At 58.9% G+C, this 56,336-nt stretch carries 53 protein-coding genes, 2 tRNA genes and 3 pseudogenes (1 of these 58 running past the window's edge); 32 read left to right on the top strand and 26 right to left on the bottom strand.

Features of this window, described 5'->3' with window-relative positions; translation table 11 throughout:
• Window positions 1-867 carry the 3' portion of a C4-dicarboxylic acid transporter DauA gene (gene dauA, locus ACM6IR_RS09815; RefSeq protein WP_414907533.1) on the top strand. It extends 855 nt beyond the left edge of the window, so only the last 867 of its 1,722 coding nucleotides appear in the window; its start codon lies beyond the left edge, outside the window; it ends in the stop codon at window positions 865-867.
• 7 nt (window positions 868-874) lie between these two features.
• Here dauA and ACM6IR_RS09810 read toward each other — a convergent pair whose 3' ends face one another.
• Together ACM6IR_RS09810 and ACM6IR_RS09805 are read right to left on the bottom strand one after the other, a co-directional pair.
• On the bottom strand, window positions 875-1,348 hold the full coding sequence (locus ACM6IR_RS09810; protein ID WP_414907532.1) for a WbuC family cupin fold metalloprotein: 474 nt from the start codon (window positions 1,346-1,348) through the stop codon (window positions 875-877).
• A gap of 4 nt (window positions 1,349-1,352) precedes the next feature.
• Window positions 1,353-1,910 carry a hypoxanthine-guanine phosphoribosyltransferase gene (locus ACM6IR_RS09805; protein WP_414907531.1) on the bottom strand — a complete coding sequence of 186 codons (558 nt, stop codon included), beginning with the start codon at window positions 1,908-1,910 and terminating at the stop codon, window positions 1,353-1,355.
• Window positions 1,911-2,074: 164 nt separating this feature from the next.
• On the opposite strand from ACM6IR_RS09805, the gene upp reads away from it, so the two are divergent.
• Together upp and ACM6IR_RS09795 are read left to right on the top strand one after the other, a co-directional pair.
• On the top strand, window positions 2,075-2,713 hold the full coding sequence (gene upp, locus ACM6IR_RS09800) for a uracil phosphoribosyltransferase (protein ID WP_218438477.1): 639 nt from the start codon (window positions 2,075-2,077) through the stop codon (window positions 2,711-2,713).
• A gap of 2 nt (window positions 2,714-2,715) precedes the next feature.
• Entirely contained in the window at window positions 2,716-3,990 is a 1,275-nt protein-coding gene (locus ACM6IR_RS09795) for a uracil-xanthine permease family protein (RefSeq protein ID WP_414907530.1), read from the top strand.
• A 106-nt stretch (window positions 3,991-4,096) separates the two neighbouring features.
• Here the strand turns inward: ACM6IR_RS09795 and hemH are convergent, their stop codons facing one another.
• Both hemH and ACM6IR_RS09785 read right to left on the bottom strand, forming a co-directional pair.
• On the bottom strand, window positions 4,097-5,119 hold the full coding sequence (gene hemH, locus ACM6IR_RS09790; protein ID WP_414907529.1) for a ferrochelatase: 1,023 nt from the start codon (window positions 5,117-5,119) through the stop codon (window positions 4,097-4,099).
• Window positions 5,120-5,132: 13 nt separating this feature from the next.
• Entirely contained in the window at window positions 5,133-6,035 is a 903-nt protein-coding gene (locus ACM6IR_RS09785) for a TIGR01777 family oxidoreductase (protein ID WP_414907528.1), read from the bottom strand.
• A 196-nt stretch (window positions 6,036-6,231) separates the two neighbouring features.
• Here ACM6IR_RS09785 and ACM6IR_RS09780 point away from each other — a divergent pair, with 196 nt between their 5' ends.
• The 7 genes from ACM6IR_RS09780 (at window position 6,232) to ACM6IR_RS09750 (ending at window position 12,125) form a co-directional block, all read left to right on the top strand.
• On the top strand, window positions 6,232-7,218 hold the full coding sequence (locus ACM6IR_RS09780; RefSeq protein WP_414907527.1) for an NAD(P)/FAD-dependent oxidoreductase: 987 nt from the start codon (window positions 6,232-6,234) through the stop codon (window positions 7,216-7,218).
• A 224-nt stretch (window positions 7,219-7,442) separates the two neighbouring features.
• Window positions 7,443-8,402 carry a YbgA family protein gene (locus ACM6IR_RS09775; protein ID WP_414907526.1) on the top strand — a complete coding sequence of 320 codons (960 nt, stop codon included), beginning with the start codon at window positions 7,443-7,445 and terminating at the stop codon, window positions 8,400-8,402.
• Window positions 8,402-9,343 carry a MerR family transcriptional regulator gene (locus ACM6IR_RS09770; RefSeq protein WP_414907525.1) on the top strand — a complete coding sequence of 314 codons (942 nt, stop codon included), beginning with the start codon at window positions 8,402-8,404 and terminating at the stop codon, window positions 9,341-9,343. The genes ACM6IR_RS09775 and ACM6IR_RS09770 overlap by 1 nt, the downstream gene beginning before the upstream one ends.
• A gap of 21 nt (window positions 9,344-9,364) precedes the next feature.
• The gene (phrB, locus tag ACM6IR_RS09765) at window positions 9,365-10,810 is read left to right on the top strand and encodes a deoxyribodipyrimidine photo-lyase (protein WP_414907572.1); all 1,446 of its coding nucleotides are present in this window, start codon (window positions 9,365-9,367) and stop codon (window positions 10,808-10,810) included.
• Window positions 10,803-10,925 (top strand): hypothetical protein, encoded by a 123-nt coding sequence (locus ACM6IR_RS09760; protein WP_414907524.1) that lies wholly within the window; start codon window positions 10,803-10,805, stop codon window positions 10,923-10,925. The genes phrB and ACM6IR_RS09760 overlap by 8 nt, the downstream gene beginning before the upstream one ends.
• Window positions 10,922-11,704, top strand: a complete 783-nt coding sequence (locus ACM6IR_RS09755) for an SDR family NAD(P)-dependent oxidoreductase (protein WP_414907523.1) — start codon at window positions 10,922-10,924, stop codon at window positions 11,702-11,704. The genes ACM6IR_RS09760 and ACM6IR_RS09755 overlap by 4 nt, the downstream gene beginning before the upstream one ends.
• Window positions 11,705-11,819: 115 nt before the next feature.
• Entirely contained in the window at window positions 11,820-12,125 is a 306-nt protein-coding gene (locus ACM6IR_RS09750; RefSeq protein WP_414907571.1) for a YkgJ family cysteine cluster protein, read from the top strand.
• A 142-nt stretch (window positions 12,126-12,267) separates the two neighbouring features.
• Here ACM6IR_RS09750 and ACM6IR_RS09745 read toward each other — a convergent pair whose 3' ends face one another.
• From ACM6IR_RS09745 to hemA, 6 genes are all read right to left on the bottom strand, one after another.
• The gene (locus ACM6IR_RS09745) at window positions 12,268-12,786 is read right to left on the bottom strand and encodes an acyloxyacyl hydrolase (RefSeq protein WP_414907522.1); all 519 of its coding nucleotides are present in this window, start codon (window positions 12,784-12,786) and stop codon (window positions 12,268-12,270) included.
• Between the two features lie 125 nt (window positions 12,787-12,911).
• Complete coding sequence (murI, locus tag ACM6IR_RS09740) at window positions 12,912-13,703, bottom strand: glutamate racemase (RefSeq protein WP_414907521.1); 792 nt, start codon at window positions 13,701-13,703, stop codon at window positions 12,912-12,914.
• Complete coding sequence (locus ACM6IR_RS09735) at window positions 13,696-14,451, bottom strand: molybdopterin-synthase adenylyltransferase MoeB (RefSeq protein ID WP_414907520.1); 756 nt, start codon at window positions 14,449-14,451, stop codon at window positions 13,696-13,698. Before ACM6IR_RS09735 ends, murI begins: the two co-directional genes overlap by 8 nt.
• On the bottom strand, window positions 14,445-15,275 hold the full coding sequence (prmC, locus tag ACM6IR_RS09730) for a peptide chain release factor N(5)-glutamine methyltransferase (RefSeq protein WP_414907519.1): 831 nt from the start codon (window positions 15,273-15,275) through the stop codon (window positions 14,445-14,447). The genes ACM6IR_RS09735 and prmC overlap by 7 nt, the downstream gene beginning before the upstream one ends.
• A complete protein-coding gene (prfA, locus tag ACM6IR_RS09725) occupies window positions 15,276-16,358 on the bottom strand; it encodes a peptide chain release factor 1 (RefSeq protein ID WP_414907518.1) in 1,083 nt (360 codons plus the stop codon).
• Window positions 16,355-17,644: a glutamyl-tRNA reductase gene (gene hemA, locus ACM6IR_RS09720; RefSeq protein WP_201120535.1), complete on the bottom strand. Its 1,290-nt coding sequence runs from the start codon at window positions 17,642-17,644 to the stop codon at window positions 16,355-16,357. Before hemA ends, prfA begins: the two co-directional genes overlap by 4 nt.
• Window positions 17,645-17,919: 275 nt before the next feature.
• Between hemA and ACM6IR_RS09715 the strand changes: the two genes are divergently transcribed.
• The 8 genes from ACM6IR_RS09715 (at window position 17,920) to ychF (ending at window position 24,839) form a co-directional block, all read left to right on the top strand.
• Complete coding sequence (locus tag ACM6IR_RS09715; protein WP_414907517.1) at window positions 17,920-19,644, top strand: tetratricopeptide repeat protein; 1,725 nt, start codon at window positions 17,920-17,922, stop codon at window positions 19,642-19,644.
• Between the two features lie 4 nt (window positions 19,645-19,648).
• Complete coding sequence (lolB, locus tag ACM6IR_RS09710; RefSeq protein ID WP_414907516.1) at window positions 19,649-20,266, top strand: lipoprotein insertase outer membrane protein LolB; 618 nt, start codon at window positions 19,649-19,651, stop codon at window positions 20,264-20,266.
• A gap of 2 nt (window positions 20,267-20,268) precedes the next feature.
• Complete coding sequence (gene ispE / locus ACM6IR_RS09705; protein ID WP_414907570.1) at window positions 20,269-21,120, top strand: 4-(cytidine 5'-diphospho)-2-C-methyl-D-erythritol kinase; 852 nt, start codon at window positions 20,269-20,271, stop codon at window positions 21,118-21,120.
• Window positions 21,121-21,157: 37 nt separating this feature from the next.
• Window positions 21,158-21,232: transfer RNA gene (locus ACM6IR_RS09700), tRNA-Gln, on the top strand.
• Window positions 21,233-21,278: 46 nt separating this feature from the next.
• A complete protein-coding gene (locus tag ACM6IR_RS09695) occupies window positions 21,279-22,220 on the top strand; it encodes a ribose-phosphate pyrophosphokinase (protein WP_003208392.1) in 942 nt (313 codons plus the stop codon).
• Window positions 22,221-22,361: 141 nt separating this feature from the next.
• Window positions 22,362-22,961: a 50S ribosomal protein L25/general stress protein Ctc gene (locus ACM6IR_RS09690; RefSeq protein WP_414907515.1), complete on the top strand. Its 600-nt coding sequence runs from the start codon at window positions 22,362-22,364 to the stop codon at window positions 22,959-22,961.
• Between the two features lie 169 nt (window positions 22,962-23,130).
• Window positions 23,131-23,715 carry an aminoacyl-tRNA hydrolase gene (gene pth / locus ACM6IR_RS09685; RefSeq protein WP_201120532.1) on the top strand — a complete coding sequence of 195 codons (585 nt, stop codon included), beginning with the start codon at window positions 23,131-23,133 and terminating at the stop codon, window positions 23,713-23,715.
• A gap of 23 nt (window positions 23,716-23,738) precedes the next feature.
• Window positions 23,739-24,839 carry a redox-regulated ATPase YchF gene (gene ychF, locus ACM6IR_RS09680; protein ID WP_218538004.1) on the top strand — a complete coding sequence of 367 codons (1,101 nt, stop codon included), beginning with the start codon at window positions 23,739-23,741 and terminating at the stop codon, window positions 24,837-24,839.
• Between the two features lie 190 nt (window positions 24,840-25,029).
• On the opposite strand, the gene ACM6IR_RS09675 is transcribed toward ychF, so the two are convergent.
• On the bottom strand, window positions 25,030-26,247 hold the full coding sequence (locus tag ACM6IR_RS09675) for an MFS transporter (RefSeq protein ID WP_414907514.1): 1,218 nt from the start codon (window positions 26,245-26,247) through the stop codon (window positions 25,030-25,032).
• A 45-nt stretch (window positions 26,248-26,292) separates the two neighbouring features.
• Here ACM6IR_RS09675 and ACM6IR_RS09670 point away from each other — a divergent pair, with 45 nt between their 5' ends.
• Together ACM6IR_RS09670 and ACM6IR_RS09665 are read left to right on the top strand one after the other, a co-directional pair.
• On the top strand, window positions 26,293-28,638 hold the full coding sequence (locus ACM6IR_RS09670; RefSeq protein ID WP_414907513.1) for a methyl-accepting chemotaxis protein: 2,346 nt from the start codon (window positions 26,293-26,295) through the stop codon (window positions 28,636-28,638).
• 116 nt (window positions 28,639-28,754) lie between these two features.
• Window positions 28,755-28,831: transfer RNA gene (locus tag ACM6IR_RS09665), tRNA-Met, on the top strand.
• Window positions 28,832-29,018: 187 nt separating this feature from the next.
• Here the strand turns inward: ACM6IR_RS09665 and ACM6IR_RS09660 are convergent.
• Window positions 29,019-30,128: a DUF2817 domain-containing protein gene (locus ACM6IR_RS09660; RefSeq protein ID WP_414907512.1), complete on the bottom strand. Its 1,110-nt coding sequence runs from the start codon at window positions 30,126-30,128 to the stop codon at window positions 29,019-29,021.
• A gap of 164 nt (window positions 30,129-30,292) precedes the next feature.
• Between ACM6IR_RS09660 and ggt the strand changes: the two genes are divergently transcribed.
• From ggt to ACM6IR_RS09645, 3 genes are all read left to right on the top strand, one after another.
• The gene (gene ggt / locus ACM6IR_RS09655; protein WP_414907511.1) at window positions 30,293-32,125 is read left to right on the top strand and encodes a gamma-glutamyltransferase; all 1,833 of its coding nucleotides are present in this window, start codon (window positions 30,293-30,295) and stop codon (window positions 32,123-32,125) included.
• A gap of 276 nt (window positions 32,126-32,401) precedes the next feature.
• Window positions 32,402-32,704 carry a type II toxin-antitoxin system HigB family toxin gene (locus ACM6IR_RS09650; RefSeq protein WP_414907510.1) on the top strand — a complete coding sequence of 101 codons (303 nt, stop codon included), beginning with the start codon at window positions 32,402-32,404 and terminating at the stop codon, window positions 32,702-32,704.
• A gap of 3 nt (window positions 32,705-32,707) precedes the next feature.
• On the top strand, window positions 32,708-33,079 hold the full coding sequence (locus ACM6IR_RS09645; protein WP_414907509.1) for a helix-turn-helix domain-containing protein: 372 nt from the start codon (window positions 32,708-32,710) through the stop codon (window positions 33,077-33,079).
• 24 nt (window positions 33,080-33,103) lie between these two features.
• Here ACM6IR_RS09645 and ACM6IR_RS09640 read toward each other — a convergent pair.
• A pseudogene (locus tag ACM6IR_RS09640) lies at window positions 33,104-33,169 on the bottom strand (transporter); the annotation flags it as partial.
• A 43-nt stretch (window positions 33,170-33,212) separates the two neighbouring features.
• Entirely contained in the window at window positions 33,213-34,307 is a 1,095-nt protein-coding gene (gene ddlA / locus ACM6IR_RS09635; RefSeq protein ID WP_414907508.1) for a D-alanine--D-alanine ligase, read from the bottom strand.
• A 148-nt stretch (window positions 34,308-34,455) separates the two neighbouring features.
• On the opposite strand from ddlA, the gene ACM6IR_RS09630 reads away from it, so the two are divergent.
• Together ACM6IR_RS09630 and ACM6IR_RS09625 are read left to right on the top strand one after the other, a co-directional pair.
• The gene (locus tag ACM6IR_RS09630; RefSeq protein ID WP_414907507.1) at window positions 34,456-35,265 is read left to right on the top strand and encodes an AraC family transcriptional regulator; all 810 of its coding nucleotides are present in this window, start codon (window positions 34,456-34,458) and stop codon (window positions 35,263-35,265) included.
• 76 nt (window positions 35,266-35,341) lie between these two features.
• Window positions 35,342-35,710, top strand: coding sequence for a cupin domain-containing protein (locus ACM6IR_RS09625; protein ID WP_414907506.1), 369 nt, complete (start codon window positions 35,342-35,344; stop codon window positions 35,708-35,710).
• 12 nt (window positions 35,711-35,722) lie between these two features.
• On the opposite strand, the gene ACM6IR_RS09620 is transcribed toward ACM6IR_RS09625, so the two are convergent.
• The 4 genes and pseudogenes from ACM6IR_RS09620 to ACM6IR_RS09605 form a co-directional block, all read right to left on the bottom strand.
• Window positions 35,723-36,322 carry a flavin reductase family protein gene (locus tag ACM6IR_RS09620; RefSeq protein ID WP_414907505.1) on the bottom strand — a complete coding sequence of 200 codons (600 nt, stop codon included), beginning with the start codon at window positions 36,320-36,322 and terminating at the stop codon, window positions 35,723-35,725.
• 54 nt (window positions 36,323-36,376) lie between these two features.
• Window positions 36,377-36,814, bottom strand: a pseudogene (locus ACM6IR_RS09615) (methyl-accepting chemotaxis protein); the annotation flags it as partial.
• A 102-nt stretch (window positions 36,815-36,916) separates the two neighbouring features.
• A pseudogene (locus tag ACM6IR_RS09610) lies at window positions 36,917-37,603 on the bottom strand (PAS domain-containing protein); the annotation flags it as partial.
• A 409-nt stretch (window positions 37,604-38,012) separates the two neighbouring features.
• A complete protein-coding gene (locus ACM6IR_RS09605; RefSeq protein WP_414907504.1) occupies window positions 38,013-39,326 on the bottom strand; it encodes an MFS transporter in 1,314 nt (437 codons plus the stop codon).
• Between the two features lie 203 nt (window positions 39,327-39,529).
• Here ACM6IR_RS09605 and ACM6IR_RS09600 point away from each other — a divergent pair, with 203 nt between their 5' ends.
• The gene (locus ACM6IR_RS09600) at window positions 39,530-40,948 is read left to right on the top strand and encodes a short-chain fatty acid transporter (RefSeq protein WP_414907503.1); all 1,419 of its coding nucleotides are present in this window, start codon (window positions 39,530-39,532) and stop codon (window positions 40,946-40,948) included.
• A gap of 36 nt (window positions 40,949-40,984) precedes the next feature.
• Here the strand turns inward: ACM6IR_RS09600 and ACM6IR_RS09595 are convergent, their stop codons facing one another.
• Complete coding sequence (locus ACM6IR_RS09595) at window positions 40,985-41,329, bottom strand: DUF86 domain-containing protein (protein WP_414907502.1); 345 nt, start codon at window positions 41,327-41,329, stop codon at window positions 40,985-40,987.
• Window positions 41,326-41,616 carry a nucleotidyltransferase family protein gene (locus ACM6IR_RS09590; protein ID WP_414907501.1) on the bottom strand — a complete coding sequence of 97 codons (291 nt, stop codon included), beginning with the start codon at window positions 41,614-41,616 and terminating at the stop codon, window positions 41,326-41,328. Before ACM6IR_RS09590 ends, ACM6IR_RS09595 begins: the two co-directional genes overlap by 4 nt.
• Window positions 41,617-41,764: 148 nt before the next feature.
• Between ACM6IR_RS09590 and acpA the strand changes: the two genes are divergently transcribed.
• Complete coding sequence (gene acpA, locus ACM6IR_RS09585) at window positions 41,765-43,465, top strand: acid phosphatase (protein ID WP_414907500.1); 1,701 nt, start codon at window positions 41,765-41,767, stop codon at window positions 43,463-43,465.
• A 293-nt stretch (window positions 43,466-43,758) separates the two neighbouring features.
• Entirely contained in the window at window positions 43,759-44,931 is a 1,173-nt protein-coding gene (locus ACM6IR_RS09580; RefSeq protein WP_414907499.1) for a hypothetical protein, read from the top strand.
• A 59-nt stretch (window positions 44,932-44,990) separates the two neighbouring features.
• Here the strand turns inward: ACM6IR_RS09580 and can are convergent, their stop codons facing one another.
• Entirely contained in the window at window positions 44,991-45,635 is a 645-nt protein-coding gene (gene can / locus ACM6IR_RS09575; RefSeq protein ID WP_414907498.1) for a carbonate dehydratase, read from the bottom strand.
• Between the two features lie 181 nt (window positions 45,636-45,816).
• Between can and ACM6IR_RS09570 the strand changes: the two genes are divergently transcribed.
• Window positions 45,817-46,212, top strand: coding sequence for a serine kinase/phosphatase (locus ACM6IR_RS09570; protein WP_414907497.1), 396 nt, complete (start codon window positions 45,817-45,819; stop codon window positions 46,210-46,212).
• A gap of 28 nt (window positions 46,213-46,240) precedes the next feature.
• Here ACM6IR_RS09570 and rimI read toward each other — a convergent pair whose 3' ends face one another.
• Together rimI and ACM6IR_RS09560 are read right to left on the bottom strand one after the other, a co-directional pair.
• Window positions 46,241-46,693, bottom strand: a complete 453-nt coding sequence (gene rimI / locus ACM6IR_RS09565) for a ribosomal protein S18-alanine N-acetyltransferase (RefSeq protein ID WP_414907496.1) — start codon at window positions 46,691-46,693, stop codon at window positions 46,241-46,243.
• Entirely contained in the window at window positions 46,686-47,426 is a 741-nt protein-coding gene (locus ACM6IR_RS09560; protein ID WP_414907569.1) for an energy transducer TonB, read from the bottom strand. Before ACM6IR_RS09560 ends, rimI begins: the two co-directional genes overlap by 8 nt.
• A gap of 206 nt (window positions 47,427-47,632) precedes the next feature.
• Between ACM6IR_RS09560 and mksB the strand changes: the two genes are divergently transcribed.
• From mksB to mksF, 3 genes are read left to right on the top strand one after another with little or no spacing between them, the layout of a single operon-like run.
• Entirely contained in the window at window positions 47,633-48,928 is a 1,296-nt protein-coding gene (gene mksB / locus ACM6IR_RS09555) for an Mks condensin complex protein MksB (protein WP_414907495.1), read from the top strand.
• Window positions 48,918-49,619 (top strand): Mks condensin complex protein MksE, encoded by a 702-nt coding sequence (gene mksE / locus ACM6IR_RS09550; protein ID WP_414907494.1) that lies wholly within the window; start codon window positions 48,918-48,920, stop codon window positions 49,617-49,619. The genes mksB and mksE overlap by 11 nt, the downstream gene beginning before the upstream one ends.
• Window positions 49,616-52,456 (top strand): Mks condensin complex protein MksF, encoded by a 2,841-nt coding sequence (gene mksF / locus ACM6IR_RS09545; RefSeq protein ID WP_414907493.1) that lies wholly within the window; start codon window positions 49,616-49,618, stop codon window positions 52,454-52,456. Before mksE ends, mksF begins: the two co-directional genes overlap by 4 nt.
• A gap of 220 nt (window positions 52,457-52,676) precedes the next feature.
• On the opposite strand, the gene ACM6IR_RS09540 is transcribed toward mksF, so the two are convergent.
• Genes ACM6IR_RS09540 through ACM6IR_RS09530 form a run of 3 tightly spaced genes read right to left on the bottom strand, consistent with a single transcriptional unit; the run spans window position 52,677 to window position 56,242 of the window.
• Window positions 52,677-54,980, bottom strand: coding sequence for an MlaD family protein (locus ACM6IR_RS09540; protein WP_414907492.1), 2,304 nt, complete (start codon window positions 54,978-54,980; stop codon window positions 52,677-52,679).
• On the bottom strand, window positions 54,973-55,596 hold the full coding sequence (locus tag ACM6IR_RS09535) for a paraquat-inducible protein A (protein WP_414907491.1): 624 nt from the start codon (window positions 55,594-55,596) through the stop codon (window positions 54,973-54,975). The genes ACM6IR_RS09540 and ACM6IR_RS09535 overlap by 8 nt, the downstream gene beginning before the upstream one ends.
• Window positions 55,583-56,242 (bottom strand): paraquat-inducible protein A, encoded by a 660-nt coding sequence (locus ACM6IR_RS09530; RefSeq protein WP_414907490.1) that lies wholly within the window; start codon window positions 56,240-56,242, stop codon window positions 55,583-55,585. Before ACM6IR_RS09530 ends, ACM6IR_RS09535 begins: the two co-directional genes overlap by 14 nt.
• Window positions 56,243-56,336: the final 94 nt, after the last annotated feature.

The following is a 56,336-nucleotide window of genomic DNA, read 5'->3' as shown; positions in this document are numbered from 1 at the left end:
CTCGGCGCCATCGAATCCTTGTTGTGTGCGGTGGTGGCGGATGGCATGACCGGCAGCAAACACGACCCCAACGCAGAACTGCTGGGCCAGGGCCTGGGCAACCTGATCGCACCGCTGTTCGGCGGCATTACTGCCACGGCGGCAATTGCTCGTAGTGCCACCAACGTGCGCAGCGGAGCCTTTTCGCCATTGGCAGCCATTATTCACAGCGCGGTGGTGCTGATGGCGATACTCGTCCTCGCACCGCTATTCAGCTACCTGCCGATGGCTGCATTGGCCGCATTGCTGGTCATGGTGGCCTGGAACATGAGCGAAGCCCGGCACGTGCTGCATACCTTGCGCATCGCGCCCCGCAGCGATGTGCTGGTTTTACTGACCTGCCTGAGCCTGACGGTGTTGTTCGACATGGTGATGGCCGTCGCCGTCGGCCTGCTGCTGGCCGCCGGGTTATTTATCAAGCGCATGAGCGATCTTACGGACACTGCCGAACTGCCCCCCGCCTACCATCAAGCCTTGCAGGACATGCCGGCGCATGTTCGTTGCTATGCGATACGCGGGCCGCTGTTCTTCGGCGCCGCCGAAAAAGCCTTGGGGGTGCTACGCAAATTCAGTCCAGAGGTCAAAGTGGTGATCGTCGAGATGAGCGCCGTGCCGATGCTGGACATGACGGCGCTGGCGGCCTTCGACAATATCCTGAGGGATTACCGCACGGACGGCATTGGCCTGATTCTGGTGGCGACCGCCCCCCGGGTGCGCCTGAAGCTCAGACGCGCGGGCATCCATCGGGAACAGCGTCAGTTGGCCTACGTGAACAACCTGGAACAGGCTCGTCGCAAAAGCGAACATTGGCTGGCCGGGGAAAATTGAGCGCGCTTCAGGTGAACTGCGCGCGCATCCACACCTGATATTCAGCCACACCAGGCTCGCCTTCACGCGGCGCCCAGTGAGCAAGCTCACCCTCACCGACTGGACGATAAGGGCCGGCCTTGCACTCGAACATCAGGCTGTCCGCTTCCAGTACCACCAGGCTATGGAACACACCGGCTGGCAGGTCCACGCCGAGACAGTCGCCACCGGCCTGCAGGATATGTTTGCTCAGCACCCCGCCAGACTCATCGAAGATCAACACACCCAGTCGCCCTTTGAGGACCAGCAAGGTTTCAGCCTTGTTTTCCCCCACGTGCCGGTGAGGCGGGATATAGGTGTCGGGCTGCAAGCCAACCACCATACGATGGCAGGCGTCTTCCATCTGATGGAGGTTGTGATGCTGACGCCCGCGAGGATTGGCTGCCGCTTTCTCGGCCAATTCAGCGAACAGGGTTTGATCAAGAAAGCTCGTCGCGGTCATGTTCTTACAGGCCTTTAACGGCAAAAATCCCGTTGGCGTTACGCCAGTAGCCTTTGTAGTCCATGCCGTAACCGAAGATATAACGGTCGATGCACGGCAGGCCGACGAAATCGGCTTTCAGGTCCGGGCGAGCCTTGCGGTCGTGGTCCTTGTCGATCAGCACGGCGGTGTGCACTTTGCGCGCGCCGGCGTGTTTGCAGAAGTCGATGATCGCGCCCAGGGTGTGACCTTCGTCGAGGATGTCGTCGATGATCAGCACGTCACGGTCGATGAACGAAACTTCCGGCTTGGCTTTCCAGAACAGATCGCCGCCGCTGGTTTCGTTGCGATAACGGGTAGCGTGCAGGTAGGACGCTTCCAGCGGGAAGTGCAGATGGGTCAGCAGCTTGCCGGCAAAAATCAGGCCGCCGTTCATCACACAGAACACCACCGGATTGCTGTCGGCGAGTTGTTCGTTGATGTGTGCACCGACGCGGGCGATGGCCGCCTCGACTTCAGCTTCGCTGTACAGGCGGTCAGCTTCTCGCATGATTTGACGGATATGGTCGAGATCAGCGGACATGGCGCTCTCCAGGGGGGTGGCGGATAAGGAAAAGCGGGCAAAGGTACGCATCCCGCACCGCCAGATCAAGCGTTTGTGGACTAACGTACTTGATGTCTATAGGACTACACCCTCGGATAGATTAACCTAGGCCGGTTTTTTTGCCCGCCGCCGGAGCCTTTCCCATGCCCATCCTCGAGATCCGCCATCCGCTGATCCGTCATAAACTTGGCCTGATGCGCCGTGCAGACATCAGCACCAAGAATTTCCGTGAGCTCGCTCAGGAAGTCGGCGCCCTGCTGACCTATGAAGCCACCAAAGACCTGCCGCTGGAAACCTACGATATCGAAGGCTGGTGCGGCACCGTGTCGGTCGAGAAAATCGCCGGCAAGAAAATCACCGTGGTACCGATCCTGCGCGCCGGTATCGGCATGCTGGAAGGCGTGCTGAGCCTGATCCCGGGCGCCAAGGTCAGCGCCGTCGGCGTGGCCCGCAACGAACAAACGCTGCAGGCTCACACGTATCTGGAAAAACTGGTCCCGGAAATCAACGAACGCCTGGCGATGATCATAGACCCGATGCTCGCCACCGGCAGTTCCATGGTCGCCACCATTGACCTGCTGAAAAAGGCCGGTTGCCGCGACATCCGCGCGATGGTGCTGGTGGCCGCGCCGGAAGGCATCGCCGCTGTAGAAAAGGCTCACCCGGACGTGACCATCTACACCGCTTCCATTGACGAAAAACTGAACGAACACGGTTACATCATCCCAGGCTTGGGCGATGCCGGTGACAAGATCTTCGGCACCAAGCAGAAGGACGCGTGAGCATGCAGCAAGAGTTCAACGATCCGCTCTGGCGCACGGTGCTGTCTGGTGCACAGATGCTGTTCGTGGCCTTCGGCGCCCTGGTGTTGATGCCGCTGATTACCGGCCTCGACCCGAACGTAGCGCTGTTCACCGCAGGCCTGGGGACGATTCTGTTCCAGATCGTCACCGGGCGTCAGGTGCCCGTGTTCCTGGCGTCGAGCTTCGCCTTCATCACCCCGATCATTCTCGCCAAGGGCCAGTTCGGCCTCGCGGCGACCATGGGCGGTGTGATGGCGGCCGGTTTCGTCTACACCTTCCTCGGCCTGGCGGTGAAGATCAAAGGCACCGGTTTCATCGACCGTTTGCTGCCACCGGTGGTGATTGGCCCGGTGATCATCTCCATCGGCCTGGCCATGGCCCCCATCGCCGCCAACATGGCGATGGGCAAGGCGGGCGACGGCACTGAGCTGATCCATTACCAAACGGCGATGCTGATCTCGATGCCCGCCCTGCTGACGACGCTGATCGTCGCCGTGTTCGGCAAAGGCATTTTCCGCCTGGTGCCGATCATTTCCGGGGTGCTGGTCGGTTTTGTCATGGCGTTCTACTTCGGCGTGGTCGATACCGCGAAGATCGCTGCCGCACCGTGGTTCGCGATTCCGCACTTCACCGCACCAGAGTTCAACTGGCAGGCGATTCTATTCATCGTTCCAGTGGCGCTGGCTCCGGCCATCGAGCACATCGGCGGCGTGATTGCCGTGGGCAGCGTGACCGGCCGCGATTACCTGAAAAAGCCGGGTTTGCACCGTACCCTGCTCGGCGATGGCATTGCCACCACGGCAGCCGGTTTGTTTGGCGGTCCGCCTAACACCACCTACGCCGAAGTAACGGGCGCGGTGATGCTGACCAAAAACTACAACCCGAAAATCATGACCTGGGCGGCGATTTTTGCCATCAGCCTGGCGTTTATCGGCAAGTTCGGTGCGCTGCTGCAAAGCATTCCGGTGCCGGTAATGGGCGGGATTCTGTGCCTGTTGTTCGGTTCGATCGCGGCGGTAGGCATGAACACGCTGATTCGCCACAAGATCGACCTGGCCGAGGCGCGCAATCTGGTAATTGTATCGGTGACGCTGGTGTTCGGGATTGGCGGCATGCTGGTCGGCACCGGCACGGGTCCGGACGACTTCGGCCTCAAAGGCATCGCGCTGTGCGCGGTGGTGTCGATTGCGCTGAACCTGCTGCTACCGGGTAATGACAGCTGGAAGCACAAGAAGGCGAATGAGCCGTTGTTGTAAGCCAGCCTCAAGAATGCTTTCGCGGGCAAGCCTCGCTCCTACAGGTTTTGTGTCATCTCAAAGAACGACGCAATCCTGTAGGAGCGAGGCTTGCCCGCGAAGACTTTTAAAGGGCCAACGGTGCCCTTTCGCACAAGGCACTCAACGCCCGCGCCCACTGCGGGTCATCGTTGAGGCAAGGCACCAGCACCAACTCCTCCCCCCCCGCCTCGCGGAACTGCTCCAGCCCGCGATCACCGATTTCTTCCAGCGTCTCGATGCAATCGGCGACGAACGCCGGGCACATCACCAGAATCTTTTTCACGCCGCTATTGGCCAGTTCTTCAAGGCGCGCTTCAGTGTAGGGTTCGATCCATTTCGCCCGGCCCAGACGCGACTGAAACGACACTGACCATTTGCCCTCCGGCAAGCCCATGCGTTTGGCAAATTGCGCCGCGGTGCGCAAACACTGGCCGCGATAACAGGTCGCAACCACTTCCGGCGGCGCATCGGCGCAGCAATCGCCTCCGCCTTCGAAACTGTGACCCGGATTGAGCTTCTTCAGATGCCGCTCCGGCAAGCCATGAAAGCTCAGTAACAGGTGATCGAAACCCTGCTCCAGATAAGGTCTGGCGCTGGCCACCAATGCATCGAGGTATTCCGGCTGATCGTAAAACGGTTGAAGAATCGATAACTGCACATCGAGTTTCTTCTCCCGTACCACTCGCTTGGCCTCCTCGATTACCGTGGTCACCGTACTGTCGGCAAACTGCGGATAGAGCGGCGCGAGGGTGATTCGCTTGTGGCCCTGCGCGATCAGCTGCAACAGTTTCGATTCAATGGACGGCTCACCATAACGCATCGCCAACTCAACAGGGCCACGGGCCCAGTGTGTGGTCATGGCCTGTTGCAGGCGACGGCTGAGCACCACTAGCGGCGAGCCCTCCTCCCACCAGATTGACGCGTAGGCATGGGCCGACTGCTCCGGACGCTTGATCAGGATGAGCGAGACCAGTAAACGTCGCACCGGCCAAGGCAAGTCGATCACATACGGGTCCATCAGAAATTGGTTGAGGTAGCTGCGCACATCCGCCACCGAGGTGGAGGCAGGTGAGCCCAGGTTGACCAGAAGCAATGCGTGATCGGTCATGCAACGTCCTATTTCAGAGGCGGCTGGACAGGTCGTCCAGAGCCGCGCGCAAATCAGTGAACTTGAAAGTGAAACCCGCTGACAGTAAACGAACCGGTGTGGCGCGCTGCCCTCCCAACAACAGCAAAGACAACTCGCCCAGGCCCACCTTCAACGCGAAGGCCGGCATGGGCAGGAACGCCGGGCGGTGCAGCACACTGCCCAACGTCTTGGCGAACTCGCGATTGCGCACCGGTTTGGGCGCGCAGGCATTATAAGGACCGCGGGCATTAATCTGATGCAGGAGAAAATCAATCAGGGCGATTTGATCGTTGATATGGATCCACGGCATCCACTGCCGACCATTGCCGACAGGCCCGCCCAGCCCCAGTTTGAACGGCAGCAACAACCGCGACAAAAAGCCGCCCTCGGCGGACAACACCAGCCCGGTGCGAATCAGGATGACGCGCATGCCCAAGGCTTCGGCACGCTGGGCGGTTTCCTCCCAGGCAATGCACAACTGACTGGCGAAATCTTCGTTGACCGGAGGCGAGTCCTCGGTCAGTTCTCGCTCCCCCCCGTCACCGTACCAACCGACTGCAGAACCGGAAATCAACACCGACGGTTTCTGCTCGCGGCTTTCGAGCCAGGCCAGCAGGGTTTCGGTCAGGGTGATCCGGCTGCTCCACAACAACGCTTTGCGCCTGTGAGTCCAGGGTCGGTCAGCAATGGGGGCGCCCGCCAGATTGATAATTGCATCGACCGGGTCCTGACCGATGTCCTCGAGCCGGGCAATGCCACGCACTGGGGCGCCACAGATTTTCGCGACTTTTGCAGGCTTGCGACTCCAGACCGTCAGTTTATGTCCCTGACTCAACCAGAGCCGGCAGAGCTGACGTCCTATCAAACCAGTACCGCCGGTCAGCAATATGTGCATGACTTCTTCCTCGCGTGGCGTTTTACCTTGATCACTAGTCTATTTTTATAAGCAGGGATCTTTGGTATCGGGCAGGCTCTGTGATTAACAATAGGCCAACCTGTCAGAACGAGAACGCTAAAAGTTATACCAAAAAACATTATTGTACAGGTTTCAACCACGGCGTAGTCTGTACAGAAAGGTAAACGAGGCCCCTATGACTGTACCTATCGCAATCATCGGCACCGGCATCGCCGGACTCTCAGCCGCCCAGGCCCTTACGGAAGCCGGGCATGTCGTTCAACTTTTCGATAAAAGCCGCGGCAGTGGCGGACGCATGTCAAGCAAACGCAGCGATGCGGGGGCTCTGGACATGGGCGCACAATATTTCACCGCACGCGATCGTCGTTTTGTCACTGAAGTCCAGCGCTGGCAAGCCAATGGCTGGGTCGCCGAGTGGACGCCACTGCTCTACACCTTCCACGGTGGCCAGCTCAACCTGTCCCCGGACGAGCAAACGCGCTGGGTCGGCACGCCGCGCATGAGCGCCATCACCCGTGGCCTGCTCGGCGACCTGGAAGTGCATTTCGCCTGCCGTATCACCGAGGTCTATCGTGGTGAAGAACACTGGCATCTGCAGGACGCCGAGGGCTTCACGCATGGTCCGTTCAGTCATGTGGTCATCGCCGCGCCGGCGCCTCAAGCGACCGCACTGCTGGCCTCCGCGCCGAAACTTGCCGGTGCCGCTGCCGGGGTAAAAATGGACCCGACCTGGGCGGTTGCACTGGCGTTCGAGACACCACTGGATACCCCTATGGAAGGCTGCTTCGTGCAGGACAGTCCGCTGGACTGGCTGGCTCGCAACCGCAGCAAACCAGGGCGCGACAATACGATGGATACCTGGGTGCTGCACGCGACGAGCGCCTGGAGCCGGCAACATATCGATCTATCCAAGGAAGCCGTGATCGAACAGTTGCATGGCGCATTTGCCGAACTGCTCCACAGCGCCATGCCCGCTCCGTCCTTCAGCCTCGCCCATCGCTGGCTCTACGCCCGCCCCGCCAGCAGCCATGAATGGGGGGTGTTGGCAGATGCTGATCTGGGTCTGTATGTGTGTGGTGACTGGTGCCTGTCCGGCCGTGTCGAAGGCGCCTGGCTCAGCGGACAGGAAGCTGCCCGTCGCCTGCAAGCGCATCTGCAATAAACCGCATCTGGCTACATGGCTGGAAATAGATCTTGTGGGAGCCTGCTCACGAAGCAGCCAGCGCGGTCCGGCAGTCCCACTGCGTAATCGTTCTTCGCGAGCAGGGTGCTGTTACCGTCTGAAAAACCTATACAAACAATTTGACTTGTACACCTTTGAATCTATGATGAACTCACGTTGTACAGAAATTAAATTCTGTACAGGTTTGGATTCGAGGTACTCCGATGCCCCACGCCAGCGTAAAACCGAAAATTGCCATCAGCGCCTGCCTGATGGGTGCCGAGGTACGCTTCAACGGCGGGCATAAGGAATCGCGCTTGTGCAGCCGCACGCTCGCGGAGTATTTCGATTTCGTTCCGGTGTGCCCGGAAGTCGCGATCGGCCTGGGTATCCCTCGACAACCGATCCGATTGGTCGGCGACGCTGAACATCCCGAAGCTGTGGGCACTGCTCAGCCCAAACTGAATGTCACCCGGCCGCTCGCCGACTATGGTCAGAAAATGGCCGCCGAGCTGGGCGACATCTGCGGCTACATTTTCATGCAAAAATCTCCGTCGTGCGGCCTGGACCGGGTCAAGGTCTATCAGGCCAACGGTGCGCCGGTCGATGGCGGTGGTCGTGGCATCTACGCCCAGGCTTTCTGCACGCTGCACCCGAACTTGCCGGTGGAAGAAGACGGCCGTCTCAACGATCCGGTGCTGCGGGAAAACTTCCTTACCCGCGTACTCGCCTACAACGCCTGGCAGCAATTACTGCAAGAAGGCCTGACCCGCCGCGCACTCGTCGAATTTCATTCGCGCTACAAATACCTGCTGATGGCCCACCACCCGGAGCAATACAAAACCCTGGGCAATCTGTTGGGCAACATGGGCCAGACTGACCCGAAAGAACTCGGCCCACGCTATTTCGGCGAGCTGATGGCCGCCTTGAAAAAATGCGCCACGCGCCGCACCCACACCAACGTACTGCAACACCTCAGCGGTTACCTGAAACAGGTCATCAGCACAGAAGACAAACAGGAAGTGCAGCACGTCATCGGCCAGTACCGCCACGGCATCGTGCCGCTGGTGGTGCCGTTAACGTTGCTCAAACACTACTTCCGTCAACACCCGGATCCGTACATTGCGCAACAGGTTTACCTGCAACCGCACCCGGAAAGCCTCAGCCTGCGAAACGCAATTTAATGAAAACCCCACTCGACACCAGCGCCAGTGAAGACCTTGGCACCGACTTCAAAAAAGCGCTCGACGAAGGTTGGCTGCCGATCCGTGAAGTTGCCCGGCAGACCGGCGTCAACGCCGTTACCTTGCGCGCCTGGGAACGGCGCTACGGGCTGATCGTGCCGCAGCGCACGCCCAAGGGGCATCGACTGTTCAGTGCCGAACACGTGCAACGCATCCTGACGATCCTCACCTGGCTCAACCGTGGCGTGGCCGTCAGCCAGGTCAAACAGCTACTCGACACCCCGCACGCCTTTACCGAATCCATCGAAAGCGATTGGCAGGTTCTGCGCCAGACACTGCTGCAAGCGGTGACCCATCTGAACGAACGCACCCTCGATGACACCATCAACCAGGCGATCGCGTTGTATCCGCCGCGGACCTTGTGCGAACAACTGCTGATGCCGTTGCTGGCGAAACTGGAACAACGCTGGCAGGGCCAGTTCGGTGCGCAGATGGAGCGCGTATTTTTTTATTCCTGGTTACGCAGCAAATTCGGCGCACGCATCTACCATAACAACCGTCAGTTACGCACCGCGCCGCTATTGTTGATCAATCACTCGGACCTGCCACTGGAACCTCATCTGTGGCTCACCGCGTGGCTGATCAGCAGCGCAGATTGCCCGGTGGAAGTGTTCGACTGGCCGTTGCCGACGGGCGAACTCGCGCTGGCGATCGATCACCTGCAAGCCCGTGGCGTACTGCTGTATTCCAGCAAAGCCATGAACCTGTCGCAGTTGCCGAAACTTTTGAATGGTGTCCGCTGCCCGATAATGATTGTCGGACCAACGGTACGCATCCACCACGCCGAGTTGACCGTAAAAACTTCAGAAATCGCTGATTTGTTCCTGGCCGAAGATTCCTTATCGGCGCATCAGAACCTGGTTCAGCGCGGGTTTATTTAAATGAGTCGTGCCGGCACTTCCATGCAATTGATCTGGCTGCGCAGCGACTTGCGCCTACATGACAACACCGCCCTCTCGGCCGCCACAGCCCGCGGACCGAGCGTGGCGGTGTATCTGCTGAGCCCGGAGCAATGGCGGGAGCACGATGATGCGCCCTGCAAAGTGGATTTCTGGCTGCGCAACCTGAGTGAGTTAAGCCGCGCGCTGGATGAACTGAACATTCCCCTGCTGATCCGCACGGCCTCTCGCTGGGATGAAGCGCCGAACGTTTTGCTAGACCTGTGCCAGCAAATGAAGATCGACGCGGTACACGTCAACGAGGAATACGGCATCCACGAAAGCCGTCGAGATGCAGCGGTGGCCGACAGGCTGAAAAGCAACGGCATCGACTTCAACAGCCACCTCGACCAGTTGTTGTTCAAACCCGGAACCGTGTTGACCAAGACAGGCACCTATTTCCAGGTTTTCAGCCAGTTTCGCAAAGTTTGCTACGACCGCCTGCGGCATTCATTGCCGAATCGAGTATGCGCGCCCATGGCACAATCGCGGCTGAACATCGACAGCGATGAAATCCCCTTGCATGTCGAAAGCTTCGAAACGCCCAGCAACACCTTGCGCGCCCTCTGGCCCGCCGGTGAAGCAGAAGCCCGGCGCCGCCTCGACACCTTCGCCGATACCCGGATCGACGCCTACAAAAGTGAGCGCGACTTCCCGGCTAAACCGGGCACCAGTCAGCTGTCGGCCTATCTCGCGGCGGGGGTGATTTCTCCACGCCAGTGCTTGCACGCGGCCCTGCAAAGCAATCAGGGCGAGTTCGAAAGCGGCAAGGTCGGCGCGGTTACCTGGATCAACGAACTGTTGTGGCGCGAGTTCTACAAACACATTCTGGTGGGCTACCCGAGAGTTTCCCGCCACCGCGCCTTCCGCCCGGAAACCGAAGCCCTGGCCTGGCGCGACGCCCCCGAAGAACTCGCCGCCTGGCAGGAGGCGCGCACGGGTTTGCCCATCATCGACGCGGCGATGCGCCAACTGCTCGAAACCGGCTGGATGCACAACCGCCTGCGCATGGTGGTGGCGATGTTCCTGACCAAGAACCTGTTGATCGACTGGCGTGAAGGCGAGCGCTTTTTCATGCGGCATCTGATCGATGGCGACCTCGCGGCGAACAACGGCGGCTGGCAGTGGAGCTCGTCCACCGGCACCGACTCGGCGCCCTACTTCCGGATTTTCAACCCCCTCAGCCAATCAGAAAAATTCGACAGCGAAGGCCTGTTCATCAAGCACTGGCTACCGAAACTGACCGGTCTGAACAAAAAAGAACTACACAATCCGGCGGACCTCGACGGGCTGTTCGGCGTGGCGGATTATCCAGCGCCGATCGTTGATCTGAGCGCCTCCCGCGTCCGTGCATTGGCTGCGTTTAAAAACCTGCCATCGAGAATAAATGCCGGAGGTGGTTATGAATGATTCCCTGTGGCATTTTGCCCTGCAGTTTGAGGACCTGAACGCAGGGGCACTACTTTACGAACATGTACCCAAATTGGGTCGGGCGATTGCCTGGCTGAAATGGAGAATGGGATGAACCTTACACCCCCACGACGATATTGGTTGACCGGTGCCGGCAGCGGCATTGGCGCCGCGCTGGCCGAGGAAATCCTGAAAACCGGTGCCCACCTGGCTGTCAGTTCTCGTTCGTTGGCGCCACTAAAAGTCTTGTCCCAACGCTATCCCGGGCAAGTGCTGGTGGTGGCCGGTGATTTGACCAACAGCCAGACCGTACGCGAAATCGGCGAGCAAATCGCTGAAGACTGGGGTTCGCTGGACACGGTGATTCTCAATGCCGGTACGTGCGAATACGTCGACGCCAGGCAGTTCGATTCGTCGCTCGTCGAGCACGTAGTGCGCACCAATCTGCTGGCCAGCAGTTATTGCATCGAAGCCGCTCAGCCCCTGTTACACAAAGGCATCGCGCCGCACTTGGTGGGTGTCGCCAGTTCAGTCACCTACTTGCCGTTGCCAAGGGCGGAGGCGTATGGCGCATCGAAGGCGGGGCTGCGTTATCTGTTCGAATCATTGCGCATTGACCTGGCGCCCGAAGGCATCGAAGTCACCGTGGTCAGCCCGGGCTCTGTCGAGACGACGCTGACCGCGAAAAACGATTTCCCGACGCCGCTCAGTTGGCCGGTGGGCAAAGCCGCGCAGCACATCTTCGCCAAACTGAAAAATCGTCCGTTGGAGATCGCATTTCCGGCGCTGTTCATGGCGGCCCTCTGGCCGCTGTCAAAAATGCCCAACGGGGCGAAACTCGCCATCGGCAAACGCATGGTGCGCAGCAGTCCGCCGATCAAGGATGTGCCGTGAACATCGCAATTATCCGCTTCTGCATCATGGCACAGCGTTTGGTCGGCGGTAGATGCTGCTAAACGTCCGTCAGACCTTTCACATTCCCGCAGCCCACTGCCTTACACTGCGCGCCATGAAGACCATTCCCCACACGCAAATCGCCGAACCGGCGATCACTTGCTCGACTTGCGCAGCCTGTTGCTGTCAGCTCGAAGTGATGCTGATCACCGACACTGGCGTGCCCGAACGTTTTATCGATACCGATGATTGGGGTGGGGAAGTCATGCTGCGCCTGGATGACGGCTGGTGCGCCGCGCTGGATCGCAACACGATGATGTGCACCATCTACGAAAAACGCCCGTTGATCTGTCGGGAGTTCGAGACGGGCGCGCCGGAATGTATCGACGAGCGCCAGGGGATTACCACTGCGTATCGCTGAGCTCGAAGCTAACCGAGTACAAGTGGGAACGAGCCGGCTCGCGAAAGCGGTGAACCAGTCGACATCAACATCGACTGACAGGCCGCTATCTTCGGAACGCCGCCCGGAGCCGGCTCGCTCCCACCTTTAAAAACACCCAGTCTTACAATGGCATCGTGTAGTGCAATGCGTAGCTTTCCAAGCCGTCGTTATGAATGCTCATACTTGCATCGGAATAGTGCGTCACACGAACCCCGACTTCATGTCCGCCCGCAAAGCGCAGACCAACGCCGAATCGGTCTTCGAACTGAAAAGCACTCCCGAGGTTTCTGCTTTCAAGTCTGGTATCGGAGAATAAGGCTACGCCAATCCCCAACTCGACGTACGGTTTGACGGTCTGACCGGAAAACTCGTAAACAAACACTGGCGAGAACGACAGACTGTTGTTGCTGTTGGTCTTTTTACCCTCCCAGTAGGTGTAGGCGCCACTCCAGTAACCGGTCAAGCGACCGACGTCACTCTGCAGCCAACTCTTGTCCCAATCGAACTGCATACCCAGTCGATAGGTCATGGTCGAATCGCCGGTCTGGCCGACCCCGAACTCCACGCCTGCCGCCTGTGCGGTAAAACTGTGCCCCGTTAGTGCGGCCGCAATCGCGGCCAAGCAGAATAGTCGCTTCACTAGAAACATCCTTTTCCGAACGATTTTGTATGATTTTTTGTTGCTCAGCAGAGCTAAACCGATAGAAGTCGACGCTTAATCAGAAAGTTACCCCGATAATGACTCGTGTTTCCCCAGTGTTTTATTTATCCCTCGAAGCTTCGCACAATCCCAGAGCTATTCCACAGTGTAGGCAGGATATTTCTGAAATGTTCTGGATCGGAACTCGTCCAGAACTGCGCGGCACGAACAGGCCCCTCGGCCAGTAACTCACGTTCGGCCAACAGGCGCTGAAGTTGCCGCGCAACAGCGGCACCCGTGTCAATCAAGCTGATGTCGTCGGGGATCATCTGCTTAAGCAATGGTTTTAGGAACGGATAATGCGTGCAGCCGAGAATTATCGTGTCGCACCCGACAGCCAGCAGCGGTTCAACATATCTGGCCAGCAACTGGCGCAGGGCGGGACTGTGCAGATCGCCGTTCTCAATCAGCTCCACCAACCCCGGACACGGCTGAGTGATGACCCGCACATCGGTGGCAAAGCGGTCGAGTAATGCGGCGAACTTGGCGCTCTGCAAGGTGCCGGTGGTGGCGAGCACCCCGACGACGCCGCTGCGAGTGGCGGCGGCGGCCGGCTTGACGGCCGGTTCCATGCCGACGATAGGCCACTGGGGATAATCGCGTCGCAGGTCCGCAACCCCGGCGACGGTCGCCGTATTGCAGGCCAGTACCAAAGCCTTGGCACCCTGGCGTTGGAAAAAACCAGCCATCACGCTGCAACGATGGCGGATGAACTCCGGGGTTTTCTCGCCGTAAGGAATGTTCCCGCAATCGGCGACGTACAGCAGCGATTCATTGGGCAGCAAACGCTGAATCTCGGCCAGCACCGAAAGGCCACCGACACCGGAGTCGAACACGCCGATCGGCGCTTCACGCATGCGCAGTACCACAGACACTGCAACCCGGATCACGCTTGACGCGCAATTCACGGAAGCGTGTGCCCAAGGCATCAATCAATAACAGGCGCCCCACCAGCGGCTCACCAAAACCCGCCAAAAGCTTCAGTGCTTCCAGCGCCTGGAGACTGCCAACCAATCCCACCAAAGGCCCCACGACGCCGGCTTCGCTACAGGTCAATTCGGCTTCAGTGCCATGCCCGTATAAACAGTGGTAGCACGGGCTCTCTGGACGGCGCGGGTCAAATACCGACAACTGGCCCTCCAGGCGAATCGCCGCGCCGCTGACCAAGGGTTTGCCGGCGGCCACACACGCGGCGTTGACCGCTTCGCGGGTAGAGAAATTGTCGGAGCAGTCCAGCACCAGATCCACTTCGGCCACGGCGGCGGCCATCGAATCTTCGTCCAGCGCCGTGCGATGGGCAATCAATTGAATCTCGGGATTGATCGCGCTCAAGCGGCGGATAGCCGAGTCAACCTTGCTCACACCCACGCTGTCGGTGTCGTGAATGATCTGGCGCTGCAGGTTGGTCAGGTCGACGGTATCGAAATCCGCCAGATGCAGTTCACCAACCCCCGCGGCCGCCAGGTAAAGCGCCACAGGCGAACCGAGACCGCCGAGACCGACGATCAGCACCCGGCTTTCTTTCAGTCGCAACTGGCCGTCGATATCGACGTGCTGCAACAGAATCTGCCGACTGTAACGCAATAATTCCTGATCATTCAGCACGGTAGGCGCCCCAGACTGATACGTTCGTGACCGCCCAGATCGGTGCGGCTGTGGACGGCTTCAAAGCCTTGGGTCAGCAGCAAATCACGCACTGCCGCGGCTTGATCGTAACCGTGCTCAAGCATCAACCAGCCACCGACTTCGAGATGAGCCGGCGCCTGGGCCGCGATCAATCGCAAATCGTCGAGCCCATCGATGCCGGCCACCAACGCACTGGCCGGTTCGAAGCGTACGTCGCCCTCCACCAGATGCGGATCGGCCGACGCAATGTAGGGCGGGTTGCTAATAATCAGTTGGAAACGCTGACCTTGCAGTGCGCTGAACCAGTGGCTGCTCAGCACGGTGGCGTTGTTCAAGTGCAGTCGCTGACGATTGCGCTCGGCCAGGGCCACGGCTTCCGGTACGCGATCCACCGCAGTGACGGTCCAGGCCGGACGTTCGCTGGCCAGGGCCAACGCAATGGCGCCACTGCCGGTGCCGAGGTCAAGGACCTTGGCCGGGGTCGCGGGCAGCAACTCCAGCGCGGCCTCCACCAACAGCTCGGTGTCGGGGCGCGGGATCAGCGTGTGCGGCGCGACTTCCAGATCGAGTTTCCAGAAACCTTGCTGACCCAGAATGTAGGCCACCGGTTCTCCGCCACGACGACGCTGCAAATACTCGGCAAATATCAGTGCCGCTTCGCTCGGCACGATACGTTCCGGCCACGTGTGCAAAAAGCTGCGGGACTTGCCCAAGGCGGCCGCCAGCAGCAATTCGGCATCCAGGCGCGCGCTGGGCGAATCGGGCAAGTCAGCGGCGCGCAGCAAACTGGCAATGATCGTCATTTACTCACCTATGGCCGCCAATTGGTCGGCCTGGTACTCGGCCAGCAACGGCTCGATCACCGCATCGACACCACCCGCGAGGATTTCGTCGAGGGAGTACAGCGTCAGGTTGACCCGATGGTCGGTGACCCGGCCCTGGGCAAAGTTGTACGTGCGGATCCGCTCGGAGCGATCCCCCGAACCCACCAGCAATTTACGCTCACTGGCGATGGCATTGGCAGCGGCGCTGGTCTGTTGGTCGTTCAGTTTGGCCGACAGCCAGGACATCGCCCGCGCACGGTTCTTGTGCTGGGAACGTTCTTCCTGGCACTCGACGACAATACCGGACGGCAAGTGGGTGATGCGGATCGCCGAATCGGTCTTGTTGACGTGCTGACCGCCGGCCCCCGAGGACTTGTAGGTATCGACCCGTATATCTGCCGGGTTGATCTCGATTGCTTCCTGCTCATCTGGCTCAGGCAACACCGCAACGGTGCAGGCCGAGGTGTGGATGCGGCCCTGGGATTCGGTGGCCGGCACACGCTGTACGCGGTGCGCACCGGATTCGAACTTCAGCTTGCCATAGACGCTGTCGCCTTCGACCCGGGCAATGACTTCTTTATAGCCGCCGTGTTCGCCGATGTTCTCCGAGAGAATTTCTACCCGCCAGCCACGCCGCTCGGCATAACGCGAATACATGCGAAACAGGTCGCCGGAAAAAATCGCCGCCTCGTCACCGCCGGTGCCAGCACGGATTTCGAGGAACACGTTGCGCCCGTCGTTCGGGTCCTTGGGCAGCAGCATGCGTTGCAGGCTGGCTTCAATGTCGATCAGTTGCTCTTTGGCTTCGCGGACTTCTTCCACGGCCATTTCGCGCATGTCCGGGTCGCTGTCTTTTAGCAGTGCCTGAGCACCTTCGAGGTCACCTTGCACTTTGAGCAACTGTTTATAGGTGTCGACAATCGGCTCGACTTCCGCGTACTCCTTGGAATAGGTGCGGAATTTGTTCTGATCGGAAATGACTTCGCCGTCGCCAAGCAAGGCAGTCAGTTCCTCGAAACGGTCCTGGAGGATGTCCAGCTTATTGAGCAGTGACGCTTTCATTGCGGTTTTTTATCCGAAAAGCTATCCGATGAGCCCTCACCGAGGGCAAAGAGTTCCTGGGCCATGGCCAGTGCGTCGAGGCGACCTTCGGCAGAAAGCTTTTTCAACTGCACGCTCGGTGCATGCAAGAGTTTGTTGGTCAGGCCCCGCGCCAGTTGCACCAGCACGTCTTCGGCGCTGCTACCGTTGGCCAGCATGCGCTGGGCTTTCTGCAATTCTTCGTCGCGCATGCGCTCGCTTTGTTGGCGATAGGCCTTGAGCACATCCACCGCCGCCAGTTCGCGCAAGCGGACCATGAAATCTTCGGCGCCGACCGAGACCATCTCTTCGGCCGCCTGGGCCGCACCCTGACGACTCTTGAGGTTCTCTGCGACGACTTCGTGGAGATCGTCGACGCTATAGAGGTAAACGTCGTCCAACTCGCCGACTTCAGGCTCGATATCGCGAGGGACGGCGATATCCACCATAAAGATCGGCTTGTGCTTGCGCAGCTTCAAGGCGCTTTCCACCGCGCCTTTGCCCAGAATCGGCAACTGACTGGCCGTGGAACTGATGACGATATCGCTGCGCACCAGCTCTGCCGGAATGTCCGAGAGCAATACGGCATGAGCGCCGAATTGTTCTGCCAGAATGCTTGCGCGCTCAAGGGTGCGGTTGGCCACGACGATGCGTTTCACCCCCAGTTCGTGCAGGTGACGGGCGACCAGGGTAATGGTTTCGCCGGCGCCGATCAGCAAGGCCTGGCTGCGTTGCAAGTCGCTGAAAATCTGTTTCGCCAGGCTAACCGCGGCAAACGCCACGGACACCGGGTTCTCGCCAATGGCGGTGTCGGTGCGCACTTGCTTGGCCGCATTGAACGTCGCCTGAAACAAACGCCCGAGCAATGGACCAATGGTGCCCGCCTCGCGGGCCACGGCATAGGCCGATTTCATCTGACCGAGAATCTGCGGTTCGCCCAACACCAGCGAATCGAGCCCGGAGGCGACCCGCATCATGTGACGAACTGCCGCATCGTCTTCATGCACATAAGCGCTCGCGCGCAGCTCTTCGAGGCTCAAATGGTGATAATCAGCCAGCCAGCGCAACACGACGTCAGCCGAAAGGTGATCCTGTTCTATATAGAGTTCACTGCGATTGCAGGTGGAGAGGATCGCAGCTTCGCGGCTGTCGGTGAGTCGGCAGAGCTGCTGCAAGGCCTCCACCAGCTGCTCAGGGGTAAAGGCCACGCGCTCGCGGACGTCTACTGAAGCAGTCTTGTGGTTAATACCGAGTGCAAGGAAGGCCATTCAAGGTCGCTGATGGTGACGTGAAGCCGGCAATTGTCCTACTTCGACAGAGCCAGAACAACTACCGCTGACTATTGTCCTGCCAGCTTGCGTTTATAAAGACCTTTTTACAGGAGCGAGCTCGCTCGCGAAGGTCGTTAACGATATCGCGGGCTCACTGGATAAAACGCGTTATCCTCAGGTTCTTCGCGAGCGAGCTCGCTCCTACATGGTTATGTTTGGCCGAAGGCTTGTGTCATGATGATCCGACCGCAGGTTAGTCGTCCTCTTCCTATATGAATAGATCTTCCGCGTTGCTCCTTGCTTTTGTCTTCCTCAGCGGCTGCCAGGCCTTGGCACCCGTTTCACCGGACGGTACGTCGCCGGTCGAAGACAGCACTCCGGCTCCTGAAAAGCCCAAGGTTTATAGCTCATTCAGCGAAGAAACCATCTTCAGTCTGTTGAGCGCTGAATTGGCTGGCCAGCGCAATCGTTTCGACATTGCCCTGGACAACTATGTGACCCAGGCCATCAATACTCAGGATCCGGGCATCTCCGAGCGCGCATTCCGCATCGCCGAATACCTGGGCGCCGATCAGGCCGCCCTGGATACCGCGCTGATCTGGGCAAAAAACGCCCCGAGCGATCTCGAAGCGCAACGAGCCGCAGCCGTGCAACTGGCCCGCGCCGGGCGCTATGACGACTCCATGGTCTATATGGAAAAAGTCCTGCAAGGCAAGGGTGATACGCATTTCGACTTCCTCGCCTTGTCCGCGGCCGATACCGACCAGGAGACGCGCAACGGCTTGATGAAAAGCTTTGATCGTTTATTGCAGCGCCATCCAAAAAACGGCCAGCTGATTTTCGGCAAGGCCTTGCTGATGCAACAGGACGGTGACAGCAAAGGCGCACTGGCTTTGCTGGAAGACAATCCGCCGGACGAAGGTGAAATAGCCCCCATTCTGCTGCGCGCGCGCCTGTTGCAAACGCTCAATCGTGGCTCTGAAGCCTTGCCTCTGTTGCGAAAGAGCATCAAGAAATACCCGGACGACAAGCGCCTGCGCCTGACCTATGCGCGCATGCTGGTTGAACAGGACCGTATGAACGACGCCAAAGCCGAGTTCTCGAGCCTCGTCCAGCAGTATCCGGAAGACGATGAATTGCGTTATTCCCTGGCCCTGGTGTGCCTGGAAGCCAAAGCTTGGGACGAGGCCAAAGGTTACCTGGAAGACTTGATCGCACGAGAAAGCCACGTTGATTCGGCGCACCTGAACCTTGGTCGTATCGCTGAGGAGCGCAACGACCCTCAAGGCGCGCTGATCGAGTACGCCCTGGTCGGCCCGGGCAACGACTACCTGCCGGCACAACTGCGTCAAGCCGATATCCTGATGAATAACGGCAGGACCGCCGAAGCGCAGAGCCGCCTGGCGGCGCAACGCGATGAACAACCCGATTACGCGATTCAGCTGTATCTGATCGAAGCCGAAACCCTGTCCGCCAACAAACAGGGCGACAAGGCCTGGAACGTATTGCAGAAAGCCTTGCAGCAATACCCGGACGATCTGAATCTGCTTTACACCCGCGCCATGCAAGCGGAAAAACGCAATGACCTGGCGCAGATGGAAAAAGACCTGCGGCTGATCATCAAGCGCGATCCCGACAACGCAATGGCACTCAACGCCCTCGGTTACACCCTGTCGGACCGTACGACACGTTACGCCGAAGCCAAGGCCCTGATCGAACACGCTCACCAGCTCAATCCGGAAGACCCGGCGGTACTCGACAGCCTCGGCTGGGTGAACTATCGCCTGGGCAATCTCGACGAGGCCGAACGCCTGCTGCGCAAGGCGCTGGACCGCTTCCCCGATCAGGAAGTCGCCGCTCACCTGGGTGAAGTCCTGTGGGCCAACGGCAAGCAACGGGAAGCCAAGCAAATCTGGGGCAAGTTCCTCAAGGAGCAACCCGACAGCCCAACCCTGCGCGGCACCATCAAGCGCCTGACCGGATCAGAGACTCTTTAAGATTATGTTTTTGCGCCACATTATCGTTTTCAGTTTCATCGCCCTGCTCGCCGGCTGTGCAGGCTTCGGCGCTCGCGAATCGGTCGAGGGCCACGGTAACCCCGCCCAATGGCGCGAGCACAAACAACAGCTCGCAGGCCTTGATGGCTGGCAAATCAACGGCAAAATCGGCATTCGGGCTCCGAAAGATTCGGGCAGCGGCACGTTGTTCTGGCTGCAACGCCAGGATTACTACGATATTCGCCTCTCCGGCCCCTTGGGTCGCGGCGCAGCACGCCTGACCGGTCGCCCGGGCAAGGTCTCGCTGGAAGTGGCCAATCAGGGTCGGTATGACGCACCGAACCCGGAAACCTTGCTCGAAGAACAGCTGGGCTGGAAATTGCCAGTCTCTAATCTGGCCTGGTGGGTTCGTGGACTTCCGGCTCCCGACAGCAAAAGCCACCTGACTCTGGATGCCGATAGCCGCCTGGCCAAACTGGAGCAGGATGGCTGGCAGGTCGAGTACTTGAGCTATGCCGAACAAAACGGCTATTGGCTGCCCGAGCGGATCAAACTGCATGGCACCGACCTTGATGTCACGCTGGTGATCAAGGAATGGCAACCTCGCAAATTGGGGCAGTGAACATGACAGCTCCACGCTTGACGCTGCCCTCGCCGGCCAAACTCAATTTGATGCTGCACATCCTCGGTCGCCGAGAAGACGGTTATCACGAACTGCAGACAATTTTTCAGTTTCTCGATTACGGCGATGAAATCACATTCGCCGTGCGCGACGACGGCGTGATTCGTTTGCACACCGAATTCGAAGGCGTTCCCCACGACAGCAACCTGATCGTCAAGGCCGCGAAAAAACTTCAGGCGCAATCCGGTTGTGCGCTCGGCATCGATATCTGGATCGACAAAATCCTGCCCATGGGCGGTGGAATTGGTGGCGGCAGCTCAAATGCCGCGACGACGCTGCTCGGCCTGAACCATCTCTGGCAACTGGGCTGGGACGAGGATCGACTGGCCGTACTGGGCCTGACACTGGGTGCCGACGTCCCGGTTTTCGTGCGAGGGCACGCGGCTTTTGCCGAGGGCGTGGGGGAGAAACTCACCCCTGTAGACCCCGAGGAACCGTGGTATCTCGTGCTCGTGCCGCAAGTATCTGTAAGTACAGCAGAAATTTTTTCAGATCCGTTGTTGACACGTAACTCTTCTCCCATTAAAGTGCGCCCCGTTCCCAAGGGAAACAGTCGAAATGACTGCTTACCGGTGGTAGCAAGGCGTTACCCAGATGTACGTAACGCATTGAATTTGTTAGGTAAATTTACCGAAGCAAAACTCACCGGAACTGGAAGTTGTGTGTTTGGGGGCTTCCCAAGCAAAGCTGAAGCTGATAAAGTCTCGGCCCTTCTTACAGAGACCCTTACAGGGTTTGTAGCAAAGGGAAGCAACGTTTCGATGTTGCATCGCAAGCTGCAGAGCCTGCTCTAAAAGGAATCGAGTACTGGGTACTCGTTGCAACAGATACAGGGGCGTCGCCAAGCGGTAAGGCAGCAGGTTTTGATCCTGCCATGCGTTGGTTCGAATCCAGCCGCCCCTGCCATTTTCCTATACTCATCCAGGTTACCCTCAGCCTTCAGGTACTGCGCGTGTCCAAGATGATGGTCTTTACGGGGAACGCTAACCCCGATCTGGCTCGGCGTGTTGTACGTCAGCTGCATATCCCTCTCGGTGACATCTCTGTCGGTAAATTTTCCGACGGCGAAATTACAGCCGAGATCAATGAAAACGTCCGCGGTAAAGATGTTTTCATTATTCAGCCGACTTGCGCTCCGACCAACGATAACCTGATGGAACTGGTAGTGATGGCTGATGCCTTCCGCCGCTCCTCGGCTACTCGTATCACTGCTGTTATTCCTTACTTTGGTTATGCCCGTCAGGATCGCCGTCCGCGTTCCGCACGTGTGGCTATCAGCGCGAAAGTCGTTGCTGACATGCTTACCGTAGTCGGCATCGACCGTGTTCTCACGGTTGATTTGCATGCTGACCAAATCCAGGGTTTCTTCGATATTCCGGTAGATAACATCTACGGCTCCCCGGTATTGGTGGATGACATTGAAGATCAGCGCTTCGAAAACCTGATGATCGTGTCCCCGGACATTGGCGGCGTCGTGCGTGCACGTGCTGTTGCCAAATCCCTGGGTGTGGATCTCGGGATCATCGACAAACGCCGTGAGAAAGCCAATCACTCTGAAGTGATGCATATCATCGGTGATGTCGAAGGGCGTACCTGTATTCTGGTCGATGACATGGTCGATACCGCCGGCACTCTGTGCCACGCGGCCAAGGCCCTGAAAGAGCATGGCGCTGCCAAGGTTTTCGCCTACTGCACACACCCTGTGCTGTCCGGTCGGGCGATCGAAAACATTGAAAATTCCATGCTGGATGAACTGGTGGTGACTAACACCATCCCGTTGTCCGCTGCTGCTCAAGCCTGCTCGCGTATCCGCCAACTGGATATCGCGCCGGTAGTTGCCGAAGCGGTCCGCCGCATCAGCAATGAAGAATCGATCAGCGCGATGTTCCGTTAAGGGCCCTGCCCTTCTCGAACATTTCGTTGACGAAAAGCGCCCCGCCCCGGCATTCCTGTCGGGGCGGGGCTTTTTTGCCCATATCGCCTTTAGCGCTGGTCGCAAACGCTGGGGCGAATGTGGTTATTTTGGAGATACAACATGAACGAATTTACTCTGAATGCTGAAGTGCGTTCCGACCTGGGGAAAGGTGCGAGCCGCCGCCTGCGTCGTCTCGCGAGCCTGGTTCCAGCTGTAGTTTACGGTGGCGAAAAAGCCCCTGAATCCATCAGCATGCTGGCCAAAGAAGTTGCCAAACTGCTCGAAAACGAAGCGGCTTACAGCCACATCATCGAGCTGAACGTTGGTGGCACCAAGCAAAACGTAATCATCAAAGCTCTGCAGCGTCACCCGGCTAAAGGCCACGTGATGCACGCTGACTTCGTACGCGTTGTAGCTGGCCAGAAACTGACCGCTACCGTGCCTGTACACTTCGTTGGCGAAGCGGCTCCGATCAAGAAAGGCGGCGAAATTTCGCACGTTATTGCTGAAGTCGAAGTGTCCTGCCTGCCGAAAGATCTGCCTGAATTCATCGAAGTTGACCTGGCTGATGCCGAAGTCGGCTCGATCATTCACTTGTCCGACCTCAAAGCCCCTAAAGGCGTTGAGTTTGTTGCTCTGGCTCACGGTAACGACCTGGCTGTTGCCAACGTTCACGCTCCACGTGTTGCTCCAGAAGCTACTGAAGGCGCAGCAGAGTAATTTCACTCTGTTCGCCGGAGTGACCGGAAACATCGCGGACTAGAGCGTAGCGAGAAAGCGGGCGAGAACGCGGAGTTTACATAATGGTAAATGAGCACTTGTCGTCCACTTTCGCCGCTCTCCCTGATTGCGGCGATGTTATCCACCACTCCAAAGAAGGGCCCCTATCGTGACTGCCATCAAACTGATCGTTGGCCTGGGAAATCCAGGCGCTGAATACGAACAGACCCGGCATAACGCAGGGGCCCTTTTTGTTGAGCGCATCGCGAACGCACAAGGCGTAAACCTTGTGGCCGATCGCAAATATTTTGGCCTGACCGGACGCTATTCGTATCAGGGTCAGGACGTTCGTCTGCTGATTCCCACCACGTACATGAACCGTAGCGGCCAGGCCGTGGCGGCACTCGCTGGCTTCTTCCGCATCAAGCCCGAAGAAATCCTCGTGGCGCATGACGAACTCGACTTGCCACCTGGCGTTGCCAAACTCAAACAGGGCGGCGGCCATGGCGGTCACAACGGGTTGCGCGACATCATCGCGCAACTGGGCAATCAGAATACCTTTCACCGCTTGCGGCTTGGCATTGGCCACCCGGGCGTTGCCAGTATGGTTTCAAATTTCGTCCTGGGTCGTGCGCCACGCGCCGAACAGGAAAAACTCGATGCCAGCATCGACTTTGCCCTCGGCGTGCTGCCGGATATCCTCGCCGGTGAATGGAACCGCGCGATGAAAAACCTGCACAGCCAGAAGGCCTGACTCTACTCCTCGGGGAAAACACCATGGGATTCAATTGCGGCATCGTCGGCCTGCCTAACGTCGGAAAGTCCACCCTGTTCAACGCCCTGACCAAATCCGGGATCGCGGCCGAGAACTTCCCCTTCTGCACTATCGAACCGAACACCGGTATCGTGCCGATGCCGGATCCGCGCCTGGAAGCCCTGGCAGTCATCGTCAATCCAAAGCGCATCCTGCCGACCACCATGGAGTTCGTCGACATCGCTGGCCTGGTTGCCGGTGCATCGAAAGGTGAAGGCCTGGGCAACAAATTCCTCGCCAACATCCGTGAAACCGATGCCATCGCTCACGTGGTCCGCTGCTTCGAAGACGAGAACGTGATTCATGTCTCCAACAGCGTCGACCCGAAACGCGACATCGAAATCATCGACCTGGAACTGATCTTCGCCGACCTCGACAGCTGCGAGAAACAACTGCAGAAAGTCGCCCGCAACGCCAAGGGTGGTGACAAGGACGCCGTGGTCCAGAAGGGTCTGCTGGAGCAACTGATTGCTCACTTCACCCTCGGCAAGCCAGCGCGCACCCTGATGAAGAACATGGGCGCCGACGATAAAGCGGTGATTCGTGGTTTCCATCTGCTGACCACCAAGCCGGTCATGTACATCGCCAACGTCGCTGAAGACGGTTTCGAGAACAACCCGCTGCTGGACATCGTCAAAGCCATCGCCGAAGAAGAAGGCGCCATGGTGGTTCCGGTCTGCAACAAGATCGAAGCCGAAATCGCCGAGCTGGAAGACGGCGAAGAAAAAGACATGTTCCTCGAAGCCCTGGGCCTCGAAGAGCCTGGCCTGAACCGCGTGATTCGCGCCGGCTACGAAATGCTGCACCTGCAGACCTACTTCACCGCCGGTGTCGAAGAAGTCCGCGCCTGGACCGTCCGTGTCGGTGCTACCGCACCGCAAGCTGCTGGCGTGATCCACACCGACTTCGAGAAAGGCTTCATCCGCGCCGAAGTGATCGCCTATGACGACTTCATCCAGTACAAGGGCGAAGCCGGCACCAAAGAAGCCGGTAAATGGCGTCTGGAAGGCAAGGACTACATCGTTAAAGACGGCGACGTGATGCACTTCCGTTTCAACGTCTAAGCTTATTCAGGACGAAGCACCCGCCCAAGAAAAAGCCGCGTACTAACGCGGCTTTTTTGTGCCTGAAATCCGGACAACACTCGGTCCCGTAGGAGCGAGGCTTGCCCGCGAAGAACGATGACGCGGTGAATCTGGACTATCGCGTAACGGCCTTCGCGGGCAAGCCTCGCTCCTACAGGATGGAGTGGGTTCAGGCCTTTTGGGTCCTTGGCAGGAAGATAGCCAGCACACCAAACAACGGCAGGAACGAACACAGGAAGTACACGTATTCGATGCCATGAATATCCGCAAGATGCCCCAGCAGTGCCGCGCCAATCCCGCCAAAACCGAACATCAACCCGAAGAATACTCCGGCGATCATCCCGACATTGCCCGGCACCAGCTCTTGCGCATATACCACAATGGCCGAGAACGCCGAGGCGAGGATGAAGCCGATCAGCACGCTCAGAATGCTGGTCCAGAACAGGTCGACGTGAGGCAGGATCAGGGTGAACGGCGCCACGCCGAGGATCGAAAACCAGATCACAGCCTTACGGCCAATCTTGTCGCCGATCGGTCCACCGAAGAAGGTCCCCGCCGCGACCGCGCCAAGAAAAAGGAACAAGTGCAGCTGCGAACTGGCGACCGACAGGTCGAACTTCTCAATCAGATAAAACGTGAAGTAGCTGGTGAAACTGGCCATGTAGAAATACTTGGAGAACACCAGCAATCCGAGCACCACCAACGCACTGATCACCCGGTTTTTCGACAGCCCGTGAGTCGCCGCCTGGCCGGCCTTGAGCTTGAACAGGTTCAAGTGGTTGGCGTACCAGCGGCTGATCCGATAGAGCACAAACAGGGCAAACACGGCGAATAACCCGAACCATGCAACATGGCCCTGCCCGTAGGGAATGATAATCGCCGCCGCCAACAATGGACCAAAAGCCGAACCCGCATTACCGCCGACCTGAAAGGTCGATTGCGCCAGGCCGAAACGCCCGCCCGAGGCGAGTCGTGCCACACGAGACGCTTCCGGGTGAAAAGTCGACGAGCCGATACCGATCAACCCCGCCGCCAGCAGTATCAACGGGAAGGTGCCCACCATCGACATCATCAGGATGCCGATCAAGGTGCAGACCGTCCCGGCTGGTAATAGCCAGGGTTTGGGGTGGCGATCGGTGTAGTAGCCAACCCAGGGTTGCAACAAAGAGGCCGTCAGCTGGAACGTCAGCGTGATCAATCCGACCTGAGTAAAGGTCAGGCCGTAATTGGCCTTGAGCATCGGGTAAATAGACGGCAGAACCGACTGAATCAGGTCGTTGATCAAATGCGCCAGCGCCACCGCGCCGATGATGCGCATGACCAAAGGACTGCTTTGTGATGTCGCGGACGCCGACGGTGCGCCGGTCTGGGCATTGCTGATAGCCATGGGAATTTCCATACAGCGGATGGGTGCGCACTGGCAGGTGCGTCAATGTGCCATTTTTCAGTGCAGCAGCGCCATCCCCTTAGCCTGCTAACGACCTCGACGTTTATCGCTGAGCAGGTGATAGCGCAAAGCCATGGTCTGAATCTTGCCTTGCTTCTCTGCTTCAACGCGGGCCCCTTACAAAGGGGACCGAGAATGGGAAGTTTCGCCACAGAGTCGGCCTACAGAGCTGGCGAAGGTGAACTTTCGAGGCCTTTTAAGAGGGCACAAGTCGTGGTCGCAATGGCCTCGGCGCACGCCAATGGTGCGTGGTGTCCAGGGGAGTCATGGGGCATGCAGGCTTTTTTATCACCGGGGATCGGGCTGCTGGGGCGTTTCGGTTTCGCACGCAAATTCCAGCTGTTGTTTCTGCTGTTTATTCTGCCCCTGGCAGGCAGTCTGTGGATGATTGGTCAGGACTATCGCGAGAAACTGACGCTGATCTCCGGCGAACGTGCCGGGGTTCATCAATTGCTCGCCCTCGATGCGCTCGATAACCTGCTCGCCGCCCAGCGCGACCGCGCGGCTCGCTGGCGCGCCACCGAAACCAATCGCCAGCCGACGCCTGCCACGCTCGCGGCGATGGCTGCGTTTGATGCGGCTCAGCCAGCCGTCGCGCAAGCCACCTCGGACCTCGGCAACGCGTTGAAAACCGAAGGCGCCGAGGGTGAAACCCTGGCCCGTTACCAAGCCCTGCAAGCCGCGCTCAGCGGCCTGGACTCGAAAAGCCTGAGCAGCGTCGGCTGGTGGCCGGACGGCTATGATCGTTTCACCAATGCCTTGAGCGCCCTGCAAGCCTTGCGCGAACAGATCGCCATGGACAATCGCCTGACGCTGGCACCGTGGCTGGAAACCTACCTGCTGACGCAGATCTCCACACAGCACGCGCCGGACCTGATCGAACGGGTCGGTCGCCTCGCCAGCGTTGGCCAGGCGTCGGTGGTGTCCGGACAGTTCACCCTGCAAAGCCGTCTGCAACTGCGAGACTTGCGCAGCCGCATCGGCGACGCCCGAGAGCAACTGGTGAAAACCGCCAGTCTGCTGGAAGCCCGCTTGCCCACCGCCTTGCAAGCCTGGGCCGGGCAATACCATGACAGCCTCAAGCACCTGGACGCCGAGCTGCAAGTGCTCGATGACGGTGTATTCGGCGGCAGCATCAAGCTCAAGCCCGAGGAGTTCGAACGCAGCCTGGACACCTTGCTCACCGACCTCGCCTCGTTACGCCAGCAGTCGTTGGTTTCGCTGGATCAGCGCCTGGATTACTACCACCGTTCGGCCATCCGCCAGTTCATCGTGGTAGCGACGATTCTGGGTTGCCTGTTACTGGCCGCGTTGTACCTGTTCATCTGCTTGCAGGCCTCGATCCGTCGCAGCGCCAGCGGCATCACCCTGCTGGCTGAAGCCTTGCGCGACGGCAATCTGAGCCTGCAAGTACCGGTGCAGGGCCGCGACGAACTGGCCGCCATCAGCACCGCCCTCAACGTCGCGGTGGTGCAACTGCGCAACAGCCTGCTAGGGGTCGATCATGAAACCTTGCAGCTGAGCAATGCAGTGCGCACCCTCAATCATCATTCCAGCGGTGCATTGGGTGAAGTCGAAGCTCAACAGTTGCAGATCAGTCAGATCGCCGCTGCGGCGACGCAATTGGCCGCGACCTCTCAAGGGGTCGCCCAGAGTTGCGAGCAGGCCTCCGGCAGCGCGCAGCACACCCAGCGTATCGCCGCCGACAGCAGCCGCGACAGCCAGCGCACGACCGCCAGTATCCAACAGCTCAATCAGCGCTTGAACGACACGGCTGCGGCACTGGGCCGAGTCAGTGAACAAGGGCAGCAAATTCAATTGGTGGTGGACACCATTCGCGGCGTCGCCGAACAAACCAACCTGCTCGCGCTCAACGCCGCCATCGAAGCGGCCCGAGCCGGCGAGCAAGGTCGGGGGTTTGCCGTGGTGGCCGATGAAGTGCGTAGCCTGTCCAAGCGCACCCAGTCCTCCACTGCGCAGATTGCCGGCACCGTCGACAGCCTGCGCAACACGGTCAATGAAGCGGTCAGCCTGATGGAGGCAGCCTGCGGCCAGGCACAATCTGACGCACAGGCGGTCACGGGCCTCGGCGAACGATTGGGGGAAATTGCCAGCGCCGTGCAGAGCGTCACCGATACCCTGGCGCAAATCGCCACCGCGGTCGACGAGCAAGCGACCACCGCCGATGAAGTCAGCGGCAATATCCAGCAAGTCGATCAGGCGGCGGTACGCTTGCTCGAAGGCGCACGGGCGGTGAACCTGGCGGCGGACACCTTGAGCCAGGGCAGCAAGGCCTTGAGTGCCAATACCGGGAGATTTCAGCTCGGTTAACGCCCTCCCCTGGCCCGTTTTTTCGGGTCAGGTGGATAAGCGGTTGAAAGCGTAGAGAAATATTTTATATTTACGCTTGACGCATCTGCATTACCGGTGAATAATGCGCGCCACTTGGCTACATAGCTCAGTTGGTTAGAGCATAGCATTCATAATGCTGGGGTCCGGGGTTCAAGTCCCTGTGTAGCCACCAAGTACTAAAAACGGCTTACCGAAAGGTAGGCCGTTTTTTTATGCCTGGAGAAAAGTACCCTGAGTCACAGGGCGGTACATTGACGCCTGCTTTGTTTTCACAGCGGCTTCATCCGCTTTGACGAATAAAACATGCTGCGGTTGCAAGAAGACTTGAACCGCATGCATTCGGGCAATAAGAGCCCGCGTCAGGAATGAAGCGTAGGCAAGGCCGACAGTGCCCGCTCCCATATCTGCCACGTACGCAGCCAGACCATCGCCTGCCAGTCGCTGTCGGCGGGATAGAACTGCTCAACCAGATTCAGTTTGATCTCGCGCCCCACTGCATCACTCGGATTGCCGTGCAGGTGCAGCCAGTGATCGTCGCGCAGATGACGATGGACGTCCGGCCCCGGATAAGTCCCACACTCGATCACGAACGGCATCAGGCGCACGTTCGGTAACGCATTGATCAATGCCTGTGAGGTATAGCCGGTGGCGGTAGCCGCGACGCCGGTTTCGCTCAGCGTGTCGGCGCCCGTGTGCAAGGTATAGAGCCAAGGACCATAGATGGCCTGCGCATCCACAAGCGCTGGATACGCCGACTCGGTAATGGTCAGCAACATCGGGTGACCGTACTCCCCGGCGCCGGTGTGCAAGTCGAAACACATGGCCACTTCGGCATGGGCAACATGCTTTTGAATGATCTGATGCAATGTGCGGTTCGACCAGCTCGGCGCCAGCCCGCCGTAAAATAGTCCATCGGGATGGCGGTGCTGGCCACCCTCGACAATCGACATCACCGCCGGCCAGCCGTGCTCGCGGATTTGCTCGTCGAGCAAGGCATCGGCATGCTCTCGCTCAGGCCCTTTCAACTCCGTGCAGGCATAGATTTCGTGCAGCGCGGCATAGGCCTGATTGTCCGGCAGCGGCCCCTCGAAGTTCAGGTGGTTGCGGTTCAGGTCGATGTTGTCTTCATTGACCCGTCGCAGCCACGCCGTCCCCCAGGGATTGATCAGGTGGATCATCACCACGGCGACATCCACCGGCAGCGAACGCTTGCCCAATTCCTGCAGCCACTTGATCTGGCAGCCCGAACCATAGAAGCCTTCGACCCCGTGGGTGCCGCTGAGCGCAATCAGCAGGCGCTTGGCGGCTGGATCGCCAAGTACTGCGACATCGGTGCTCAAGGGGTCACCGAATGGCCCTTTAAGTGGATGCGGGTACTCGGTGAGCGTTGCGCCGGCCGCCGTGGCGGCTGCCAGAAATTGTTCGCGCTGAGTGCGGTAGCTGGGCTGGGTGGGAAACTCGGTCTGCATGTCTGCCTCTTGTTGATCTTCTGGCCAATCTGTTGCCCTCGACCCTACAGAAAATCCGTCGACTGATGAAGGACCGGTGCCTCTTTACTTTAGGCCTTGGTTTGCGTCACTTCCTGTCGGCCGATAAAGTCCATGGATCTTTTCCCACGGACGGAGTACCCCGCGTGTTCTCAGCCTTCCATTTGAGCCGCTATCGCCTGTCAGCGCTTTCGCTGATCGCCACCGCATTGACCCTTGCAGCCTGCAATGTTGCGCCCTCTTCGACGTTGCCGGTCGCGCCGGAAATCGCCTCGGGTTACCGCACCGACCTGGTCACGCAGCACGCTACGAAACACATGGCGGCAGCGGCTAATCCTTTGGCAGCCGAGGCCGGGCGAGAAATGCTGCGTCTGGGCGGCTCAGCGATTGATGCCGCGATTGCGATGCAAGCGGTGTTGACCCTGGTCGAGCCGCAATCCTCCGGCATTGGGGGTGGTGCGTTGATCGTGCTGTGGGATGGCAAGCAGGTGCGTACTTACGATGGCCGTGAAACCGCACCGGCCGGTGCCACCGAGAAGCTGTTCCTGCAGGCCGACGGCAAACCGATGCCATTCACCCAGGCGCAGATTGGTGGCCGCTCGGTGGGGACACCGGGCGTGTTGCGAGCGCTTGAGCTGGCCCATCAGAAACACGGTCGGCTGCCATGGGCGAAGCTGTTCGAACCGGCCATCAAACTGGCGGAAGAAGGCTTCGCCATCTCGCCACGCCTTCACCAGTTGATCGCCTCGGACTCGTCCATGCGACGCTCGCCAGACATGATGGCGTATTTCCTTGAGGCGAATGGCAGCCCGAAAGCCGTCGGCACGCTACTGAAAAACCCGGCACTGGCCGCGGTCCTGAAACGCATCGCCATCGAAGGGCCTGATGCGTTTTACCAAGGCCCCATCGCCCAAGAGATCGTCACCAAGGTGACGAGCCACGCCAACGCCGGCAGCCTGTCGCTGAACGACCTCAAAGGTTACAGCGCCAAGGAGCGCGCGCCGTTGTGCACCGACTACAAACGCTGGCAGGTGTGCGGCATGCCGCCCCCGTCATCAGGCGGGATCGCCGTGGCGCAGATCCTCGGCACGCTGGAAGCGTTGGAGACTCGCGACAAACGCTTTGCCCTGGCACCGCTCAAACCGGTCAAGACTGACACGCCAGCAGGCATCGAACCGCCCCCTGAGGCCGTACACCTGATCTGCGAAGCCGAGCGCCTGGCCTACGCCGATCGCGCACAGTACGTGGCCGACACGGACTTCGTGCCCGTCCCCGTCAAAGGACTGGTGGACCCGACGTATCTGGCGAGCCGCTCAGGGCTGATCGGCGACCGCAGCATGGGCATCGCCAAACCGGGCACCCCGCCGGGCATTCAGGTGGCTTACGCGCCGGATCGCTCCCCCCTGCGGATATCTACCTCACAAGTGGTGGCGGTCGATGACCAGGGCGGTGCCGTGTCCATGACCACCACCATCGAATCCGCGTTCGGCTCGCACTTGATGGTCCAGGGCTTTGTGCTCAACAACCAGATGACCGACTTTTCGTTCATTCCCGAAGAAAACGGGCAAAAGGTCGCCAACCGCGTAGAACCCGGCAAACGCCCACGCTCGTCCATGGCCCCCACCCTGATCTTCGACCGCCAGAGCGGCGAATTCCTCGCCACCCTCGGCTCGCCGGGTGGCTCGCAGATCATCGAATACGTCGCCAAATCCACCATTGGCCTGCTCGACTGGAACCTCGACCCGCAAACCGCTATCCGCCTGCCCAACTTCGGCAGTCGTAACGGCCCGACCGAGCTGGAGCAAGGGCAGTTCAGCCCGGCACTGATTCAGGCGCTGAAGGGCAAAGGGCACAGCGTGGACGAGATCGACATGACCAGCGGCACCCAGGCGATTGTTCGGGTCAAGGATGCCCAAGGGAAAGCGTCGTTGGCGGGCGGGGCTGACCCGCGGCGTGAGGGGGAAGCGTTGGGGGATTGAGTCTTACGCGCAGTGGAAAGGGCTTACCGGGAGGTAGGCCTTTTTTTATGAAAATAAATCCTGATCGGCCCGGTCGCGCAGCTTTTTCCTACCCGCAAATGACTGCTTCCCGGATAGAGTTCAGAGATCAGTTTCCCAATTCCGAGTCAGCCCCAGCTCATCAAATCAGCAATCGCAATTGGCAACACTTGATACGGACGTCGAACTCACGCCCCCGTACATCGGATACGCCTTCACAGACTTGCATCAGTCCCACCACGGGACTAGGATCGTTCAATGAGAATCATCGCTATCAGTCAGCTGAAAAGGTTTTGGGAGAAATACCCCGATTCGGAACAGTCCTTTCTGGTCTGGATGGACGAGGCTAGAAATGCTGAGTGGAAAATGCCAGCGGACATAAAGGCGCGCTTTGCTAGCGCCAGTATTCTCAAAAGCCGCAGAGTCGTGTTCAACATCAAAGGAAATGACTTTCGGTTGGTAGTCGCTGTGGCGTATCGCTTCGGCGCCGTATACATAAAATTTGTCGGCACTCACGAGCAGTACGACGCTATCGACGCTGATACCGTCGAGATGGAGTAACCCATGAACATTCGTCCGATTCACACCGACGACGACTACCGTGCAGCCCTCAAGAGTGTGTCAGCACTGTTCGACAACGAACCAGAGCCTGGCACCCCTGAAGGTGATCACTTCGACATCATGATCACGCTTATCGAAGCCTATGAATCGAAGCAGTTTCCAGTGGATCTGCCCAATCCGATTGACGCGATAAAGTTTCGTATGGAGCAGTCCGGCTTGTCTGCTGCTGACCTGGCCCCCGCTATTGGACGTACAAACCGGGTCTACGAAGTGCTCAATGGCAAGCGCGCACTGACACTCCCGATGATTTGGAAGCTTCATGATTTATTCGGGATACCCGCAGAAAGTCTGATCAAGCCCGTGAAGCAGGCTTGACCAGATGTAAGCCAACGCCTGAAATCAAGCCGGCACACCCAAAATGATATGCGACGCCTTGATCACCGCCGTCGCGCTCACGCCTGGCTGCCTTTCATACGTTATCGCCTCGAATAATTACTTTCGATAGAACCTACCGAGAGATCTTCAGCGCCTGCCGTGCCTTGTGCTTCTCCAGCGCCAGGTCGATCAAACGGCTGACCAGCTCGCTGTAACTCATGCCGGCGGCCTGCCACAGCTTGGGGTACATACTGATGCGGGTGAAGCCTGGCAACGAATTGATTTCGTTGATCAGCACTTCGCCGCTGTCGGTCAGGAACACATCGACCCGCGCCAGCCCGGAACAGCCCAGAATGTGAAACGCTTCGACGGCCATCGCGCGAATGCGTTCGCTCGCGTCGACGCTGATGTTAGCCGGCACCACAACTTCTGCCGCCTGATCGTCGATGTATTTACTGTCGTAGGAATAGAACCCGCTGTGCACCACGATCTCGCCACATCCGCTGGCGATCGCGTCTTCATTGCCCAGCACCGCGCATTCGATTTCGCGACCGCTGACGGCGGACTCCACCAGCACTTTCTCATCGAAACCCAGGGCCAGTTCGACAGCTGCCGCGTATCCGGCCTCGTCAGTCACCTTGCTCACGCCCACGGAAGAACCCTGGTTCGCCGGTTTGACGAACAGCGGCAGACCGAGCTTGCCTTGCACCTCAGTGAATGAGGTGCGCGCGGCCGTGGCGCGGGTCAACGTTACGAATGGCGTGACCGCCAACCCGGCGTCACGCAGCAAGCGTTTACTGATGTCCTTGTCCATGCAAACGGCCGAGCCCAGTACATCAGAGCCGACAAACGGCAGAGCGGCCATGCGCAGCAAACCTTGCAGGCAACCGTCCTCACCCAGGGTGCCGTGGACAATCGGAAAGATCACATCGACGTGCCCCAGCAGTTCCTGACTGGACGTTTCTACCAATTGCTGACTGGCCTTGCCCGGTACGACGGCCAGTTCACGGTTGGATTGATTCAGGGCGATCAGTGCGGGGTTTTCCTGATTGAGCAGGAAGTTCGACGGGTCGTTGAGGTGCCAGTGACCTTGTTTGTCGATACCGATCAACACCGGATCGAAGCGCGAGCGATCCAGTGCATCGACGATATTCTTCGCCGACTGCAAAGACACTTCGTGCTCAGCCGAACGGCCACCAAAAATAATCCCTACCCGCAGTTTGCTCACACCGGCGTCTCCATGGTTAAAAAGAATAGGCAGCACCTTGCAACATTAGCCCGTAATTTTCTACCAATCGGATGGTTGGATCGGCAGCAGACAGGTGGCGGAGCTCTGGGGTAACGTAACCTGCATCGAGCTCAAGACAGCGACGTCCATGACCCAGCAAACACGTCCCATCGACTGGTTCCACCGCGCGCCAGACGTTGGCGGGCTTCAGCGTTTCGAAGCGTTTTTTGCAGGTCACGGCTACAACCTTCACCGTCACGACACCTATGCCATCGGTCTTACCCTGGCCGGCGTGCAGAGTTTTCAGTATCGCGGCGGCTGGCGCCACAGCCTGCCGGGCGGGACGATGGTGCTGCACCCGGACGAAGTCCACGACGGTGAGGCCGGCACGGAGGCCGGTTTCAAATACCGAATGATGTACATCCAGCCGGCGCTGATCCAGCAGATGCTCGGCGGTCAGCCGCTGCCGTTTATCCAAAACGGCCTGTCGACCGACCCTCGACTGTTTGCCGCCACCGCCGTGCTGTTGCGAAGCCTCGATTGCCCCCTTGATCCACTGGAAGAGCAGGACGCGCTGTTCGATCTGGCACAAGCCTTGAGCAATGCTTGCGCAGTATCGGTCACCCGCCCGAGCTTCGACTATGTGGCAGCAGAGCGCGCGCGGGAGTTCATACACAGCGCTCTGGATCGCACCGTGACACTGGAAGAGCTGGCGCAGCACAGCGGTCGGGATCGCTGGAGTCTGTCGCGGGATTTTCGCCTGTTATTCGGCACCAGTCCGTATCGCTACTTGACGATGCGCCGCCTGGACCTGGTCCGCTCACTGCTGATTCAGGGCCAGACACTGGCCAGCGCCGCGCTGATCGCCGGCTTCACCGATCAGAGCCACATGACCCGGCAATTCAGCAAAACCTACGGACTGTCGCCGGCCCGCTGGATGAAAATGCTCCGTCGTTGAGCCACACACAATCGTACAAGAAGCGCACCGATGCTCGGGCTATCGTGGTTTCACGATCAACCACGAGCGCCGCATCATGCAAACTTACGACAGCCTGAACTTCGCTGAAAAAATCTCCAGGATCGCTACGTACTGGTCACCTCGGGTCATTGCTGAAATGAACGACTACCAGTTCAAGGTGGTGAAGCTGCTGGGGGATTTCATCTGGCACGACCATCTCGATACCGACGAAGCGTTCATCGTTCTGGAAGGCCAGTTGCGCATCGACTTTCGCGATGGCCATGTGTTGGTGAACGCGGGCGAAATGTATGTGGTGCCGAAGGGCGTCGAGCACAAACCGTTCGCCGGGCAGGAGGTAAAACTGCTGCTGATCGAACCCAAGGGGGTCTTGAACACTGGCAGCGAAGGTGGCGACCGCACCGCGCAGAATGACGTGTGGGTGTGAACAGCAGCCGGCTTACACCTGCAAGGTTTTGCCGTCCACAGGATCGCCGATCTTCAAGAAATGCCCGCCAGCCACGTGGTGCAAGGTACGCAATGCGTCTTGCCCTTCGAAGTGCCAGCGGCCTTCGCTGAATACGCGTTCGTCTGCCTGAGCGGCAATCACTTCGGCCAGGAACAGATCGTACTGCTGGTGATTGCCCGGCTCCGGCAGCAGCCGGCATTCCAGCCAGGCGACGCAGCCTTCGAGCATCGGTGCATCGATCAACTCGCCACTGAAGGTTTGCAAGCCATAGACCTGGAACTTGTCCCGACCTTGGCCCTGAGTCAATTCAAGGCCGGATGTCGAACCGACTGTTTGCACGATATCGGCCTGGGCCGCACAGGGTATGTTCAGCACGAACGTACCGGAGCCTTCCAGCAGCCGCCGGGTCCAGGTGGACTTATCCAGCACCACGGCAATTTTCGGTGGTTCGAAGTCCAGCGGCATGGCCCAGGCGGCGGCCATGATATTGCGCAGGCCATCGTGAGCTGCGCTGACCAGCACGGTCGGCCCGTGATTGAGCAGGCGATAAGCCTTGGACAACGGAACCGGACGACGATGGGAAACGCTCATGGATGGCTGCTCCTTGGAAAAGAGCCGATTGTAGCGATATCCGCCCGGATGGCATCAGCTCGCCAACTGATTGGCAAACTGCCCCACCGCGTTCACCACTTTCTGCGCACCGTCCTGAATTTCGACGATCACCGTGCCGGCCTCTGCCGCCAACGCCAGGCCCTGTTCAGCCTGAAGTTTGCCGTCGGTAATCAGGGCCACGGCGTTGCGGGCCATTTCCTGATTCTGGCGCACGACGCCGACAATTTCATCGGTGGCCTGGCTGGTGCGTGATGCCAGTTGCCGGACCTCGTCCGCCACTACGGCAAAACCGCGCCCCTGTTCGCCAGCCCGAGCCGCTTCGATGGCCGCATTGAGTGCCAGCAGGTTGGTTTGTTCGGCAATGCCGCTGATGGTTTTCACGATGGTGCCGATCACCAGCGATTGCTCGTTAAGGGCTTCGATGCCTTCGCCGGCGGTTTGCATATGTTTGGCAAGATCACGCAGCACATTCACCGCTTGTGTGACCACGGCGTTACCACGTTGAGCACTATTGTCGGTTTGTTGTGAGGTGCTGTAGGCGATGTTGGCCGCTTCGGCGACGGCCTGCTCCTGCTTGACCTGATCGCTAATCACCGTGGCGAATTTCACCACTTTGTAGAGCTTGTTGTTGGCATCGACCACCGGATTGTAGGACGCCTCCAGCCAGACCGTACGGCCATGGCTGTCGACGCGTTTGAAACGGCCGGCCACGAACTCACCGGCGTTCAAGCGCTGCCAGAAGTGTTGATACTCGGCGCTGTTGTACTCCTGCGGCTCGCAGAGCGTTCGGTGATGTTTACCCTTGATCTGCGCCAGGCTGTACCCCATGCCGCTGAGGAACCGGTCGTTGGCCGTCAACACCTGACCATCAAGATCGAACTCGATCACCGCGGTCGAGCGCACCAACGCGCCGATCAGGTTCTCGTGCTCACGGGACGCCTCAATGGTACGGGTCAGGTCGCTGGAGAAAATCGCGAATTGCCTGATCCGGCCGTCCGCCGACCGCACCGGCTGCACAATCGAGCGCAGCCAGGCTTCCTGGCCATTACCACGCAACAAACGCACCGCACCGGCGAAGTGCTCGCCACGGGTCAGCGAGGCCTTGAAGCGGTGATGGAACTCGTCCGATTTCACATGGGCCGGGACGATGTCTTCGATGTGTCGGCCGATCAGGTCATTGCTTTTGTAGAGCATCTCGCCGATGAAGTTTTGGTTGGCTGACTGAATCCGTCCATCGGGATCGAGGGTCAGGACCAGCATCTCGCTTTCCAGACTTTCCTTCACTTGCTGAAGGCTGGAGAGTTCTTCGCGAAGAGCCGACAACTCTTGCTTCAAGCGTTTGTTGAACATTGAGAGCACCGATGGACAGGGATAGAAAGCGGAATGCAGCCTAGCCATCGGCTTTGGAAATGTTTTCTGAAGAGCGTTTGCGGTTTGTCCTACAAAAATAAATGAGGGGCAGGCGCTTAATGCCAGTCAATTAAGCCCTAACGCGATCTGTAGCAGCTGGCGAAGCCTGCGTTCGGCTGCGCAGCAGTCGTAAAACCTGAGAGTGAGGTCTTCCTGAAACACCGCGCGGCCTGATTTCACGACTGCTGCGCAGCCGAACGCAGGCTTCGCCAGCTGCTACCAAGAGCGTGTTTCGCCTGAGGCACTTCGCTGCCTTAAATCAGATCGCGCCAGCCGCTGAGCACCTTCCGACGCTCGGCATCCGTGCGCCAAAATACGCGGCACTGCCCACGCCTACCGCCCCCATCACTGCACAGAAAATCACGCAGATCCATGGACTCCACGGCATCAGGCCGATCAGCAACAGCGGCGTGACACTCGCCCATGCGGCGTAGGCAATGTTGTAAGTAAAGGAAATGCCAGAGACGCGAATTCGCGCAGGAAACAGGCTGACCATCACCGACGGCACCGCGCCAACCACCCCGCAACTGAGGCCGGCAATCGAGTACGCTAGGCCGATCCAGTGACCGCCCATAATCAGACAGGTATAAAGCACGCCGATACCCAACGGCAGCAGCAAGCTATAAAGCATTACCGTGCGCCACGCCCCGATGCGGTCGACCAACAACCCGGCGAGCACACAGCCAATATTCAGAAAAACGATGCCCAAGGCACTGAGTGCGAAGGTGTGGCCTGCGGTCATGCCGAAGGTTTTCTGCATCATGGTCGGGGTAATCACCACGAATACCACCACTGCCGATGTCAGCACGCAAGTGAGGATCATCGCTGGCAGCATTGCCAGGCGATGTTCACGCAAGACCGTGCGCAATGGCAGTTCGACAGCGGCGTCGCGTTGCGCCTGCATGGCCATGAACACCGGGGTTTCGCTGAGCCAACGACGCAGCCAGACGCCGATCACGCCAAACACGCCGCCCAACAGGAACGGATAACGCCAGGCGTAATCAAGTATTTCGGCAGGCGTAAACACCAGTGTCAGCAACGTCGCCGTCAATGCACCGATCAAATACCCAAAGGTCAGCCCCGCTTGCAAAAAGCCCAACGCATAACCGCGATGGCCGACCGGTGCATGCTCGGCGACAAACACCCAGGCGCTAGGCACTTCACCACCGACCGCCGCACCCTGGAGGATTCGCAGGGCTAACAGCAGCAGCGGCGCGAAATAACCTATTTGCGCGTAGGTCGGCATGATGCCGATCAGCAGGCACGGCAGCGCCATCATCAGGATGCTCAGGCTGAAGACCTTCTTGCGCCCCAGTCTGTCGGCGAAATGCGCCATCAGAATTCCGCCCAGTGGCCGCGCCAGGTAGCCAGTGGCAAAAATCCCGAAGCTTTGCAGTAGCCGCAGCCACTCGGGCATTTGCGGTGGGAAGAACAACTGACTGAGGGTCAGGGCGAAAAATACGAAAATGATGAAGTCGTAGATTTCCAGCGCCCCGCCTAAGGCGGCGAGCCCCAGGGTTTTGTAGTCCGAGCGGTTGAATGGCGCCGGGGGCGAATCGGTGTTGGCAGTCATGAAAAAGAACTCTGGCATCGGCAAAAAAACCAAGGCGCCCATGGTCTACGCAAACGCGCCCACGGACAACCCGTTAGACCATAGTCCTGGACGCCCAAAACAACGCCGCAAAAAGCGTCCTATTGTTTTACTGTGGGTAACTGTCCAAATGGGCGTTTGCTGCCCTGAAGATCACAATAAACATAAGAACTCGAGGTACTCCCGTGGCCGCTGATATCGAAGATAGCCGCTATGCCCGCTTTGCCCTGCGCTGCTCAAGTTTTGCCGAACGCTGGTTCCCCGACTCCTGGGTATTTGCCGCTCTGGCGGTGATTTTCGTTGCGTTGGCAACCATGGCCATGGGCGCCAAACCCACCGACGCTGCCATGGCGTTCGGCGACGGGTTCTGGAGCCTGATCCCGTTCACCATGCAGATGGCGTTCGTAGTGATTGGTGGCTATGTGGTCGCCAGTTCGCCACCGGCGGTGAAGTTGATTGACCGCTTGGCGCGCATTCCGAAAAACGGCCGCTCCGCCGTGGCTTGGGTGGCGCTGATTTCCATGGTCGCGTCGCTGCTGAACTGGGGCTTATCGCTGGTATTCGGCGGTTTGCTGGTGCGCGCCCTCGCCCGCCGCACCGATCTTAAAATGGATTACCGCGCTGCCGGCGCTGCCGCGTATCTCGGCCTTGGCGCCGTGTGGGCCTTGGGCCTGTCGTCGTCCGCCGCGCAACTGCAGGCCAACCCGGCCAGTCTGCCACCGTCGATTCTGTCGATCACCGGCTTCATTCCCTTCACCCAAACGATTTTTCTCTGGCAGTCCGGCGTGATGTTGCTGGCGCTGATCATCATCTCGTTGATCATTGCGTACGCTACCGCCCCCGGCCCGAATACGGCACGTGATGCCAAAGCATGTGGCATCGACCCGAGTTTCAATCTGCCGCCGCTGCAACCGCGCACCCGCCCCGGCGAATGGCTGGAACACAGCCCGCTGTTGACGATTCTGCTGGTGTTGCTGGCCGCGGGCTGGCTGTTTCATGAGTTCGCGACCAAACCGGCAATCAGTGCCATTTCGGGCTTGAACACCTACAACTTTCTGTTCCTGATGCTCGGCGCGTTGCTGCACTGGCGCCCACGCAGCTTCCTCGACGCCGTCGCCCGTGCGGTGCCGACCACCACTGGCGTGTTGATCCAGTTTCCGTTGTACGGCTCGATCGCTGCGCTGATGACCACCGTCAAAGGCGCTGACGCTCAAACTCTGGCGCACCACATCTCGAGCTTCTTCGTCAGCATCGCGTCCCACGACACCTATGCGCTGCTGATGGGTGTGTACTCGGCCATCCTGGGTTTCTTCATCCCGTCCGGCGGCGGTAAATGGATCATTGAAGCGCCGTATGTGATGCAAGTGGCCACCGACCTCAAGTACCACTTGGGTTGGGCCGTACAGATCTACAACGCCGCCGAAGCCCTGCCGAACCTGATCAACCCGTTTTACATGTTGCCGCTGCTCGGTGTGCTGGGGTTGAAGGCGCGGGACTTGATCGGTTTTTCGTTCGTGCAACTGTTGGTGCACACGCCGCTCGTGCTGTTCCTGCTGTGGGCGCTGGGGACGACGCTGACATATACGGCGCCGGTGATGCCATAACTGAAGTTGATTGCACCTGCTGTGGAGCAGGTGCAATCAGGTTTGAACGGAGGGTAACACCTTCAGAAGTTCAGGCAACGCCGCCTGAACCGTATCCCACACCACCTCCAGATTGATATCGAAGTAGCCGTGAGCAATGCGATTACGCATGCCCCGCATACTTCGCCATGGGACCTGAGTGTTCTGCGTGGTGTACTCGGCGTAGCGATCCATGATTTTGGTCGCAGCCTCTCCAATAATGATGAGGCTCATGATGACGGCTTGCTGAGTGCGCTTGTCGTCGAGGAACTCTTCTTTACACATACCCTCGACAAACACCAACGCATCACTAGCAGCCTGACGCATATGGTCAAGATAGTCGCCGAGACGGTGATCGGTCATACGGGACAAGCCTGCTCAAGCACTTGCTGGCGAAACTTCAATGGAAGATCTCCCGGCGTCAGCAGATCAACACTGACCCCCAGCAAATCTTCGAGCGCGACCTGAAGCCCACCCAGGTCGAAAAGCGTGGCACCAGGGAGAGCATCCACCAACAAATCCAGGTCACTCCCCTCTTTATCCGTGCCGAATAATGCGGAACCGAATACACGTGGATTGGAGGTGGGAAATCGGCCGACAACCTCGCGGACAGCTGCTCGTTTTAGATTCAGTGCGATAGAGGGTCTCATGGTTGACCTTTGCCAATACCAGTATTGCCCCAGTCTAGCAGTGCTTGGGACAGGTAAACACTGCACCGCCTGTAACCCTTCTGTCACATTCCACTGCTAGCGTCCCGCCGAAACATACTGCAACATCCTTGAAAAAAAGGGATTCGGCATGAACGACGAAAAAGACGGCAGCGACGCTCCTTCCCCTGAATCCGATAACCCCACCGACACCAGTCGCCGACGCTTCCTCGGCGGTGTTGCAGTCCTTGGCGCAGGTGCGACGCTCGGCGCATGCGGTCAACATGGCGATGAATCAGGCAAGCCGGTAGAACGTCCCTTGTCGCCGGCGGAAATGGACAAAGCGCTGCACGATCAGGTGAAAACCGTAGTGGTGATCTACGCCGAGAACCGCAGTTTCAACAACCTGTTCGGCGACTTCCCCGGCGTCGAGAAACCGTTGTCAGCCCTCAAGCCTGCCGAATATCAACAACGTGATCGCGATGACAGTCTGTTGCAGACTTTGCCGCCGGTGTGGGGTGGCGTGCTGCAGATTGGCCCGCAAACCCTCGATGGCGTCACTTACCCAAGCGCAACCCAGTTTCAGGAACATCTGCCCAACGCGCCGTTCGCCCTCAAAGGCCTGAACGGTGAAGACTTGCCGTTCGGTCTGGTGACGCGTGACCTGTGGCATGTGTTCTATCAAAACCAGATGCAGATCAACGGCGGCAAGAATGACGGTTTTGTCGCCTGGGCCGACTCCGGCGGACTGACCATGGGCCATTACGCGCAGAGTCGATACTCCCTGCGCTTGTGGGACGTTGCCAGGGAGTTTGTGCTCTGCGATAACTTTTTCCAGGGTGCTTTCGGTGGCTCGTTTCTCAATCACCAGTATCTGATCAGCGCCACCGCACCCTTCTATCCCGACGCCGCCAACTCGGTGGCCAAGTCGCAGATCGCTACGCTGCAAAGCGACGATCCGGCGGACCCGCGCCTCAAGCCGCTGGAGCAATCCCCGGCCAGCGCCATGACCGGTCCACCACAATTCGGTCCCAGCGCGCTGACGCCAGATGGCTACGGCGTCAACACGCTCGCCCCGCCGTACTGGCCGACCTGGATTCGCGACCCACAACGCCCAGCCTACGCCAAGCCAGATTTGCCGAACGTGCTGGTCCCGCAAACCCACGAGCACATCGGCGACAAACTGTCGAAAAAGAACATCGACTGGGCCTGGTACGCCGGCGGCTGGCAGGCGACCCTGGATCAATACAAGGATTCCGGCGGCATTCCGAAAATCCCGAACTTCCAGTACCACCATCAGCCGTTCAATTATTTCAAACAGCAAGGCCCCGAGAACCCGACCGAGCGCAGCAAACGTCTGCGTGACGCTGGCCTGGGCGATGAGTCGAGCAGCAACAAATTCTTCGCCGATGCCGAGGCCGGCAAACTGCCGGCAGTGAGTTTCTACAAACCCCAAGGCAACCTGAACATGCACGCTGGTTACGCTGATGTAGCGTCTGGCGACCGGCACATCGTCCGCGCCCTGAAAGTGCTGCGCGAAAGTCCGCAGTGGAAAAACATGGTGGTCGTGGTCACGATCGATGAGAACGGTGGGTGGTGGGATCATGTCGCACCGCCCAAGGGCGATCGCTGGGGGCCGGGTTCGCGGGTGCCGACGCTCGTGGTATCGCCCTTTGCGCGCAAAGGCACGGTGGATCACACAGTCTATGACACGGCGTCGATTCTGCGACTGATCACCCGGGTGTTCGGGCTGGAGAAGCTCGACGGGCTTAAGCAACGCGATGAAGCGATGATTGCTCGTGGGCAGCAACCGATGGGTGATTTGACCAAAGCCTTGCACTTTACGAGCTGACTGAAAATGGCATCGCCCCTTACCAAGGGACGAATGCCTGTACATGGATTGGTCTTACAAACAGGTTCGGAGTTGCCCAAGTGGAGTACTTGCGCGTGGGAAGTGATTTAGCCCTGCATCAGTTGTAACACCGCAACCAAAAGTAGGCCCGCCGCGAGCGAGCGGCGGGCTATCTGTCTGCGTTCCCGGCTCATCACAATAATTCTGTTTCATACCACTTCTCTGTCTACCCTTGCTGATCCAGTATGACGCTCGTCCCTGTCCTGGGGCCCATCGCTGAAAAGGATCTGAGCATGTTCAAAATTGCGAAACTCACCCTTGCCGCTCTCACCCTGAGCACCGCCGCCCACGCCGATGTCGACCTGAAGCTGGGCAGCACCGAACGCGTCACCCGCCTGTTTGCCTTCCCCAACAACTGCAACGTGATCTGTTTTCGCAACTGGACACTGGAACAGACTGTCGAGCATTACCTGACCCAAAGCGTGCAACGCGATGGCTACAGCGCGGCGAAGGTCCTGGTGAAAACCGATAACGATCAGCTCTACGCCGAAATCACGGGCGTGCCCAAGGGTTATGAAAAACCGTTGGCAGCGCTACTCGATGCCGGCGATCTGGCCTACACCGGCGCCAGCAAACTGAATGCCGATGGCAAGTGGGCCTACAGCTGGTATCTGTTTCTGCCACTGGGCATGGCGCTGGACAACCGCAAAAGCGTTGAACTGCTGCACTTTCCCCCGGATTACTCGTTGACCCAGGCACAGGACTACCTGAGGTCTGCCACCACGGATCGCTGGGCCACGTTGCTCACCGACAACGGCATCCCCGCAGACCAGACGCCGGGCTACCAGACGATCATCGACATCGCACCGATTGCCGCGCCTTCCAACGCAGGCAAGGATCTGGAAGGCGTCTATGACTACTTCAAGGACTACCAGACCACCATGGTCAAGGACATCAGCCAGAACGCCAGCGGTGCTACGTTACCGATGGTCGCCTTCGGCGCACCGGTGCGTAACTGGATCAAACAGCAATACGGGCCGACAGTGAGCGTGCTGGGATTGGCAACGATCAGTCCGAGTACAGGGGTGAGCGTGCCGGTGCTGGGTTCCAACCACCCAAGCTACATCTGGTACGCCGCTGACCCCGCAACCTACACCGGTGATGATGCACAGGCCAAGGCCGACGCTGCAGGCTTGAAGGTCATGGGGCAAGATTTGAGCGCCGCTTGCTGGCAGGCCGGCATGGGTAGCAAACCGGGCACTGACCCTCAAGTTCAGCTGAAAAGCTGCACCCAGACCTGGCAAGTGACCCAGAAAGAAAAAACCTGCGAACTGTTCTACACCTCGATCCGCAATCTCACGCCTGAACAGGCGATGACCAAGTGCGCAACACCACCGATCAAATCCCAACTCAAACAGCTCAAGGCCCCGGCGCCCAAGACCGCGATACCCGCTCCTCACTTGTAAACGATGCATGACTTTCCCGCGCGATGGCTGACGCGGGAAAGCGTCTGTGCTGAAAGGCTTTACAACGCTTCGACCGGACGCAAGCGGTATTGCGGCGGCAGTTGCTCGAACCCGCTGATGGTCGTGTTCAGGCTCTTCCAGCGGCCGTCCTTGATGCCGTAGATGCAACCGTGGATCGACAGTTTCTGCCCACGATGCCAGGCGTTTTGCACAATGCTGGTGTGGCCGACGTTGGCCACCTGCTGGATCACATTGAGTTCGCAGAGGCGGTCGACCCGCTCTTCTTCGGTTGGCAACTTGGCCAGTTCTTCGCGATTTTCGTAATAGAGATCACGAATCGAGCGCAGCCAGCCGTCGATCAGGCCCAGTTGGCGATCCTGCATCGAAGCGCGCACGCCGCCGCAGCCGTAATGCCCGGTGACGAGGATATGTTTGACCTTGAGCACATCCACCGCGTACTGGATCACCGACAGGCAGTTGAGGTCAGTGTGTAGCACCACGTTGGCCACGTTGCGGTGTACGAACAAGTCGCCCGGCAGCATGCCGACAATCTCGTTCGCCGGCACACGCGCATCAGAGCAGCCGATCCACAGGTATTCCGGCGTCTGCTGACGGGCCAGCTTGGCGAAGAAATCAGGATCTTCTTTGGTGATCGCGTCGGCCCAGCGCTCATTGTTATCAATCAGATCTTGTAATTCGTTCATACAATAAAGCCTCGAGAATGATGCGTTGCTTTGACTTACAACCGTCCGTCGGGGTCACGCGCGAGATGTAGATCCCCCTGATGCCCTGACGCACCAACGGCTGGCTGGCGCTCCATGTCGGTGGAATTCTCGACAGCCCAGCGGGTCTACCGTAGTAAGGCCCACAGTATGAGGAATTGCCATGACTGATTCACGACGTCCTTTCGATGCGGTGCAACCCGAACCCATTGATGACAATGAAGACCGCATGGGATCGATGCACGAGCTGGATTTCGACGAGGAAGAACCGAGCGCCAAAATTGGCGACGAACTGCCGGCAACAGCGCGCGAGCGACTGATGATCCGCCATCGACTGCGTGAAGCCGGCGCCTCGACCGATGACCATGAATCCACCGACGACGACCTGAGCCCGGAAAACCTGATCCGCGAGGATGGCGCCCGGGATGCCCACGAAGCCGGGGAAGGTGGCCAGGCCGATTGGGATTTAAGCATTGTCGATGAAGACGACATTGGGGGTGGCAATGGGTTGGATGAGGCAGAGATGGCAGAGCGCGATCCGATAGACGGTAATCGCTGAACGTTATCAATGTAGTCGTATCGGGTATTCAGTCGACGAGGGTGCAGGCCATGACCACTGCATCTTCCCGCCCACCAACAGCCGGATAATAGTCACGTCGACGCCCAATCTCGTTAAATCCAAACCGCTCGTACAACCGAAACGCCGACCGATTACTGTCGCGCACTTCGAGAAAACACTCCCGCGCCTGGGCCTTGTAGGCAATCGACATCAGATGCTCAAGTAGCGTCAAACCCAGCCCGCGGCCTTGGTTTTCCGGTTTGACCGTGATGTTAAGCAAATGGGCTTCATCAAGAATGATCTGCACCACGCCATGGCCGACCTGCTGCTCGCCTTCGAACATGAGCCAGATCTGGTACTTGCCCAGCCCATCGAGAAAAATCCCGCGGGTCCAGGGATGGCTGTAGGCCGCGTATTCAATTTTCAGGACAGCGTCCAGATCCGCTTCGGTCATCGGGCGGAACGATACAGCCTCACTCATTCGATTCTTTCCAGCGCGTCATCAGCCGACGCATGGCTTGCCAGACATCAGCTTTACGCTGTGGCTCTTCCATTAATAATTCCAGGCCCGGCAGGGCCCAGACCGAGCCCAGGCCTTCGACCTGGAGTTCACGGTTGAACGATTCGGCGTTCGCCTCGCCGGCAAAACGCACCGCTGGCAGGCCGATCAGCCACACGCAGACGCAGGGAGCATCTTCCAGCCGGGCCGAGAGAAAACCTTGCACAAAGTCTCGAGCGGCTTCCGGGCCCTGATCCATGGTGCCCCGAGCCAGCAGCGGCCAGCGCACCGGCTCGCCGATGATCTGCGGGCTGTCCGGCAGACCGGCTGCCCGTAGCATGTCCTTGAGCAGCAGATACGCGGGATCACGCGTCTGGAACGTTTCGCCTGTGGGTAACTCCACCAGCAGCAAGCAACGGCCGGCGCGCAGCAATTGCAGGGCGAAACGAGGTGGCGGCACGACCGGCGCCTTGACCGCGACCGGCGCCTCCTCTTCCTCGACCTTGGCGTTCGTGCGTGTGCTGGCCAACGATGGCCGCGGGGCCTCGATCTTCACCCGCTCCGCCGGCTTGATCACAGGTTCCACTGACGCTTCAGCCACCGGAGCCGGCGCCACCGGGACGATGACCAACGGCTCGGGCATCTCCAGCAGCTCGGGGCGCGAGGGCGCGGCGAAGGGCAATTCGGTGCGCGGCAGCCAGTTGACCACCTGCATGGCGGTCAAATAAGCGCGGCGACGGGACTCGATAAGCAAAGGTCGGCCACTTGTGGATAACTAAAGTGCGGTGATTCTACCGCCCTTCGCTCAAGATCGCCCGCGCTTGATCGATAGAAAACCTACAGTCCGTCCCGAGAGTGAAGCGCCGCGCCTTCGATGAAGTACAATCGCGGCTTTTAATCGCCAACCAGCCGGCCATTCCGATGATCGAACCCAAGCGCGTCTTGCGCGCCCTCGCTGAACACTGGGCACTTCTGGAGCCACTGTGCGAGCACTTCGACCAAGGCACCTTGAGCCTCAACGAACTGCGTTCACAGTTGGCCGCCCAGCAACTCGACAGTACGCCGCAGGACATCACCAGCCTGCTGGACGTGTGGATCCGCCTCGACATTCTGGTTCCCGTGGCGAAAAGCCCGAACCGTTTCGAGCTCAACGCGCAGATCCATGACTTCCTCGCTTACCTGCGCCGTGAGCACCGTCTGGGCCTTTGCCTGGAAATCGAAGCCTACTTACGCCACCTCGAGCGCCTGGCCGGTTACATTCAGGACGCGTTCGACATCCGCGACGGCGACGACCTGGCGCGCCAGTTGCGCCTGCTCGACATGCGTGTGCGAGACGTGCTGAAGAAGCTCGCCAACGATGAACAGGCCCTGGTGGCTGTCGCCGAACGCGCCAAGACCAGCGACCGGCAGATTCCGTTGCGTCAGCGTTACGCTGAAGTGCTGGCGACCTGGGATGAATACGTCGAGCCGATGATTCAGCTGGTGAACGCCGACGGTGCCTTCGAACAAGGCGTGCGCAAGGTCGAAAACGTCCTGCTGAAAATGCTCACCGAGCAACAGCGTCTTGGCCATCTGGTCGATGACGACATGCTGCTGCGTACCCACGCGCGCATCCTCGAAATGCAGACCAGCGCCCAGTTGACCCTGCGCCACGCCCGTGAACTGTTGCTGCCGCTACGTGAAGAAGCCCGTCGCCACAACGCCGTGACCCGTGGTGCTGCGCTGGCGCTGGCGGCCATCCGCCGCAAAGGCATCGACGCGGTGCCGCAAGCCGCCATGCCAATGTTCACCCGCCCGCAAAGCACGTTCCTCGGCAGCGCCAGTCAGGTCGAGGCCTACGTGTATGCACTGGCCCGATTCGAGCCGAAACCGGCGCGTTTCCCCAAGGCCCACAAGACTCAGAAAGGCGAAGCACCGCGCGCGCCACGCACGGTTCGGGAAATGCTCGAACGCTGCGAGGACGCCCTGCCGATGCCGGACCTGATGATCTGGCTGCTGGAGCAGGAGCCGGACGGCGCCACCGACGAGTTGCTTTATTGGTTCTCGCGCCTGTCGCGGGAAAAACGCTTTAAACGCGAGCGTCTGGAACGTCGCGACTACCACACTCACGAGCACCAGGTCAGCCTGCGCTCCTTCGCCCTGCTCTCGGCCGGCGACGACGCCGCCGCCGAGAATTCTGCGAGCACCCTCTATGCAAGTACTTCCCATGCAACTTGATCTATCCGAACTGTCCCAGCTGGCACCGATCTTTCGCGAGCTGTTCAAGGGCTACCACGTAAGCCGCCGCGACCCGGAACTGTACGCACAACTGTCGAACTTCCAGGACCAGTACCGCACGCTATTCAAGGCATTGGGTTTTGAACTGGTCTGCGACACCCGCGGTTTCTACTACTTCGTCCCGGACCTCGCCGCTGCGGCGGTCAATAAAACGGCGCAACGTCTGGCGCTGTTCACCTTCATCCTCGTCGAGCATCTGGCAGATCAGGGCCGTGACCCGGTCGCCGTACTCGACGGCGGCAGCCTTGGCCGCGATGAATTGCCGTCGTTGCTGGAAAAGTACCGCGACCTGTTCATCCAGGCGGAGGTGCAGACTGTCGAAGAGCTCGAAGAAAAAATCATGCGCCGCATGACCCAACTCGGTTTTGCCGGCGAAGAAAACGGCGTCTACCGTTTCCTGCCGCCGATGCACCGATTCCTCGATGTCTGCCTGTCGGTTCAGCAGGATCGCGATCTGGCGGCCAGCCTGCACAGCGTGCTACCGCTGCCGGTTCCGGTGTTGATCGATGACGACAGCGACGAAAAGCTGCTGCAAACCGATGATCCGCTGGACCTTAGCGACTTCGAAGAAGAAAGCGAAGAAGACGCGATGGCCCGCGCCATTGCCGAAGAACAGGAGACCGACGCATGAGCAAGGAACGCTACGGCATTCGCCGCTTCGCCCTTTTGAACACCGCCGGATACAGCCTCGGCCTGTTCCCGCTGGAAGAACCGCTGTCGGTCTACGGCGCGAACAACCTCGGTAAATCCGCGTCGATCAACGCCTTGCAGTTTCCGATTCTGGCGCGCATGTCGGACATGAGTTTCGGCAAGTACAGCCTGGAACAATCCCGGCGCTTCTACTTCGCCTCAGACACCAGCTACATCCTCGTTGAAGTCTCGCTGCCCCACGGCCCACACGTGATCGGCGTGGTCGGTCGCGGTCCGGGCGGTGGTTTCGGTCACCAGTTCTTTGCCTACGCCGGCAAACTGGACCTGGCCCACTACCAGAAGAACGACACCTGCCTGCGCCAGAAAGAGCTGTTCACCAACCTTGAGCGCGAAGGCCTGAAAGCCTACGAACTCAAGCCGGATGAACTGCGTCGTTTGCTGGTCGGCGGTCACACCTCGATCCCGCTGGACTTGACGCTGATCCCGCTGCGCTCCACCAGTGAACAAAGCCTTAAGACTTTCCGCGCGTTGTTCATCAACCTGCTGCACATGCGCGAAATCACAGCGGCCAAGCTCAAGCAGCTGTTTCTCGATGCGTTCGAACACAGCCTGCGTTCCGGCAGTGTCGACTACATCGCCGCGTGCGAAGAAGCATTCCGCGATGTACGACGCATGGAGCAAGACTACAACTCGCTGGTCACCGCTGGCCCGTTGGTCGAAGCCCTTGCGGCAGGCGTGACTCAGCGCAACATCCTGCGCGGCAAATTGCACCGGATCTCGCCTCTCCTCGACTCCCTGCTCGGCACCTGGTCGGACTACGCCAGTGCGCGCAAGGAAGAGCTGACGATTCAGGCCGAGCACTACCGCAACGAGCAGGACGCGTTGCAAAACGATCAACGCGGCGGTACTCAGGAACTGATGCGTCTGGAGCGGGAAATCACCGGCATCCAGCGCTGGCTTGGCGAGCTGTCGGTGCTCAAGCATCGCTTTGCTTTAGTCGATGACGTCAAAGTCCTGGAGCAGCAACTGCTCGCCGCCAAGGACGCGCACGATGAGTTGGCCGGTGCGCTGGCGCAGTCGCGCCAATTCACCGCCGAGGATTTGGAAGAACGTCTGCGGGATCTGGAAAAACGCCTGAAGTCGGTCAAGCAACAACTCGATCATGCCGATAACAACAGCTACGCCCGCCTGCGCGAAGAATTCTCGCAACAGGATGTAGAGCGCCTGATGCGCCTGTTCAACAGTGCGTTGTTCAGCCTGCCGCTGGGCGAGCACGGGATTGCGCTGGACGAGGACGGCCAGTGGGTCAAATCAATGGAGCTGATCCTCGATGGCTTCAAGGGTGAGCGCTTCGAAGTGCCGGGTCTGTCCATCGACCTGTCGCACATCGAGCCTCCAGCGCTGCAAGCCTTGGCTGACCGCGCGGCATTGCGCGATCAGAAAGAGCGCCTGGACAAAGAGCTCAAGCAACTGAAAACACAGCAAGCCGTTGCAGCGGACCGCGCGGCCAGCAAAACCCAGACTGAAGCGCTGTACCAGCAAGTGCTGGACGCGCAGAAAGCCCTGGAAGATTTCCGTCGGGCGCAAACCCTGAGCGCCGAGGAAGGCGACAAACTGGAACAGCTGGCGCAAATGGAGGCCGCGCAGGATGAATTGAAGCGCTCCAGCGACGCCTTTACCGAGCGTGTCCAGCAACTGTCGGCCAAGCTGCAACTGGTCGGCCGGCAGATCGGCGATATGGAGGCCAAGCAACGCACGCTCGACGACGCGCTGCGCCGCCGTCAGTTGTTGCCGGCAGACCTGCCGTTCGGTACCCCGTTCATGGACCCGATCGACGACTCCATGGACAACCTGCTGCCGCTGCTCAATGACTATCAGGACAGCTGGCAGGGGTTGCAGCGCAGCGATGGTCAGATCGAAGCGCTGTACGCTCAGGTCCGCCTCAAAGGCGTGGCCAAGTTCGACAGCGAAGACGATATGGAGCGTCGTCTGCAATTGTTGATCAACGCGTACGCGCACCGCACCGACGAAGCCCTGACTCTGGGCAAGGCGCGCCGAGCGGCGGTCACCGACATCGCTCGAACCCTGCGTAACATTCGTAGCGACTACGACAGCCTTGAGCACCAACTAGCGCTGTTCAACCGCGAGATCAACAAGCGTCAGGTCTCCAACCTGCAGAGTTTCCGTATCGTGCTCGCGCCGAACAAGGAGGCGCTCAAGCATATCGACCAGATCATCCACAGTGCCGGCCAGTACGAAGAAGGCGAAACCCTCTCCGTCTTCGACCTGAGCCAAAGCGCCGATCAGGACAATAAGAACGAAGAGGCCAAGGAGTATCTGGCACGGCTGGTGGCGGCAAACCACAACCAGCTTGGCCTCAAGGACTTGTTCGAGCTCGCGTTCGAAATCACCAAGGTCAACGGTCCGCCGGTGATTCACACTGACATCGATGGCGCCGCTTCCAACGGCACCACGATGACCATCAAGGCGCTCACCAACATGTACTTGTTGCTGCACTTGATGGACCGCGACCAGGCCGGCCGGGTACGTCTGCCGTACTACCTCGACGAGGCGGCGGACATCGACGAAAAGAACCAGGCAGCCTTGCTGGAAACCAGTCTGCAACTGGGCTTCGTGCCGATCCTGGCGAGTGTGAAGCCGCAGGTTTGCGCCAGTGTCGCCATCGACCTGGAAGGCGGCAGCGGGCCGAACGGAATCTACATCGACGAAGCGGACTGGAAGTACATCCGTCGTCACGATGAAGTGAAGGCGACCGTTGTTTTGCAGGCCGACGAACCGGAACTGGACGCGGTCTGATCCGCATTATTCGAAGGCCATGAAAAAGGCCGCGATCCAATGGATCGCGGCCTTTTTTGTGTGCTGGCTTGAGACTTTCAGGGAACTTCAGGGCCTCTTCGCGAGCAGGCTCGCACACATTGGATCGGTGTCGTACACAAATGCCATGATCGACATAGATTCAATGTGGGAGCGAGCTTGCTCGCGAAGGCGTCATCTCAGACGCCCTATGAACTGCCTGCTACTTACCGATGGCGATTTTTGGCGCCCAGGTCAGCCACTCATCCTCAAACTTGTCGAACAGTGGGAATGTTTGCTCAGGCCGTGCAGGGTTCCCCATGCGATCACCGTCCGGCGTGGCGAAAGCGATGCCGCCCTGAATCAGCGTCTCCAGCGATTCAGTACGGACCGTCGCGCCTTTGAACAAACCGTAGTCAAAACCGAAACCGCTGGTATTCCAGAATCGCGTGCCGCTGCGCACCAATGGCGCGTACTTCGGTTCAATCAGGATGCGCACCAACACACGATCAGCGGTCTCGCCCAATTCATAGCCTGTCACCTTGCCCACGGTGACCTCGCGATAGGTCACCGGTACGCCGATTTTCAGCGACCCACGGCGAGCGGCACTCAGGACCAGACTCAAACCAGGTTCTTGTTTGGCGGTTTCCGGTGGATTGGCCAGGGCCACAAAGTCCTTCTGCGGACCGAGGTTTTTCGCTGCAGGCTGCACTTCGATGTATTGGCCGGTGACCAGTGTCTCCAGATTAGAAGTCTTGATCAGCCCCAATTCTGGTTTGACTACCCAAAACTGACTGCCAACCCGGGCGATACGCTCCGGCACTTCGGTGATTCGCGCAGTGAGCATCACCGATTGCAAGTCATCCGTGAAGTCGACATCTTCAATCTTGCCGACATCCAGACCTTTGAACCGCACAGGTGTGCCGCTGCGCAAACCATCGGCGCGATCAACCTTGATCGTGACCACGGTGCCTTTCTGGTTGGCCTCGTCATGGTTGGCGAACAGACGGAAACGTGGAATACGTTTCTGTAGCGGCGCTTTTGCTTCCGGTGTTTCGAAGGCAATGCCGCCGGCCATCAGACTCTGTAGCGACTCACTTTTGACCTGGATTCCCCCGGTGAGTCCCCCCGTCAGCGTGATGCCACTGGCATTCCAGAACCGCGTCGAGGCGTTGACCAGACCTTCGTATTCCTTCTCGATGTGTACACCGATCACCAACTGCTTTTTGGTGCGTGAGAACTGATAGCTCTGCACCGAACCCACCTTGACCTGCTTGTAGAGTATCGGGCTGCCGACTTCCAGCGAACCGAGATTCTCGGTGAACAACACCAGGTGCAAGCCCGGTGAACGCAAATCAAGCGGTGGTGCCTTGGGCCGTGCCACGAACTCGCGTTGGGGCGCTGCGCCTTTGTCGCCGGGGCGCACGGCGATGTAATTACCTTTGACCAGGGCTTCCAGACCGGTGATGCCCGCCAGGGATATCGACGGTTTGACCACCCAGAACTGAGTGCCTTGGACCAGATAATCTTCGGCCAGCGGGTCAAGGGTCAATTCAGCGGTAGCAGCAGACAAATCAGGATCGATCTTCAGTGCTTTCAGCGTGCCGACCTGGATGCCCTTGTACATCACCGGCGTGCGACCGGCCTGCAAACCTTCGAAATCGCTGAGTTTGACCTTGACCCGAATACCGGCCGCGGCAGCGTCGAAATCCTCGTAGAGACGGAATGGCAGACTCGAATCGGTGGGCGGGCTGTCCTTGCGGTTTTCCGGTGTGGCAAACGCGATGCCACCCGCAACGATACTGGCCAGCGACTCGCTGCGCACTTTCACACCGGACAGGTTAGCGTCGATGCTGATCCCGCTGGCATTCCAGAAACGCGTGTGTTTGCGCACGAGCTTGGCGTAAGTTGGCTCGATGAAAACTTTGAGTTCAACCGTGCTTTGGTCTTCGGACAGCAAGTAGCTTTTGATCTGGCCAACTTTGATCTGTTTGTAGAACACCGGGCTCCCGCGGTTCAGTGAGCCGAGGCGATCCGCCTTGATCGTCAGGTGCAATCCGGGTTTGGCGTCCGACAACGGTGGCTCTTCGGCCAAGGCCTTGAATTTGCGAGTCGGCTCGCCTTCACCAGGGCTGATGGCTACGTAGTTGCCCGACACCAGGGTTTCCAGGCCAGTGATGCCGGCCAGGGTCACGCTTGGTTTGACCAGCCAGAAGCGCGTGCTGGTTCTGAGGTATTGCTCCACGTCCTTGTTCATCTCGATGGTGGCGATCACACCTTTGGAGGCGCCTTCGTCGTCGAGCTTGAGGGTTTTCACCTTACCGACCGACATGCCTTTGTAGACGACTTCGGTCTTATTGGCCTGAATGCCCTCGCCACTTTCAAAACGCACCTGAACCTCGATGCCGGTTTCGGTGTAGGCACGCCAGCCGAGCCAGGCGCCGATGATCAAGGCGATCAGAGGCAACACCCAAATGGCAGACCAGTTCGAGGCCGGTCGGGTTTTAGCAGTAGGCAAATCAGTCATGGTCGTCGTCCGACTCCGTGTTATCCCAAATCAGTCGGGGATCGAAAGTAACTGCGGCAAGCATCGTCAGAATCACCACACTGGCGAAAGCGATGGCGCCAAAATTGGCTTCGATGCTGGCAAGCCGTCCGAAATTCACGAGCGACACCAAGATGGCGATCACAAAGATGTCCAGCATCGACCAGCGGCCAATGAACTCGATAAAGCGATACATCCAGATACGTTGACGAGCAGAGAGCGGCTGGCGACGCTGCACCGAAAACAGCAGCAGCGCGATGCCTACCAATTTGAATGTCGGGACCAGGATACTGGCAATGAAAACCACGGCGGCGATTGGAATCATGCCGTGCTGAACCAACTGGATCACGCCGGACATGATGGTGCTGGGATCACCTTGACCGAGGGTACTGACCGTCATGATCGGCAGCACATTCGCAGGGATGTAGAGGATCGCTGCGGTGACGAGCAACGCCCAGGTACGCATTAGACTGTTGGGACGACGAGCGTGAACCAAGGCACCACAACGGGTGCAAACTTGCTCGTCAGTGTCGGCTTCCTGCTTATTCAATTCATGGCATTCCGCGCAAATCAGAATGCCTGCATCAATCGCCCGCATGGGCATCCTCTCCTGATAATGCCTGCCAGATCTGATGAGGTGACATCACAACCTCCAACCAGACCTGAACCAACAACAAACTGATAAAGCAGCCCAAGCCAAGACCTACGGTAATGGTCGCCATATCTGCCAGTTTTACGATCGCGACCAACACGCCCATGAGGTAGACCTCAAGCATCCCCCAATCGCGTAGATGGTGATAAATGCGGTAGAGCAGGAGGCCATAGCTGCGTCCAACATCAAAACGAATACTCAACAGCACGACCAGTTGGCAGAGCAACTTCAGCAACGGGATCCCCATGCTGCAGAGAAACACGACGACTGCCACGCCTTGCATACCCGTATCGAACAGACCGACAACACCTTTCCAGACAGTGTCATGCGACGAGTGCCCGAGTAGATGGAGCTGCATGATGGGTAAAAAGTTCGCCGGGACATACAACAATAGAGCGGCGATGACCAAGGCAAGACTACGCTGCACAACGTTGTGCCGATGCGCGTAAAGCTCGTAACCGCAGCGTGGACACAGGGCTTTCTCGCCATGGGCAAGCTCAGGCTTGCGCATCAGCAAATCGCACTCATGACACGCCACCAAGTCGTCCAGCGGTAATTCTGACAGCCCTGGGGCGTCAACCGGATCTGGCATAAAGGCTCTGGCTCCGAAAAAGGTGGGCCTATTCTAGTGTTCTAAATCGAAAATAACTGTGCAAATTTATGCCGCCTGGGATGATGCTTTTTTC

The organism is Pseudomonas sp. IT-P253 (assembly GCF_949768125.1).
Taxonomy (GTDB): domain Bacteria; phylum Pseudomonadota; class Gammaproteobacteria; order Pseudomonadales; family Pseudomonadaceae; genus Aquipseudomonas.
The sequence above is the reverse complement of the archived record's forward strand: the minus strand, read 5'-3'. Positions and strand labels throughout refer to the sequence as shown.

Bases quoted from the DNA above. Each gene is read 5' to 3' on its own strand.
- ACM6IR_RS09810 (WP_414907532.1), bottom strand. From the start codon at position 1,348: ATGACCGCGACGAGCTTTCTTGATCAAACCCTGTTCGCTGAATTGGCC.
- ACM6IR_RS09785 (WP_414907528.1), bottom strand. From the start codon at position 6,035: ATGCACATATTGCTGACCGGCGGTACTGGTTTGATAGGACGTCAGCTC.
- ACM6IR_RS09530 (WP_414907490.1), bottom strand. From the start codon at position 56,242: ATGCCAGATCCGGTTGACGCCCCAGGGCTGTCAGAATTACCGCTGGAC.
- ACM6IR_RS09675 (WP_414907514.1), bottom strand. From the start codon at position 26,247: ATGGCTATCAGCAATGCCCAGACCGGCGCACCGTCGGCGTCCGCGACA.
- murI (WP_414907521.1), bottom strand. From the start codon at position 13,703: ATGCGTGAAGCGCCGATCGGCGTGTTCGACTCCGGTGTCGGTGGCCTT.
- ACM6IR_RS09755 (WP_414907523.1), top strand. From the start codon at position 10,922: ATGAACCTTACACCCCCACGACGATATTGGTTGACCGGTGCCGGCAGC.
- ACM6IR_RS09645 (WP_414907509.1), top strand. From the start codon at position 32,708: ATGAACATTCGTCCGATTCACACCGACGACGACTACCGTGCAGCCCTC.
- ACM6IR_RS09590 (WP_414907501.1), bottom strand. From the start codon at position 41,616: ATGAGACCCTCTATCGCACTGAATCTAAAACGAGCAGCTGTCCGCGAG.
- ychF (WP_218538004.1), top strand. From the start codon at position 23,739: ATGGGATTCAATTGCGGCATCGTCGGCCTGCCTAACGTCGGAAAGTCC.
- prmC (WP_414907519.1), bottom strand. From the start codon at position 15,275: ATGACGATCATTGCCAGTTTGCTGCGCGCCGCTGACTTGCCCGATTCG.
- ACM6IR_RS09535 (WP_414907491.1), bottom strand. From the start codon at position 55,596: ATGCGGGCGATTGATGCAGGCATTCTGATTTGCGCGGAATGCCATGAA.
- lolB (WP_414907516.1), top strand. From the start codon at position 19,649: ATGTTTTTGCGCCACATTATCGTTTTCAGTTTCATCGCCCTGCTCGCC.
- phrB (WP_414907572.1), top strand. From the start codon at position 9,365: ATGCAATTGATCTGGCTGCGCAGCGACTTGCGCCTACATGACAACACC.
- ACM6IR_RS09570 (WP_414907497.1), top strand. From the start codon at position 45,817: ATGACTGATTCACGACGTCCTTTCGATGCGGTGCAACCCGAACCCATT.
- ACM6IR_RS09770 (WP_414907525.1), top strand. From the start codon at position 8,402: ATGAAAACCCCACTCGACACCAGCGCCAGTGAAGACCTTGGCACCGAC.
- mksB (WP_414907495.1), top strand. From the start codon at position 47,633: ATGATCGAACCCAAGCGCGTCTTGCGCGCCCTCGCTGAACACTGGGCA.
- ACM6IR_RS09715 (WP_414907517.1), top strand. From the start codon at position 17,920: ATGAATAGATCTTCCGCGTTGCTCCTTGCTTTTGTCTTCCTCAGCGGC.
- ACM6IR_RS09625 (WP_414907506.1), top strand. From the start codon at position 35,342: ATGCAAACTTACGACAGCCTGAACTTCGCTGAAAAAATCTCCAGGATC.
- ACM6IR_RS09630 (WP_414907507.1), top strand. From the start codon at position 34,456: ATGACCCAGCAAACACGTCCCATCGACTGGTTCCACCGCGCGCCAGAC.
- ACM6IR_RS09560 (WP_414907569.1), bottom strand. From the start codon at position 47,426: ATGCAGGTGGTCAACTGGCTGCCGCGCACCGAATTGCCCTTCGCCGCG.
- ACM6IR_RS09780 (WP_414907527.1), top strand. From the start codon at position 6,232: ATGACTGTACCTATCGCAATCATCGGCACCGGCATCGCCGGACTCTCA.
- ACM6IR_RS09660 (WP_414907512.1), bottom strand. From the start codon at position 30,128: ATGCAGACCGAGTTTCCCACCCAGCCCAGCTACCGCACTCAGCGCGAA.
- ACM6IR_RS09750 (WP_414907571.1), top strand. From the start codon at position 11,820: ATGAAGACCATTCCCCACACGCAAATCGCCGAACCGGCGATCACTTGC.
- can (WP_414907498.1), bottom strand. From the start codon at position 45,635: ATGAACGAATTACAAGATCTGATTGATAACAATGAGCGCTGGGCCGAC.
- ACM6IR_RS09690 (WP_414907515.1), top strand. From the start codon at position 22,362: ATGAACGAATTTACTCTGAATGCTGAAGTGCGTTCCGACCTGGGGAAA.
- ACM6IR_RS09670 (WP_414907513.1), top strand. From the start codon at position 26,293: ATGTGCCATTTTTCAGTGCAGCAGCGCCATCCCCTTAGCCTGCTAACG.
- ACM6IR_RS09775 (WP_414907526.1), top strand. From the start codon at position 7,443: ATGCCCCACGCCAGCGTAAAACCGAAAATTGCCATCAGCGCCTGCCTG.
- rimI (WP_414907496.1), bottom strand. From the start codon at position 46,693: ATGAGTGAGGCTGTATCGTTCCGCCCGATGACCGAAGCGGATCTGGAC.
- ACM6IR_RS09595 (WP_414907502.1), bottom strand. From the start codon at position 41,329: ATGACCGATCACCGTCTCGGCGACTATCTTGACCATATGCGTCAGGCT.
- mksF (WP_414907493.1), top strand. From the start codon at position 49,616: ATGAGCAAGGAACGCTACGGCATTCGCCGCTTCGCCCTTTTGAACACC.
- ACM6IR_RS09760 (WP_414907524.1), top strand. From the start codon at position 10,803: ATGAATGATTCCCTGTGGCATTTTGCCCTGCAGTTTGAGGACCTGAAC.
- hemA (WP_201120535.1), bottom strand. From the start codon at position 17,644: ATGGCCTTCCTTGCACTCGGTATTAACCACAAGACTGCTTCAGTAGAC.
- ACM6IR_RS09605 (WP_414907504.1), bottom strand. From the start codon at position 39,326: ATGACTGCCAACACCGATTCGCCCCCGGCGCCATTCAACCGCTCGGAC.
- prfA (WP_414907518.1), bottom strand. From the start codon at position 16,358: ATGAAAGCGTCACTGCTCAATAAGCTGGACATCCTCCAGGACCGTTTC.
- mksE (WP_414907494.1), top strand. From the start codon at position 48,918: ATGCAACTTGATCTATCCGAACTGTCCCAGCTGGCACCGATCTTTCGC.
- upp (WP_218438477.1), top strand. From the start codon at position 2,075: ATGCCCATCCTCGAGATCCGCCATCCGCTGATCCGTCATAAACTTGGC.
- ispE (WP_414907570.1), top strand. From the start codon at position 20,269: ATGACAGCTCCACGCTTGACGCTGCCCTCGCCGGCCAAACTCAATTTG.
- ACM6IR_RS09540 (WP_414907492.1), bottom strand. From the start codon at position 54,980: ATGACTGATTTGCCTACTGCTAAAACCCGACCGGCCTCGAACTGGTCT.
- ACM6IR_RS09795 (WP_414907530.1), top strand. From the start codon at position 2,716: ATGCAGCAAGAGTTCAACGATCCGCTCTGGCGCACGGTGCTGTCTGGT.
- ACM6IR_RS09580 (WP_414907499.1), top strand. From the start codon at position 43,759: ATGTTCAAAATTGCGAAACTCACCCTTGCCGCTCTCACCCTGAGCACC.
- ACM6IR_RS09620 (WP_414907505.1), bottom strand. From the start codon at position 36,322: ATGAGCGTTTCCCATCGTCGTCCGGTTCCGTTGTCCAAGGCTTATCGC.
- acpA (WP_414907500.1), top strand. From the start codon at position 41,765: ATGAACGACGAAAAAGACGGCAGCGACGCTCCTTCCCCTGAATCCGAT.
- ACM6IR_RS09805 (WP_414907531.1), bottom strand. From the start codon at position 1,910: ATGTCCGCTGATCTCGACCATATCCGTCAAATCATGCGAGAAGCTGAC.
- ACM6IR_RS09650 (WP_414907510.1), top strand. From the start codon at position 32,402: ATGAGAATCATCGCTATCAGTCAGCTGAAAAGGTTTTGGGAGAAATAC.
- hemH (WP_414907529.1), bottom strand. From the start codon at position 5,119: ATGACCGATCACGCATTGCTTCTGGTCAACCTGGGCTCACCTGCCTCC.